Origin of the sequence: Streptomyces venezuelae, assembly GCF_008642275.1 — a bacterium.
GTDB lineage: Bacteria > Actinomycetota > Actinomycetes > Streptomycetales > Streptomycetaceae > Streptomyces > Streptomyces venezuelae_E.
In genome coordinates, this window is record NZ_CP029189.1 from 7,444,338 (window position 1) to 7,500,183 (window position 55,846).

The following is a 55,846-nucleotide window of genomic DNA, read 5'->3' on the forward strand; positions in this document are numbered from 1 at the left end:
GGCGACCAGCAGCACCACCGGTATCAGCAGCACGATGCCGACCTCGAAGAAGAGCGGCAGCCCGATCACCGACGCGATCAGCACCATCGCCCAGGGCATGGCCCGGCCCCTGGCGCGGGCGAGGATCGTGTCCACGATCTCGTCCGCGCCGCCCGAGTCCGCCAGCAGTTTGCCGAGGATCGCGCCGAGCGCGATCAGTACGCCGACACCGGCGACCGTGGCGCCGAGTCCGGCGGTGAAGCTGGAGACGGTCTTGGCCGGCGGTGCGCCCGCGAAGACCCCGAGGGCCAGCGAACCGACCGTCAGGGCCAGGAAGGCGTGCAGTCCGAAACGGGTGATGAGCAGGACGATGACGGCTATGCCCGCCAGGACGGCCATCCCCAGCTGGGCGTTCCCGGCCGAGGTGATCGGTCCGGGGGCGGCCGCTGCCAGAGTCTCGACGCTGAGACCGGTCACGGTGGCGATTCCTCAGTTCTCGTGTATGGGGAGGCGGCGCAGGGCGGTCAGCGCCCGCTCGGTGATGTCCTGCGGGGACCCCGACACCTCGACGACTACGCCGAGTTCGTCGTCCTGGAGCGGCTCCAGCGCGGCGAACTGCGAGTCGAGCAGGGTGGTGGGCATGAAGTGGCCCTTGCGCTCCGCCATGCGCTTCTCGATCAGCGGACGGTCGCCGGCGAGGTGGACGAAGACGATCCCGGGCGCCGCCGTGCGCAGCCGGTCGCGGTAGGCGCGCTTGAGGCAGGAGGCGGCGATCACGCCGCCGCGCAGGGCCGCACTGTTGCGCAGCCACTCGCCGATGGCGTCCAGCCAGGGCCGGCGGTCCTCGTCGTCCAGCGGGTTCCCGGCCGACATCTTGGCGATGTTGGCCGCCGGGTGGAAGGCGTCGCCCTCCGCGTACGGAATGCCGAGTGCCTCGGCGAGCAGTTGCCCCACGGTCGTCTTGCCCGTACCGGCCACGCCCATCACCACAATGACGCGCTGGGTGCTCACGCCTACCTCGCTGTCCTCGTCGACATCGGTTCGTGTGGCACCACTGAAGCCTATTAAGTACTACGTATTCAAGCTTCAGGTCAGAAACGTCACATCTTTTGTCCGTGTGGGCGTCACCGTACGCTTACGCCATGACCACCGAAGGCACTCCCGGCCAGGGGAACGGGCTCCACAGCCACGTGCTGGACACCCTCGGCCTCGCGATCACGGCGGGGGAGTACCTCCCGGGCAGCGTCCTGCGCACGGACGAGATCGCCGAGCGCTTCGACGCCTCGCGCACCGTCGTACGGGAGGTCGTCCGCGTCCTGGAGTCGATGCACCTGGTCGAGTCCCGCCGCCGGGTCGGCGTCACCGTGCGCCCCACCGACGAGTGGAACGTCTACGACCCGCGCGTGATCCGCTGGCGGCTGGCGGGCACCGACCGGCCGCGCCAACTGCGGTCCCTCACCGTGCTGCGCTCCGCGATCGAGCCCGTCGCGGCCGGGCTCGCCGCGACGCTGGCCACACCGGACCAGTGCGCCGAACTCACCGAGGCGGCCCTGGGCATGGTGCGCACTTCGCGCGGCCACCAGCTGGAGGCCTATCTGCGGCACGACATCGCCTTCCACCGCGTCGTCCTCAAGGCCTCGGGCAACGAGATGTTCGCCCGTCTCGGGGACGTGGTCGCCGAGGTCCTGACCGGTCGCACCGAGCATGCGGTGATGTTCCACGATCCCGACCCCGCCGCCGTCACCCTGCACGTCCAGGTCGCCGAGGCGGTCCGCGAGGCGGACGCGGCGCGCGCCGAGGAGCTGACCCGCCGGATCGCGGTCGGCGCGCTGCGGGAACTGGACGTCCTCGCGCCCTGAACACCGGGCCCCGGCCCCGTCGGCCGGCTGCACCGGCCGCGGGGGTGCGGTGTCAGCCGCAGCCGCCGCAGCCCCCGCAGCCGCCGCAGCTCCCGCCATCGCAGCCGCCGCCTCCCCCACAGCCTCCGCCGGTGGAGGAATCGGAGCTCCGTGACTGCGCGCGTTCCCGCGCCCGTTCGCGCCTGCGCTCCTCCTCCCGGCGCGCCTGCTCGCGTACGGCCTCGCGGTGCGAGCGGCCCGACGGCTTCCAGCCGCTCGGCCCATGGTGCCGGCGCGGGAGCAGCGGGGCGGCCGTGACCTGCGAAACGATGCGGACGTCCGTCTCGTAGACGGCGCTCTCCAGGACGACCTCGGCCCCCTCGTACACGGCTCCGTACAGAACGGCCTGGAACGGCTCCCGGACCGGGTCGATGTCGTGATGGTCCGCGCGCAGGCCCCGTCCGGATCCGGAGAGCAGGACCCGCTGTCCCGGGGCGGTGTCCCGGGCCCGCGGCACGTGGGCGATCAGGGGCGGGCCGGCGGGGGTGTCGGCGTCCGGGTGGACCCAGCGGTGGCCGGACGCGGTGGCCCGTACGCCGACCAGGAGCGCGGGCTGTGGCCGTCGGCGCAGCCGCCGGGCCGCCAGGTGCCGGGTCAGGTTCCGGCCGAGCGCGGTGGTGCCGACGACCAGGAGCGCTGTGGCGAACAGCCGCCCGGCGAAGGGGCCGTACCGGTGCGTGAGGGCCGGGGCGGCCGCCAGACAGCACAGTGAGCCGATGACGACGCCCGGCAGCCCGCGGCGCCGGTGGGCGGCCGGAAGCACGGCCGGCAGCGGGAAACGGGCGGATCCGGCTGCGGCGAGCGCCAGTTCGCGCTGGCGCCGCCGGACGCGCAGGCGGACCAGAGCTCCGGCGAACGCCCACGCCGCGAGGGCGAGGACCAGGCCGTGACCGGCCCGGACCGCCCGGTCGGAGGAGTGCGGAAGGGCGAGTACGGACTCGGCCGCGAGGACGGGCGCGGCGAGCAGGGTGGCCACCGGGAGGTACCGGAACCACCACGGCAGCGCGGCCAGCAGGGCGACGCCCGCGAAAGCCCGCCACCCCCCGGCGGGCCCGGCCGTCAGCACGACGGCGAGGAGGACCGGGCCGGCGAGGAGGCCACCCCCGGCGGCGGGTGCGAACACGGCCGGAAGGCGGGCCCGGAGCCAGCGTGAGGCGTGGTCGACGCCCCACGCCGCGACCGCTCCCTCCGGTATCGCCGCCGTGGGCAGGTGCTTGACGTAGTCGGTCACGGCGCCAGTATGTGAGCGCCGTGCCACGGCCCAGAAGGGGCGGTCGCGGCACGGAATCGCTACGGCCGCTTCCGGCGCCGGACCGCCGCGGCTCAGACGTCGAGCGCGGCGATCTCGACCGCGCCGAGACGTTCCGGTTCCGCCACGATGTCGATCCGGGTGATCAGACCGTCCTCGATCGTGAAACCGAGCACCAGGAACAGGCGTCCCAGCGGGGCCATGGCCAGGCCGACCGATCCGTCGACCAGGGCCGGCGCCGTGGCCCGGGCCCGCTGCATCGCCGCCATCGCACCCGTGGCGACGGTGACGGCGCCGCGGACGAGGAGCGGGGCGGGGGTGGGTCCGACGGCCTTGTCGGCCCGCAGCACCACGTCGGGGTGGAGCAGGGTGACGAGCGCGTCGAAGTCGCCGCCGCGGGTGGCGGCGAGGAAGGCGTCGACGACGCGGCGCTGGAGGGTCAGATCGGCCTCGGGAACCAGCGGGGCGCCCTTGACCCGGCGGCGGGCGCGGCTGGCGAGCTGACGGGTCGCGGCCGGGGTCTTCTCGATCATCGGGGCGATCTCGTCGAAGGGCACGGCGAACAGGTCGTGCAGTACGAACGCGAGCCGCTCGGCCGGTGCCAGCTGGTCGAGCACCACCAGCAGCGCCAGGCCGACCGAGTCGGCCAGCAGGGCCTCCTGCTCGGGGTCGACGGTGTCCGCACGGCTGACGGCGGGGCCGGAGGGATACGCCTCCATCGGGTCCTCACGCCGGGACTCGCGCGAGCGCAGCATGTTCAGGCAGACGCGCGACACCACCGTCGTCAGCCAGCCGCCGAGGTTCTCGACGTCGCTGACGTCGGACCGGTCGAGACGCAGCCAGGCCTCCTGGACGGCGTCATCCGCCTCGGCGAGCGAACCGAGCATGCGATAGGACACCGCTCTCAGGTGAGAGCGGTGCTCTTCGAACCGCTCCGTCAGCCCTGCATTCCCGTCCACCGGTCCCCCATGTCGATCGGCCCACTCCGGACCATCAACATAGATCACGGGAAAAAGCCCTGGTGAGGCGGGAGTTGGCGGAGGCCCCGGCCGGGACCGACCGGGGCCGGCCAGGCCGGCCGGCTGCTGGATAATGGCCCTGAACAGCAGAGGCGAGTGGACACGCCGGATCCCCAGCGTGGTCCGGCAGGAGAGGGAGCCCCCGATGGACGTGCAGCACTTCGAGCGGATCACCGCATTCATCGAGGCGCGGCTCACCCCGCTGTTCGACGAGGCGACGGGCAGCGAACACGGCTTCGCCATGGACGACACTTCCCGTGCCCTGCGCGCGCTGCGCAACTCCGTCCTGGAGGCCTCCGCCGTCAAGGGCCTCGTCGAGGCGCGCGAATCCGCAGAGCCGGCCGTGCGCCGCGTCATCGACCAGTCGGTGGAGCACAACTGGGACGTCCTGCGCGGGATCGCCCGCCAGTGGGAGGACCACGCCGACTTCCGCCACGAGTTCAAGCACCACGCCTGGGAGCTCGACCACCACCACGCCGCCGCGGAGGCCTGAGCCCACCGCGGCGGTCCGCGCTCGCCGTCGAAGACCTCCTCGACGGCGAGCGCGCCCGCCCCGCCCTGGCTGTCAGGACCGGTCTCAGGCGGGGTCCGCCGACTTGCGGGGCGTGGTCTGCTGGACCGCCCAGCCGTTGCCGTCGGGGTCGGAGAAGTAGACGAACGAGCCCCACGGCAGGTCCTGGATCTCCGTCACCTCCACCCCCCGGCCGCGCAGGTCCTCGTACGCCTCCTCGATGTCGGTGACGACGACCTGCATGTTGTCCAGCGACCCCGGAGTCATCCGGGTCAGCCCCTTGCCGATCGCGATCGAGCAGGCCGATCCCGGCGGGGTCAGCTGGACGAAGCGGATGTCCTCGCTGACGGTGACGTCGTGGTCGGCGTTGAAGCCGAGCTTCTCGTAGAAGGCCTTGGCCCGGTCGATGTCGGTGACGGGGACGGCGACGAGTTCCAGTTTGATGTCCATCAGAGCATCATGCTCCCGACACCGGTGCTCCGCCGTCCGACACCGCGAACTGGGTGCGGTACAGCTCCTCGTACCGGCCGCCCGCCGTCAGCAGCCCTGTGTGCGTGCCCCGTTCCACGATCCGGCCGTCCTCCACCACCAGGATCAGGTCCGCCGCCTGTACGGTCGACAGCCGGTGCGCGATCACCACCGCCGTCCGGCCCGCCAGGGCCTCGCCCAGGGCCTCCTGCACCGCGGCCTCCGAAGTGGAGTCCAGGTGCGCGGTGGCCTCGTCGAGGATCACCACCCGCTGCCGGGCCAGCAGCAGCCGGGCGATGGTCAGCCGCTGCCGCTCCCCGCCCGAGAGCCGGTAGCCGCGCTCGCCGACCACCGTGTCCAGTCCGTCGGGCAGCGAGGCGACGAGCCCGTCCAGCCGCGAGCGCCGCAGGGCCTCCCAGATCTCCTCCTCGGAGGCCTCCGGCCGGGCCAGCAGCAGGTTGGCGCGCACCGACTCGTGGAAGAGGTGCCCGTCCTGGGTGACCATGCCGAGCGTCTCGCGGATCGATTCGGCCGTCAGGTCCCGTACGTCGATCCCGCCGAGCCGGACCGCGCCCGCGTCGGCGTCGTACAGGCGCGGCAGCAGTTGCGCGATGGTCGACTTGCCGGCGCCGGACGAGCCGACCAGGGCGATCATCTGGCCCGGCTCGGCCCGGAAGGACACCTCGTGCAGTACCTGCGTACCGCCCCGGGCGTCCAGGGTGGCCACCTCCTCCAGGGAGGCGAGCGAGACCTTGTCGGCGGCCGGGTAGCCGAAGGAGACCCGGTCGAACTCCACGGCCACCGGGCCCTGCGGTACCCGGCGGGCGTCCGGCTTCTGCGCGACGAGCGGCTGCAGGTCGAGGATCTCGAAGACCCGCTCGAAGCTCACCATCGCGCTCATCACCTCGACGCGGGCGCCGGCCAGTGCGGTCAGCGGGGCGTAGAGCCGGGTCAGGAGCAGGGCGAGGGCGACGACGGAACCGGCGTCCAGGGAACCGCGCAGGGCATAGAACCCGCCGAGCCCGTAGACGAGCGCGAGGGCCAGCGCCGAGACCAGGGTGAGGGCCGTGATGAAGACCGACTGGGCCATCGCCGTGCGGATCCCGATGTCCCGCACCCGCGCCGCCCGGGCCGCGAACTCCGCGGACTCGTCGGCGGGCCGCCCGAAGAGCTTGACCAGCGTCGCGCCCGGGGCGGAGAACCGCTCGGTCATCTGGGTGCCCATCGCGGCGTTCAGCGCGGACGCCTCGCGCTGCATCGCCGCCATCCGCGTCCCCATCCGGCGGGCCGGCAGCACGAACACCGGCAGCAGCACCAGCGCCAGCAGGGTGATCTGCCAGGAGATGCCGAGCATCACGGTGAGGGTCAGCACCAGGGTGACGGTGTTGGCGACCACGCCCGACAGGGTGTTGCTGAACGCCCGCTGGGCGCCGATCACATCGTTGTTGAGGCGGCTGACCAGGGCTCCGGTCCGGGTCCGGGTGAAGAAGGCGACCGGCATCCGCTGCACGTGGTCGAAGACCGCCGTCCGCAGGTCCAGGATCAGCCCCTCGCCGAGGGTGGCGGAGAGTCTGCGGGTGAGCAGTCCGAGTCCCGCCTCGGCGACGGCGATCAGCGCGATGAGCAGGGCCAGCCGGGTGACCGCGGAGCTGTCGCGGCCGTCCACGATGGCCGTCACGACCCGGCTGGCGAGTACCGGGGTGGCGACCGCGAGCAGCGCGGTCACCACACTCAGCAGGAGGAAGAGGGTGAGCCCGCGGCGGTGCGGGCGGGCGAAGGCGGCGACGCGGCGCAGGCCCTCCCGGGAGAGCGTGCGACGGTCCTGCTGGGCGTTGATCGCGCTGTGCAGCGAGGTCCAGGCGGTGACTTCCATGTCCATGGCCCGAAGGCTAGGACCTCAACCAAACTTCAGGTCAAGCATCCGGTACGGGATCGCCCGCACGGGGCGCCAACTCCCGCCCGCACGAGCGATTATGGCGACCCCCGTCCGTTGTCGGCGCCCGGTGGCATCATCGGTCCATGACGCAGGGATCCGAGTCCGTACGCTTCGGCAAGCGAACCACCGACACCGTCCTGCACCGCTTCGAGCAGTGGGCCCGGGACACCCCCGGGGCCCGTGCGCTCATCGCCGGCCCGGACGGCCTCACCTATGGGGAACTGGACGCGCGCGCCGACCGGCTGGCGCACCGTCTGCTCGCCTCCGGCCTGCCGGCCGGCGCGCTCGTGGCCGTGGGCACCGCCCGCCAGAGCGAACTGGTCGTCGCCGTCCTGGCCGTCCTCAAGGCCGGCGGGTCCTACGCCGTCATCGACGTGGACAGCCCGCGCTCCGGCCGCCGGCAGCTGGCCGCAGCCGAGCCCCTCGTCCTGCTCACCGATGCCGCCCAGCACGCCGCCCTCGACAACGGCGACGGCCCCCGGGTGATCCTGCTCGACGCGCGGCCACCGGTGATCGGCGGTCCGCGCACCGGACGGACCGCGGCGGGGCCCGCCTACCCGCCCGGGGGCGCGCCCGCGGATCCACCTGGGGGCGCGCCCGCGGATGCGCCCGCGGACCGGCTTCCCGGGGCCGCCGCCCCGCCGCCCGGCCGCACCGCCGCGGTGCTGTTCACCGGGGCAGCCGAGCCTCGCGCGGTCCCCGTGAGCCACGGACTGCTCCTCGCCGCCCACGAGGGCTGGGCCGAGGTGGCCCGGCCGACCCCGCAGGACCGGCACCTGTTCACCACCGGCCCGGACGTCACCGCCTTCGCCGCGGGCTGGACCCGGGCCCTCTGCACGGGCGGCGCCCTCGTACTGTCCCCGCGCGCGGCCTGGAAACCCGAGGACATCCGCACGGCCGTCGAGACCGACCGCGTCACCGTGCTGAACACCGACCCGGCCGGCGCCACCCGGCTGCTGATCGAGGACGCGCGACAGGCAACCCCCGCCCCGGCCGCCCATCGCGGGGCCGACCCGGCCTGCCGGTCCCTGCGGCTGGTCGCCGTCTCGGGCGACCGGCTCTACCTCGACGAGCAGGCGACCTTGCAGATGCGGCTGCGCCCCGGCGCACGCGTCCTCAACGTCTACGGCTGCGCCGAGTGCGCCGGCATCGGCACCTGGTTCGAACTTCCACAGCTTCCCGCCCCGTTGGACGACCCTGAACGGATCTCCCTGCTCGGCACCGCGTTCCCCGGCTTCCGGGCCGAGGCGCACGGCGGGGAGATCCGCCTCGTCCCGCCGGACGGCGCCGACGCGATACCGACCGGCGACCTCGGGCTGCTCCGCGAGGACGGGCTGCTGGAGTACGGCGGCCGGCTCCGGGACCGGATCACCCTGCCCGGCGGCCGCCTGCTCGACCCGTACCCCGTCGAATCCGTCATCCGCAGCCACGAGGGGATCGGCGCGGTCGTCCTGAAGGGGGTCGACGGCCCGCGCGGCCCGCGGCGGCTCGTCGCGTACGTGGCCCCGCCGCCCGGCGGGCCGGCCGGGACCCTGCTGCCGGACGTCGAGGAGCTGCGCGACCACCTGGCGGGCAAGGTGCTCCGGGAGGACGTCCCGCGCACCGTGATCCGGCTGCGCACGCTGCCCCGTACCGCCGGGGGCCGGGAGGACCGGGACGCCCTGCCGCTGCCCGTCCTGCCCGCCGCGGCGCGGACCACCGGGAGCAAGTCCGGCACGTACGCGGCCGCCGCGGGCAGCAGCGAGCTCCCGGCGGGCTGCGCGGCCGGCTGCGGGGGAGTCGGACTCGGCCTCGTCGCGGTGATCCTGACGAACCTCCTGTGGCCCGGATCGACGGACCTCACCGGCGTGCCGCAGCCCTGGGCGTTCCTGTTCTCCCTGCTGTACCTGTTCGAGTGCGCCGCGTTCGGTGTCGGGGTGGTGTTCCTGTTCGGCGGCCGCGCCCGGATGCTCCGCCAGCGCCGCGGCCCCTCCCTGACCGCGGCCGCCCATCTGGCCGTGTCCTACCTGCTGTTGTCCTGGTGGCCGCAGGACAACCTCTACCGGCTGGCCGCCAAGCAGGACTGGCCGCGCCAGGCCGCCCTCGTCTACGCCTTCAACGTCCCGCTGATGATCGCGGGCGTCGTCGTGGCAGCCTACGTCGTCAGCAAACCGGCGGACCCCTTCGACTTCCACGACCCCGTCGACGACCGGCCCGGCCGCTGACCGGCCGGCGGGCCGGCCCGAGGGGTGCGTCCGGTCGGGTGGGCGAGGCACCGGTCGCAGGCGGGTCGGGTGGCGGCCGCACGGCCCGCAGTGATCGTCTGGAGGCCCCCGTCCGCTCCGGCACGCGTTCGCCCGTGTCGCGGCGCGAGGCGGTCGTCAGGGTGTCCGACCGAAGGGATCGTTCGACATGGGCCGAGAACAGGGCCGGGTGCCGGAAGCCGGAACAGCCGGACGTACGACGGCCGGCAGCCGCCCCGGGGACACGCCACCCGGTGGCGGGTCGGGCCGCTCGGGCAGGTCGGGCCGCTCGGTTCGGTACGTGCTGGGGCTTGCCCTGTCCGCGGTCATGGCGGCATCGACCCTCGTGGCGCTCCCGGCCGGCCGGGCCGAGGCGGTGGCACCCGGAACCCATGCCTACGTCGCCAACTACGACTCCGACAGCGTCTCCGTGATCGCCACCGCCTCCCAGGCGGTGGCCGTCACCATCCCGGTCGGGGACGGCCCCCAGGGCGTGGCGGTGACCCCCAACGGAACCCGTGCCTACGTCACCAACAGCATCGGCAACGACGTGTCGGTGATCGACACCGCCACGGACACCGTGACCGCCACCATCCCGGTCGGTGACAGCCCCGCCCCGGTCGCGGTGACACCGGACGGTGCCCGCGCCTATGTCGTCAACCGATCCGGCAACGACGTGTCGGTGATCGACACCGCCAGCAATGCCGTGACCACGACCATCCCCGTCGGCGACCAGCCCCTGGGAGTGGTGGTGACTCCCGACGGCACCCGTGCCTACGTGACCAACCGGATCGACTACAGCGTGTCGGTGATCGACGTCGCCGCCAGTGCGGTGACCGGCACCATCGCGGTCGGCGACGGACCGACGGGGGTCGCCGTGACTCCGGACGGCACCCGTGCCTACGTCACCAACCAGGACGACGACACCGTGTCGGTGATCGACGTCGCCACCGGCACGGTGACCGCCACCGTCCCCGTGGGCTCCACTCCCGTCTCGGTGGCCGTGGCGCCGGACGGCGCCCGCGCCTACGTCACCAACGCGAACGGCAACACCGTGTCGGTGATCGACGTCGCCACCGGCACGGTGACCGTCACCCTCCCCGTCGGCGCGTCCCCCTTCGGGGTCGCGGTGACCCCGGACAGCACCCGCGCCTACGTCGTCAACGAACAGACCTACGACGTGTCGGTGGTCGACACCGCCGCCGCAACGGTGATCGCCACGGTCCCGGTCGGCGTCACGCCGCGCGCGGTGACCATCGCGGACATCGGTGAGGTCCAGCCTCCGGGTGAGGAGCCGGTACCGACCGAGCTGAAGCTCACGGCGGCGAAGAAGAAGGAATCCGGCGGTGGCAAGACCCTCACGCTGACCGCCCGGCTGACCACCGTGGGCCGGCCCCTGCCGGGCCAGAACATCGGCTTCACCGCCGACGGCACGACGCTGTGCACCGCCACGACCAACTCCCGGGGTCAGGCGACCTGTACGGTCCGCGCCGGGGAGGCGAGGAACACCTGCTACACCGCCACCTTCCCCGGTGACGACACCTACCGGGCAGCCACTGCCACGCTCTGCCGCGACTCCCGTGACGGCAAGGGCGGCCACGAGCAGCCGCTCGGGCCGCGCGAAGCCGGCGACGTCTCCACCCCGAAGCCGTCGCCGGCCGGCACATGAGCCCCTCCCGTCGCACCGGCTGCCCCGGACGCTTCGGTTTCGCCGGCTCAGGGGGTGCCGCCCTCAGCTGCTGACGTACTCGTAGACGCCGCCATCGGGATGGCGCAGCACGGCACGGTGTCCGTTCGGGGTGGACTGCGCAGGGGCGAGCAGGGAGGCTCCGGCCTCCACCGCCTCCGACACGGCGCGGTCCAGGTCCGGCACCGACAGCGTCGCGGCCACCCCCGCGAAGCGCTCGGCGACCTCTTCCGGTCCGCTGAAGAGCAGGAAGGGGCCGACGGCGGCCAGCTCCAGCCCTGCGAAGCGAAACCTGTCGGCTGTCTCCCCGGTGAGCCGCTCGTAGAAGGGGGCAGCGGCTTCGAGGTCGTCCACGCGTCGGCGCAAGGTCATTGAAGTGATCGGCATACACGCATCCTTACAGGACCGAACCCGTCCGGGGACACCCCGTCACACGAGCCGGCATCGGCCGTCGTACGCCCGCCGAACGGGACGACGGCCGGGGCGGGCCGAACATCGCCCCGACCGCCAGGGCCTCGGCCCGCACCAGCGCCTCGGCCGCGTCCAGCACCGCCCTGCTGCGCGCGGCCACCAGCACACCCAGCCACGGCGCCGGTTCGAAGGCCCCGGTCGGGATCGCGGGGACGAACACCGCCCCGAGCTCCGCGCAGCCCCGGGCCAGGGCCGCGCACAACTCGTCGAGCTGGCCCTCGGGCAGCCGCGCCCCCAGCTCCACCCGGTCGGCGATCCGTACGAGGTGCCCCGCGCCCCGCAGCGCGTCGAGCCGGGCCGCCACCATGAAGGCGACGGACGGCCCGGTCAGCCGCAGGTTCGTCTCGGTCGGTGCGAGCCGCCCCGACCCGTCGGCGACGAAGTCCACGTCGAACCATCCCCGGTAGCCGGATTCCGCCAGTTCCCGGCCCACGGCCGCGCCGAAGGCGGTGAGGGACTTCTCCGCCCACGCGGGCACCACCCCGGGGCCCACCGTGGCACCCCGGTAGCAGCCGTCCACCACGTCCATCACCGCCCCGCCCACCTCGTGCGCGTGGCCCGCATCGTCGACGAAACCGTCGTACGTCAGATCCCGCGGCCCCCCGTCGGCCCCGGACGCCGGACCGCCGACGTACTCCTCCACCAGCAGCGGCCCGCGCGGCAGCCGCCGCAGCACGGCCCGCGCCCCGCCCGCGGCACGCACCCGCTCGGGGGTGAGCACCGTGGTGCCCGAACCCCCGACGCCGTGCTCCGACTTCACCACGGTGCTCTCGCCCGCCCGGGTCCTGGCCGCCAGCCTGCGGGCCGCCGCCCACCGCCCGTCGGCCCGCCACTGCCGGGGGAGCACGATCCCGGGATGCCCGCCGCCCGCCAGGATCCGCCCGAAGAGGGAGTGCGCCGCGGACTTAGACTCGTAGCGCAGCTCCCCGGGCCGCCACGGACGGCCCGCCAGCCGCCCGAACGGCCTGGTCCGGCCCCACGGTACGAGGGGCAGCCCACCCCCGGTGAGCAGCGCGGCCAGCGCCGGCCGGGCCCGTACCGCATCGCAGAGGCCGGGATCCGCGTCGCCGTCCAGCAGGCCGTCGTACACCTCCACCCCGCTCCAGCCCAGCTGGCGGCAGACCAGCTCGGTCCAGCCCCGGGGGACCGGCCGCGGCAGCACCAGCGCGGCCGGGTAGGGACTGTAGAAGGCGGCGAGGCACGCGTAGTGGTGCGCGGGCCCCTGCACCGGGTCCAGGGTGGCGTCGGCGAACTGCGCGTTGAACTCGCCGACGTTGCCCAGGTGCACGGCCCGCCCGCCGCCGGTCCAGGCACGCGCCCAGCCGGCGAGCGGGACGGGAGCCGTCTCGAACCGGACCAGAGCCGCAGCGGCGGCTTCCGCGTCGGGTGCGGCCACCGCCGCCCCGGCGGCCGCCGCTCCCGTCGCCACCGCCCCCATCGCCCGGTAGAAACCGGCCGCGTGCGGATCGGAGTCGATGACCAGCCGGCGCACCCCCAGGTCCACGGCCCGCCGCAGCACGTCCCGGTACAGCACCCGGCCCACGCCCTGCCCGATGGCGGACGGCTCCACGAAGAGCAGCCCGAGCGCCGCCAGCGGGGGAGTTCCCTCCAGCGAGGCGATCCCGAGCACCTCTCCCCGCCCGTTTTCGGCCACGGCGACACGGCGTGCGGTCACGTCGCCGGACCGGATCCGCAGGTCCGGCGCGCACGCGTCCAGGAAGGCGGGGTCGTACCCCCAGTGCGCCTTGGACCGCATCACCAGCCCGGTCAGGGCCTCCGCCTCGTCCGGCCGCGCGGCCCTGACCTTTACCATCTGCTGACCTCCCCATGGTCCGGGTCAAGGCCGTGCGATAGATTCGGCCTCCCCACGGCACATACTTTCCCACCCACGCGGAGACGGGCTTCTCAATGAGCGACATCATCAACGGACTTGGCCGCACGAGCGCCTACGGCGGCCTCGGCCTCGTGCTGCTGATCCTCGGCATCGTCCTCGTGGACGTGCTGACGCCCGGGAAGCTCCCCCAGCAGATCTGGGAGCAGCGCAACCGCAACGCGGCCCTCTTCCTCAGCTCCGCGCTCCTCGGTATCGGCGGCATCGTCTTCACCTCGATCTGGACGACCTACGACGACTTCGGCAAGGGCCTGCTGTCCACCGCGGCCTTCGGCCTGCTCGGCCTGATCCTGATGGCGGTGGCCTTCCTGGTGCTCGACCTGGTGACTCCCGGCAAGCTCGGCGCCATCGTCGTGGACCCGGAGCCCCACCCGGCGGTCTGGGTCTCGGCCGCCTGCAACCTCGCGGTGGCCGCGATCGTCGCCGCCTCGATCGCCTGACGCGGAGCGCCCGTTCACGGCGAGAGCGCCGCTCCCCCAGGGGAGCGGCGCTCTCGCCGTGAACGGGGCCGGGGCCGGTCCACCGGGTCCCGCTCAGGCGAGGCCCAGCGCGAACACCGCGAACCCCGCCGCCAGCAGCCCGGCCACGGTCCGGCGCAGGGCGCTCGCCCGACGGCCCTCCCGCGGCGCGACCTCGAACCGCCGCGTGTGGCGGGCGAGCGCGACGAGCAGCACCGCGAACACCGGCATCCACGCCAGCCGTGCCGCGATCCAGCCCAGGCTGTCCGGCGCCGTCGTCAGACCGGCCAGTTCCCCCAGGAACGAGCCCGGCACGGCCGCGGCCAGCATCGCCGTCTGGTGCCAGCACAGGATCGTCATCGCGGACAGGTTGATCACGACCACCGGGGCCCACAGGGCGGGCCGCGCCAGCAGCTTCGCCAGCCGGTCGCGCAGCAGGATCGCCGCACCCGACTGCGCCGAGGCCAGGGCCAGGACCAGGAGCGACGGCGGGTGTGAGTTGGTGCGCGCCGCACCCGGTACGCCGACCATCGACGCCGGGTAGTGGAACACCGCCAGCAGCGCGGCGAACAGCAGTGCCCCGCCCGCCAGCAGCAGCCAGGCCCCGCGCCGCCCGATCCGCCGCTCGCCCCAGGAGACGCCCAGCTGGTACGCGAACAGCCAGCCCGGCAGGATGTTCACCACGGCCAGCCACGAGGGCACGGAGTCGGCGAACGGCCCGTAGCGCAGGAAGTCGACCACGGCGACGCAGCCGAGCAGCGGGGCGGCCGCCCAGCCCCCGAGGCGCCGCGCCGCCCGCACGCAGTACGGGGTCAGCGCGGTGACCACCACGTACACCCCGACGAACCACAGCGGTTGGACCACCAGCGTCGCCCCGGTCCGCAGCGAGGCCTCCGGGACCCCGGCCGCGTACAGCAGGGGCGCGGCGAGCGCCCACACCGCGGTCACCCCGAGCACCGGCCGTCCCAGGCGTACGATCCGGCCCTTGAGCCAGGCGCCGGTCGTCCCCGTGCGGCGCCGGAAGGAGAGCGCCGAGGCGTACCCGCCGACGAGGAAGAAGATGCCCAGCATCTGCAGCACCCAGCTCGCCGGGGCCAGGCCGCCGAACGCGGACAGCGGGCTGGCGTTGTGCAGGCCGCCGTCGGAGTCGAGGGTGAAGCCGCCGAGCAGCCAGTGGCCGGTGGGCACGGCCAGCAGCGCCAGGGCGCGCAGCCCGTCGATCGCCCGGTCGCGGTGGGCGGGGGTCTGCCGGTCGATCCGGGCGGCGGCCTCGCGCAGCGGGGCCAGGGTGACGGAGGCGCTCATCGGGCCTCTCCCTTCGCGAGGGCGGCGAAGGCCGCGAGGGACTGGGTGCCGGGCCTGAAGTAGCCGGTGTGGCCCTCCACGTCGGCCGCCGGAACCCGGCGGGCGCCGAAGGCCGCGGAGGTGGGGTCGGTGCCGTGCCCGATCCCGGCGAACTCGACGTTCGGGACGTCGGCGATCCAGTCGGAGGGGCCCCGGGCCGCCCAGACCCGGGCCCCGGTCCGCAGGGCGGCCGCGGTGTCGGCGCGCATGCCGGGGGAGCCGAAGGCCACGATGTCGGTGGCGTCGGTGTGCCGGGCCGCGAGCCCGCACACCACCGAGCCGTAGCTGTGGCAGAACAGCACCGGGTCGGGTGCGCCGACCGCGTCGAGTCCCTCCGTGAACCGGGCCAGCCGTACCGCCCCGGCCCGGGCGAGACGGCCGCCGGCCGCATCGAGGCCGACGCCGACCGGAGTCGTGTAACCGATCCACGCGACGACGGCGACGGACCCGGACCCGGTCGCCTCGCGCAGGGCCCGGGCCATTCCCGCCGGACCGGTATGGGGCGAGTGCGGGGCGTCGTACGCGGCGGCGTCGTTGTCCGAACCCGGCACGATCACCGAGACGTGCTCCGCGCTCTCCAGGTCCCCGAACACCTCGGCCACCTGGCCCCGGCCGCGCGGGTCGAAGGCCAGGACCTGCCGGTCCGGCGCGGCGAGGGAGGCGTAGCGCGCCTCACCCGTGGCGGCCGCGGCGAGCCGGTTGGCCTCGTACCGCAGGGGGAGCGGCGCCCCGTCCAGGTTGCCCACCACCAGCGGGTGGGACCGCAGCAGTTGCCGGCGCGCCTGGTCGTCCAGCCCGGCGAAGAAGGCGGCGACCTCCCGCGGTGCGGCGGTCGCCGGATCGGGCAGCGACCGGCCGGACACCGTGTCGGCCCGCCAGGCGGCGGTTCCCGGCGGCGGTCCGGTGACCGCCGCCTGGCTGTCGCCCGAGGCCCACCCGGCGGTCCCCCCGACGAGGGCCACCGCCACCGCGGCAGCGACCAGCGTCCTTCCCAAGCGGCGCATTCCCCTTCTCCTCTCCTCGTGACGAGGTGGAAGGTAGGGAGGGGGTACCGGCGCGTACGTCCGACCGGGGAGCCAAGTCGGATGTCATACCCCGGTAGGGGGTGGAGGAGACGGCGCCCCCGGCCGCACCCTGACTGACGTGTCCGCCCGCCCGGCCCGGCGTTGCTCCACGGGTGCGATCCGCGTCAGCCGTCTGCCGCGGCCCGCCCGTGTGTCGGCGTCACCGAGGTGCATGCCCCGACTAGTTATGGCGATAGTCCGACTATTCGTGGCCAAGGGAGTACCGACGATGCCCCACCCGGAACACCAGCGAGCGGCCGGGCCGGGACGTCGCCCGCACCGGACGGCCGCCGCCGGCCTCGCCTGCGCCCTGGCTGCCGGATCCGTGGTCCTCCTCGGTACCGGGGACGCCGGCGCACGGGCGGTGACCTGCTTCGGCGTTCCCGCCACCCTCGTCGTCACCACCCCCGGCGCGACCACCGAGGGCACCCCGGGCGACGACGTGATCGTCGGTACCCCGGGCCCGGACACGATCCACGGCCTGGGCGGCGACGACCTGATCTGCGGTCTGGCGGGCGACGACGTCCTCGTCGGCGGACTCGGCGACGACCAGGCCGACGGGTCGGCGGGCGCCGACCAACTGCGCGGCGACAGCTTCAGCCCCACCGGCGACGCCACGGGCGGCGGCAACGACCGCCTCCTCGGAGGCGACGGGGACGACCAGTTCACCGGCGACAGCTACGCCCCCGGGGGCAAGGCCACAGGCGGTGGTGACGACCAGCTGATCGGCGGCCCCGGCAACGACCGGATGACCGGGGACAGCAGAGGACTGAGCGCGGTCGGCGGCGGAGCCGACCGGATCGACGGCGGGCCCGGCGACGACGCCATGCTCGGCGACTCCGGCGCGTTCGCCGGTGACGCGACGGGCTCCGGGGACGACGTACTGCTCGGCGGGCCCGGCGCCGAGACGATGACCGGGGACAGCGAGGCCGCACGGAACGCGGTGGGCGGCGGCGGCGACGACCTGCTGGACCTCGGTGCCGACGGCGGGATCTCGGCGATCGGCGACCACACCGTCACCAGCCCGGCCGGGGGCCGCGCGAACGGCGCCGGCGACGACCGGATCATCGGCGGCGCCTCCGACGAGTACCTCGTCGGGGACAGCGGCCCGGCCGACGCGCGCCGCACCGCCGCGGGCGACGACACCATCAGCGGCGGCGCGGGGAACGACCGCGTCTACGGCGACAACGTCGACCTCACCGGCACGGCGAGCGCGGGGACCGCCGGAGGCGCCGACTTCCTCGACGGCGGCGAAGGCGTCGACACCCTGAGGGCGGGCCCCGCCGGCGACTTCCTCACCGGAGGCCCGGACGGCCCCGACGGCCCGGACGCCTGCGACGGCGAAGGCGGAAAGGACTTCGCCACCGGCTGCGAGACCTTTGCGGGCCTGCCCTAAGCCGTTCTTCGACCGCACGGCACGGCGGAACGCCTGCCGGTGGAGAAAACACGGTGCGGGCCGGCGCCAAGCCGGTCAGACTCGCCGGCATGACCGAGAAGATCACCCGCATCAACCCCGAGCCGTTGCACGAGACACCCGGCTACCACCACATCACCGTGGTGGAGGCAGGCCGTACCGCCTATCTGGCGGGTCAGTGCCCGCTCGATCGCACGGGTGAACTCGTCGGTTCCGGTTCCCTCGAGACACAGGTCGACCAGGTGGTCGCGAACGCGCTCGCCGCCCTGGCAGCGGTGAGCGCGCGGCCCGAACACGTGGTGCGGTCGGTGATCTACGTGCGGAGCGAGGAGCGGGACATGCTCGCCACCGCATGGCGTCGGCTCACCGGGTCCGCCCTGGGGCCGGCGTTCACCACCGCCAGCACCCTCCTGGGCGTCGCCCAACTGGGCTTCGCGGGACAGCTCGTCGAGGTGGATCTCACCGTGGCGCTGCCCGACTGACGTGCGAACGGTGCAGGGGGAAGACCTCAGCCGGAGTCGCCCGGCCGTACCAGCCCCGCCTCGTACGCGAAGATCACCGCCTGGGCCCGGTCCCGCAGGCCGAGCTTGGCCAGCACCCGCCCGATGTGCGTCTTCACCGTCTGCTCCGCCAGCACCAGGTGCCCCGCGATCTCCTGGTTCGACAGTCCGCGCGCGATGAGCTCCAACACCTCGGTCTCACGCGGCGTGAGCCCCTTCAGCCGCAGCGCGGGGTCCTTGCGCGGCGCCGGGCGCTGCTGGACGAAGTCCGCGATCAGCCGGCGGGTCACCGAGGGCGCCAGCAGCGCCTCGCCCGAGGCGACCACCCGGACCGCCGCGATCAGATCGGCCGGCGGGGCGTCCTTGAGCAGGAACCCGGAAGCCCCCGCGCGCAGTGCCTCGTACACGTAGTCGTCGATGTCGAAGGTGGTCAGCATCAGCACCTTCGGCCGGTGCACCACCCCGGGCGGGGGACCGAGGATCTCCCGGGCGGCCGTGAGCCCGTCCATCTCCGGCATCCGCACGTCCATCAGCACCACGTCGGGGTGCGTGGAGCGCGACACCTGCACCCCCTGCCGCCCGTCGGGAGCCTCACCCACCACGTCGATGTCGGCCTGCGCCGACAGCAGCGCGGCGAACCCGGCCCGCACCATGGCCTGGTCGTCGACGATGATCACGCGGATGGTCACATCGAGTCCTCGGTCGGATCGTTCAGGGGCAGGCGTGCGGCGACCCGGAAGCCGCCGTCGGGCAGCGGGCCCGTGTCGAGCGTGCCGCCGGTCAACCGTACGCGCTCGCGCATTCCGACCAGGCCGTGCCCCGTGCCCGAACCCTCCAGCTCCACCACGGCGTCACGCGCCGGACCGTTGACCACGAGCACGAGGACCTCGTCCTCGTCGACCGTCACCGAGACCCGGGTGGGTGCGCCGGGGGCGTGCCGCACCACGTTGGCCAGGGCCTCCTGCACGATCCGGTACGCCGACAGGTCCACCGCCGGCGGCGCCGCCGCGGCCGCCCCGGCCGCCAGGGACAGTTCCACCGGCTGCCCGGCCCGTACGGTCGCCTCCACCAGCTGCTGCAGCCGGCTGATCCCCGGCTGCGGGGCCCGCTCGCCGTCCGCCCCGTCCGACCCGCCCGCGCCGTCGCCGCGCAGCACGGTCAGCAGCCGCCGCATTTCGCCCAGCGACTCCCGCGCGCTCGCCGCGATCGCCGCGAACTCCTCGCGTACGGGCTCCGGCATGCCCGGAACCCGGTACGGCGCAGAATCGGCCTGCACGGTGATCACCGACATGTGATGGGCCACCACGTCGTGCAACTCGCGTGCGATCCGGGCCCGTTCCTCCAGCAGGGTCCGCCGGGACCGCTCCGCCTCACTGATGCTCTCCTGCTCGGCGACCCGCTGCTGCGCGTCGCCGACCCCGCGCAGCGCGCCCGTCAGCACCAGCATGACGCCGCTGAGCACGAAGAGCAGGGCGTTGGTGTTCATCACGCCAGCGGGCTCGGAGAAGCCCAGGGCGGTACCGACGAGGCCGGTCACCAGCCACACCCCGACCAGGGTCCGGACGGACTCGCGCAGCCCCAGGCAGGCCATCAGCACCAGGTAGCCGACGATGGTCATCGGCGGCCACGGCCAGGAATGCCCGGCCACCTTGTCGGCACCGACGAGCAGCACCGCGGCGACGGTGTCGGCGGCCAGGACGACGATCCAGGCGTGGAGCGGCCGGGTCAGTGCGAGGAGCAGCGGCACGGTCTGTGCCACCCCCAGCGCGCCCGCCCAGCCGCCACCGACCCCGTAGTCGTTGGACAGCACCGTGATCGTCACCGGCAGCAGGGTGACGACGAAGATGCCGACGACGACGAACGGCAGCGCCCGCTGCCACCGCCGGGGCGCCCGGGCGAACAAGGGCTGCGCCGTCCCCGCCGGTGTGCGCAGCACGACGGCGAGCCGCGCCAGTGCGCCGGGCATCCGTGCACCGGCCGCCGAGGAGGTACGGATGCGTTCGCGAGTACGGCCGCGCAGCCGGTTCCGGGGTTCGTCGCTCATGATCGGACCAGCCTATGCCCCGGAGGCCGCGGAGGCCCCGGACGGCCCGGACCGCCCGGAAGCGGGTGGGGCTAGGCTGCGTGCAGTCGATCATGGGGGATACGGGCATGGGTGCCGCGGCGGCGTTGGAGAAACTGGTGCCGGTGCTGCTGGCGTTCGGCGGCGGGGTGCTGCTCGCCCGCCGGAAGACCGTTCCGGCCGAGGCCTCGAAGGTCTTCTCCGACTACGCCTTCCTCTTCGCCGTCCCGTGCTACCTCTTCGGCAACATCTACGCCAGTGACCTCGGGGCCCTGTTCAACTGGCGGGCCATCGGCGGCTACGCCGGGGCCGCGGCCCTCGCCGTGGCGGCGGTGGCCGTGGCGGCGGTCGCCCACGGCCTGCGCGAGCCGCGTGACGTGGCGCTGCGCGTGATGGCGGGAGTCCAGGTGAACACCGCCTACTTCGCCGTCCCCGTCTTCATCACCGTGTTCGGGACGGCGGCGCCGATCTTCCCGATCCTGCTCTTCCAGGTCTGCGTGCTGTCCCTGGTCGTGATCGCCCTCATGGAACTGGGCCGCGCGGGGCCGGCGGCCGGCGGTCCGGGCCGACGCCTCTCCCGCGCCGTCGGTGCCTCGCTCGCGACCCCGCTGGTCCTCGCCTGCAACGCGGGGATCCTGCTCAACCTGCTCTCGGTACGGGTCCCGGCCGTCGTCCTGGACGGCGCCGCGTTCGTCGGGGACAGCGCCTCCCCGGTGGCCCTGTTCGCCCTCGGCCTCCATCTGGGCGGCCTCGGTCTCGACCTGCGGGGCACCACGCGCGAGGAACTCGCCCTCATAGGCTTCAAGTGCCTGGCGTTCCCGCTGCTCACCTGGGCGGTGTGCGGGATGCTCTTCGGTGTCCGGGGCGAGTGGCTCGCGTACCTCGTCCTGATCGCGGCGATGCCGACCCCGCAGAACCTGTTCATCTTCGCCCAGCGCTACGACGTGGGCGTCGACCTCTCCGCGTCCGTGGTGATCAAGAGTTCACTCGTGTCGCTCCTGCTGCTGCCCCTGTGGCTGCAGACTGTGGTCCTATGAACGCCTTAACATCACACCCCTCGATAGCGCCGAGCGCCGTCACCCTGGGACTGTTCGCGGCCTGGGCCGTGCACGACCTCGAAGAGATGGCCACCGTGGCCCGCTGGTCCCGGACCCGCGTCCCCGTCCTGCGCGAGCGGCACCCCGGCGTCCCCGACCGGGTCTGGAGGAGCATGGAAGCGGTGGACGGCCGCGAGTTCGCCACCGCGGTCGCCGTGATGGGACTGGTCGTCGCGGCGGCCTCGGCCGACGGGTACCGCACCGGCGGCCGCTCGGCCTTCTACCAGGCTTCGCTGGGCGGCTTCGGTCTGCACGGCCTCGTCCACGTCGCACAGGCCGCCGTCACCCGCGGCTACACCCCGGGCGTGGTCACCTCACCGCTGCTCGTGGTCCCCTTCACCCTGTGGGCGCGCGGCCGGCTGCGCCGGGCCGGGGTCCTGCGGCCCGCGCGGGCCCGCGACATCGCCTCGGGCCTGGCCCTCGCGGGCGCGGCCACCGCCTTCTCGCACGCCGTCGCCCGGCGGATCCACCGGGCCGCGTCCGCGCGGTAACGGCCCGGCGTCCGCCCGTACGTACCCAGGACGGCATCGGCTCGTTGACCCGGCATGGAACTGCCGACCATCGCGGCGCCGGGTGTCGGTGAACGGGCCGACGCCATGGCCGATGCCGCCTGCCACCTCTACGACACCGTCGCCCCCTGGGGCGCCGACACGCCCGGCGGATGGAGCCGGACCGCCGCCGAGGACGCCGCCGAGGCGATCGAGACCACCGCGCACGCCCTCGCGTCCGTCGGCCCCGGGGCGGAGGTGGTCCTCGCCCCCGTCCACGCGGCCCTCGCCGACCTGCGCCGCCGGCTCGGCCTGCCACCCGCCGACGAGTTCGGCGGCGACGGGCTTCCGGTGACACCGCGTACGGTCGGCAACCCGCGCCGGACCCGGTGGGTACGGGTGCTCACGGCCGCGCCTGCGCCCCGGCAGGCCCCTTCGCCCCGGCAGCCGCCCGCGCCCCGGCAAGCGCCTTCGCTCCGGCAACCGCCTTCTCGTACAACTTCCTGACGTCCGCTCCGAAGTAGGAGCTGTACGAGGTGTCGGCCTTGTCCCCGCCGGTCTTCCAGCCACCGATGACCCCGACCACGTCCCCGGTCCCGGTACGCGCGTCGTAGCGGGTCACGAACGGGCCGCCGCTGGTCCCGCCGGGATAGCCCGTGCAGTCGATCCGCAGGAACGATCCGGGGATCCGCGCGTCGGTACTGGTGAACTTCCTCGTCCGGTTGGCGCAGACACGCGGCCGGGCGGCGGAGGCAGGGTGGCCGATCAGCGTGACCCGCGCGTGTGCGTAACCGGCTCCGGTCACCAGCCGGTTCCCGCCGACCACGGCCTCCACCGGGAAGCCGCGGGCGTCCGGACCCACCTGGGCGAAGGCCACGTCGAGGGCGGCCGCGCGGTCGACGCCCTGGGAGCGGTAGCGCGGGTCGATCCAGATCCTGGAGCGCCCGCCCGCATCCCGCAGGACCGGGAAGATGCCGTACGGCTGCGGCTTCGCCCGCGTGTACTGCGGTACGAAGGCCACCTGCTGGGTGTCGGAGCCGAGCAGGCAGTGCGCCGCCGTGAGCACCAGGTCGCGGCCGGGGGAGGAGACCACGCTGGCCGTGCAGAAGTAGGACCCGCCGCCCTTGACCAGGTACATCCGGCCGGCGACCGGGAGGCCGTCGAAGTTCTGCCCGATGCCGGGGGTGAGGACCGGCAGCCGTGGAACGGCCGGGCGGGCCGGGGCCGGAAGCGGAACCGGGGCCGACGGCGCGCGGGGAGGCGTGGGAACGGTACTGGGCGCGGGGGAGGGAGCCGGTGTGGCGGCCGGGGGCGCGGACGGCAGCGGGAGAGCCGTGACGGCGGGGGCGGGCGTCGGGACGGGGATCCCCCCGGCGGGTACGGCCGGTGCGGCCGGTGCGGCCGGCTCGGCTGGTTCATCCGGTTCGGCGGGTTCGGCCGGCTCCGGCGGCGCGGGATCGGTGTCGTCCAGGAGTCCGGGCGGCACGGGCGGCAACGGGACCGCGGAGGCCATCCGTCCGGCGGTCCAGAAGGACCGCGCCTCGCGCGCCGACCAGCGTCCCGCGGCCACCGGGGCGGCGACGGTCCCGGCCTCGGCCACGGGCAGCGGCCCTCCCGGCACCAGCAGGGCGGCCACCACCACGGCCATCGTCAACGTACGTCGCATGCCGGACACTCCTCAAAGGGCCTGGGGGAAACGGAAGAGCCGGTCCGGGTCGTGGACACGCCGGACCTCCTGAAGGCGCGCCAGGTTCGGGCCGTAGTAGGCCTCGCGCCAGCCCGTGAGCTTCGGATCGGTGTAGTTCTGGTAGGCACGGCCGCTCGCCCAGGGGCGCAGGTCCCGCCAGAGGCCGTCGAGCCAGCCCTGGTGCCGGGCCACCTCGGCGGCCGGCGCGGATTCGGGCCAGTAGACGAGGTACTGGGCGAGGAAGGCGCTGTCGCGGTGCACGAAGGCGGTCGAGCCGGCGGGGACCCGGTTCAGCGCTCCTCCGCAGACCCCGTCGAACTGGACGACGCCCCGGCCGCCCCGGGGCACGCGCGTCCCGTACCGGCGCACGGCGTCCAGGACCGCGCCGATCGCCGCGTCCGGCAGCCCGCCGCCCGCCCAGAAGTCGCAGCGCGCGGCGTAGGAGTCCCGGCCGAGCCGTCCCTGCGGGTCCCGGCCCGGCGTGGTGCCCGGCAGCCGGCACTGCGCGGGGCTCAGCTCCAGGCAGCCGGACAGCGCCCGGACGGTGTCCTCGTGGCTGCGTACGGTGATCCAGCTGTCCCGCGGCGCCCCGCCGACCAGGTCGGACAGCCGGGTCAGCTGCCGTTCCAGCTCGTGGCGTCCGTCGAGGCACACCACCCGTACCGCCGGCGTCGTCCCGGCCCCGGCATCCACCTCGACGGTGAACTCGACCTGGCTCCAGAACGGGTCCGGCAGCCCGGCCAGCCAGCGCTGCCAGCCGCGCAGTACGGCTGCCGAGTCGCCGCCGGGCCAGTGGAGTTCGGCGAAGGCGCACGCACCGACCGGGTGGGTGCGGAAGCGGAACTCGGTCACCACGCCGAAGTTGCCGCCGCCACCGCCGCGCAGCGCCCAGAAGAGCTCCGGATCGCGGCCGGCGTCGGCGGAGACCTCGCGGACGATCCCGTCGGGTGTGACCACCCGGGCCCCGGTGAGCCGGTCGGCTGTGGTCCCGTACGCCCGCGAGGCCAGGCCCAGGCCGCCGCCGAGGGTGAGTCCGGCGATGCCGACGGACGGGCACAGCCCGGTCGGGACGGACCGGCCGTGCCCCGCGAGGGCCGCGTGCACGTCCCCGAGCCGGGCACCCGCGCCGACCCGGACACCGTCCCCGTCCACCGACACGGTGGCCATGGCCCCCGTGTCGACGACCAGCCCGGCGGATCGCGTGGACCAGCCCGCGTAGCTGTGACCGCCACCGCGCGGGACCACGGGCGCGGCCGACCGGCGGGCGAAGTCCAGGCAGACGGCCACGTCCGCGGCGTGCGCGGGATAGGCCACCGCGGCCGGTGCGACGGTGTCGTACCGGGGCTGGAACAGGCGGCGGGCCTCCGGATAGTCCGGGTCCCCCGGGAGCACCACCCGCCCGTCGATCCCGCGCGCGAGCGCCCCGTAGTCCGGGGTCCGGGCCGCCGCCCCGGCGGTGGCGAGAACGGCCGCGGCCACGCTGCCCAGGACTTGGCGGCGATTGAGGCTCATACCCCCTTCCTGCCACCGTCCGGGCCGATAGCCGCGCAGGCGGGTCCCACACGCCCCGGGGTGCCCCCTGAACGGCGCACAGCCGAAACGGTTCGACTCGTCCTATGTGCGTACCGCACCACGTGAACGGCCGCCGTACGCCGCCCCCGTGACCCCGAGCCGTTCACGAACACCGGTGGAGCACGTGCCCGCGCGGTGACCGTCACGAACGAGGGCCCGGACGGGTCCCGCCGGGCGGGGACGGGGGGAGAGGGCCCGACAGGGCCGGCGCGCCCGGGCGGGCGCGGAAGCGCCCGGCCGGGCACCGCAGCGGTCGACGCCTCCTCAGCCCTTGCGCGCCAGCAGGAAGCCCTGGGGGCACTGCTCGTCGGGGGCCGCCTCGCGGACCAGCCGGGACACCTCCGTCAGTCCGGCCCCGGCCAGCAGTCCGGCGATCAGCTCCGGCGGCGTCCGGTACACGTCGAGGTCGACGGGACGCCCGTACGCGTGGTCCAGCCGGACCAGCCCGTCTCCCGCCTTGAACGCGATCAGGAGATGACCGCCCGGCGCCAGTACCCGGGCGAACTCCGCGAACAGCACCGGCAACCCCGAGGGCGGGGTGTGCACGGTGGAGTACCAGGCCAGCACCCCGCCGAGGACCCCGTCGGCCACGTCCAGGGCGGCCATCGAGCCCACCTCGAAACGCAGCCCCGGATAGGTCCGGCGGGCCACCGCCACCATCGCCGGAGACAGGTCGACGCCGAAGACCCGTACGCCCAGCCCGTCCAGATGCGCCGTCACCCGGCCGGGGCCGCAGCCCAGGTCGGCCACGGCCCGGCCCCCGCCGCCCGTGCCGTCGCGCACGTACTCGGCGAAGGCCGCCAACATGGCCCTGTCCAGCGGCTTTCCGGCCAGATCGGCGCTGACCAGCCGCGCGTAGTCGACGGCCACGGCGTCGTAGGACGCCCGTACGGAGCTGAGGTACGAGGTCTCTGTCATGCCCCTGAACAGTAGCCTCCAGAGCCCCTCCGAGGGGAACCGCGCCGAGTGCTCCCGCTCACCCCCCGACCAGCGGATTGGGAAGTTCCGCCCACTGGTCGCCCGGCACCCCGGGACTCAGCCGCATCAGCGTGAGCGCCTTGGTGGGCAGCGGCCCGGTCAGCAGTGCCGCGGTGTCCGCGGTGGCCGGCAGGGCGGCCGCCTCCGCGAGGGCCTCGGCGAAGGCCCCGGCCGAGCCCGCCGTCGCCCCGAGCGCCCCCGTGAGCAGGGACCCGAACAGCTTGCGCCGCAGCACGCTCACGTCGTCGGTGACCAGCCGGCCGGACAGCGGCGGCACCGGCAGGCCGTGCCGGGCGAGGCGGGCCGGGCTGATCCGGATGTCGGCGAGGTCGCGGTAGACCAGCCGCAGCGGGGCGCCGGTGGGGGAGAGGACGACGAGGAGGTTCTGGCCGTGGGCCTCCAGGGCCACCCCGAGCTCCAGCACCCGCAGGCACACCGACAGCGCCAGCCGGGCGAACTCGGCCCGCCAGGCCGCCGAGCGGGCCGGGCCGAACGACGCCAGGGCCGCCACCGGCAGCACCCGCTCGCCGGCGGCGGCGTCCGCGTACGCTTCGGGCGGCTCGCGCAGCACGGCCGCCAGATCCGGACTGTGCGCCGTCGTGGCGCCCAGGGTGCGGGTGATGTGCAGCCGCCCGTCGAGCCGCTCGGTCAGGCCCTGGGCGAAGGCGGAGACGGCCGCAGCCGTCTCGATGGAGTAGACGGAGATGTCCCGCACGGACGACGTCAGCCGGGCGCTCAGCGCGGTCTTCACGTGCGCCCCGCCGTCGACGGGGGCCAGGGTGCGCAGGGCCATCAGCGGGTGCGCCGCCAGGCCGGGCCGCACCCGCTCGTGCTTCAGGACGTGCGCCGCCTGCCACGGGTGCACCGGGACCAGGATCCGTCCCGCCTCCCGCAGCTCCTGTGGCCAGTCGCCGGTGACCAGGCATTCCCCGGCCCGTACGGCGACCAGCCCGAGTTCCACCACGGGCCGGTGCTCGGGCGCGTACGCCAGCTGCTCCGCCACCGAGAAACCGGGCCGGGAACGGCAGTTCGGGTGGTAGGGATGTCCGTCGACGACCCGCTGCTCCCATTCCCACGTGGTCCGCGGGGCCGGGTCCTCGCCCGTGGGCGGCTGACCGGCCCGGGAGAGCGCGAGGGAGGCCGTACAGGCGTCCAGTTCGGCGGCGAACAGCTCCCCGTGCGGCACCCCCAGGGCCGTCACCAGTCGCGCGGCCTGCCGGTAGGGCCTGCCGTCGAGCAGCAGCTCGCTCACGTACGGCCCGGTCGCGTACGGATCCGGCGGCGGGCCCTCCAGCCGGGCGCCCCCGGCCAGCAGCAGGGCCAGGCCGCCGGGCGCGTACGCGCGGCCGACGACCCAGGGCAGGGGTTCGAAGGCGAGGGCCCGCCACAGCCGCGTCAGCACGGCCGCCCGGGCACCGTCGAGCGCCGCGCCGTACGAGGGTCCGAGCGACGGGCGCACGCCGGCCAGTTCGGCGGCGACGGCCTCTTCGGCCGGGGAGGGGGGAAGATGCATGCTGAGGCTCCGGCATCGAATATCGCTTTACGGGATGATCAAGTAATCATTGCGGATACTGAAGATCACGACTGGTGGTTGCGCCCTGCGAACCTCCGGCGCACCGGATGGACCGAATGGAATCAGTGGACCTCAACGCCGCCGCCGACGCGTACGCCGCCGCCCCGCTCCTGAACTGCCTGCTCAGAGAGGTGGCCGACCCCGCCGGGGAGTACGGCACGGGCGCGGGAACCGATCTGCGCGTCCACCGGCTGCGCGGCAGCGGGCGGCTGCTCCGGGTGCGCGGCGGACGCCGGCCCGCATGCCCCGAACTGTGTACGGCAGACGGCTGGCACCCGCTCAGCCATCCCGAACTGGCCAAACTCGTCTCCGACGAACTCGGCCGGTTCACCGGTGTCCCCAACGACGAACTGCCCGTCGAGATCACCGACAGCCGCGACGCGATCGCCGCGCTGCTGGCGGCCCGGACGGCCGCCGAACCCCCGGCGGACCCGTACCTCCTGTCCGAGCAGTCCCTGGTCATGGGCCACCCGCACCACCCCGCCCCCAAGGCCCGCGGCGGGGCGCCGGCCGGCAGCTGGCTGCCGTACGCGCCCGAGGCCTACGCCCGTTTCCCGCTGGTCTTCCTGGGGCTGCGCGAGGACCAGAGCGCCGAGGAGGGCGGCCCGGCCGCCTCCGCCGCGGTCGACGCCCTCGCCGACGCCCTCGACGGGCCGCGCGCACCGGCCGGGTACCGGCTGCTGCCCGCCCACCCCTGGCAGCTCGACCTGGTGGGCGAGCGCCCCGCGGTGCGCGAGGCCTTCGCCGACGGGCGGCTGCTGCGGCTCGGGGTGAGCCGGCGGCCGGCCTGGCCGACCGCCTCGATCCGGACCCTGTACGTCCCGGACCCGGAGGCCGACCTCTTCGTGAAGTTCAGCCTAGACGTCCGGATCACCAACGACGTGCGCCGGCTGTGGCGACACGACCTGCTGCGACTGCGCCGCACCGATGCGGCCGTCGAGGCCGGTTTCGCCGCCCTGCGCCGGACCGGCCGGAGCGCGGCCTGGCTCCCCGACCGCGGCTACCGCACCGCCGCCTTCGCCTTCGAGGAACTCGCCGTCCTGGTCCGCGACGGCCTGCACGCCCACACCGTGCCGGGCGCCACGCCGCTGCTGGCCGCCGGGCTCGCCGAGGGCTACCCCGGGAGCCCGCCCGCCGCCGGCACCGACCCGGTCCGCTGGTGGCGGGCGTACCTGCGCGAGGTCGTGCCGCCGGTGCTGGAGATGTTCGCCCGGCACGGCATCGTGCTGGAGGCCCACCTCCAGAACACCCTGGTCGCCGTCGACGCGGACGGCCTGCCGGTGCAGGCCCTCTTCCGGGACGCGGAAGGCGTCAAACTGCCGGCGGACCTGCCACGGGCGGATGCCTGGCAGCGCCTGGTCTACTGCCTGGTGGTCAACAACCTGACGGAGATCGCGGGCGCGCTGTCCGGACGGTATCCGGACGTCTCGCCGCTCCTGTGGCCCGCCGCCCGGGAGGAGTTCCTGCGCTTCGGCGCCGACCCCGGGCTCCCGGAGATCGCGGAACTGCTCACGGCCGCGACCCTGCCGGGCAAGACCAACCTGCTCCTGCGCTGGACCCGGGCGGACGGCGCGGACGCCCGCTACCTGCCCCTGCCGAACCCGCTGCGGACGGTCAGCGGAAGCCGCTGACCGGCTACGGCGTCCGGGACGCGCCCGCCCGGGGTGGCCGGAGACCCGAACGGTTCGTCCCGGGCCCGGCGCGCCTTCCGGGAACAGCTGGTCCCTCCGGCGTCGTTGCAATGACGGGGGCTCTGGTTCCGCAGGGCGGGAACCATGCGATCCGCCGAACGGGATCCGGCCTCCCGGAACCGCGGGACACCCGCCGCGAACCCGGACCCACCCATGTCTGTGCAGGAGGACTCCTTCATGACCGACCGCCGCTTGACGCTGATGGCCGTGCACGCCCACCCCGACGACGAGGCCACCGGAACGGGAGGCGTGCTCGCACGGTACGCGGCAGAGGGCGTCCGCACGGTCCTCGTGACGTGTACCGACGGCGGTTGCGGTGACGGGCCGGGGGGCGTCAAGCCGGGTGACCCCGGGCACGATCCGGCGGCCGTCGCCACGATGCGCCGACGGGAACTGGAGGCGAGTTGCGACGTCCTCCGGGTCAGTGACCTGGAGACGCTGGACTATGCCGACTCCGGGATGATGGGCTGGTCGAGCAACGACGCCCCCGGGTCCTTCTGGAAGACCCCGCTGGAGGAAGGCGCCGCCCGGCTGGCGGCGCTCATGCGGCACTACCGGCCCGATGTGGTCGTCACCTATGACGAGAACGGCTTCTACGGACACCCCGACCACATCCAGGCCCACCGCATCACGATGGCGGCGCTGGAGCTGACCGATCTGACACCGAAGGTGTACTGGACGACGATGCCGCGATCGGCGATGGAGCGGTTCGGCAAGATCATGCGAGAGTTCCAGGAGGACATGCCGGAGCCGGATCCCGCCGAGGCCGCCGCGCTGGCCGAGATCGGCCTCCCCGACGACCAGATCACCACGTGGGTGGACACCACCGCGTTCAGCGGTCAGAAGTTCGACGCGCTGGCCGCACACGCCAGTCAGGGCGAGAACATCTTCTTCCTGCGGATGGGCAAGGAGAGGTTCGGCGAGTTGATGGGCACGGAGACCTTCGTACGTGTCCAAGGCGCCACCGGAGCGGCCGTGCCCGAGACCGATCTCTTCGCCGGCCTGCGCTGACCCCTCGCTCCGGCGTAGGGGGCGTCCGCAAAGGAGCGCCGGCAGCCCGAAGGGCAGGCGGTACTTCGCGGACACGCCCTAGCGGCGGCGGAAGTGGGCGCGGTGCTCGTGGAGGAAGGCGTCGAGGGTGCGGGGCGGGCGGCCCAGGACGTCACCGACGGTGGTGGTGGGGGCTTCGGGCCGGGTGACGGCGAGTTGCCGGATCTCCGTGACGTGGTCGGCGAGCCAGCCGGGCATGCGGGCCTCGCGGACGAGCCTGTCGCGCAGTTCGTCGGGCGTGAGGTCGACGTACCGGATCCGATGGCCGGTCAGGGCGGACAGGCGTGCGGCGAGTTCGGGGTAGCTGACGGCTTCGGGGCCGGTCAGCGTGTAGGTGCCGCCGGCGATGTCCGGCCGGGTGAGGGCGGCGGCCGCGACGTCGGCGACGTCGCGGCAGTCGACGTGGTTGAAGGGCGCGTCGCCCGCCGTGCCGAGGACCACCCCCTGGGCGACGCCCGGAGCCAGCCGCAGGAGGTTCTGCATGAACGCGTAGGGGCGCAGGACGGTGTGGGGGACGCCGCAGGCGCGCAGGTGTTCCTCGACGGCGTGGTGTCCGCGCGATACGGCGACCGGGGAGTCGGGTTCGGCGGCGGGTGCGGAGATCTTGACGATGTGTCCGATGCCGGCGTGGGTGGCGAGGTCGATGACGCGGGTTTCGAGTTCGACCTGTGCGGGGCCGTTGGCCATGGCGAGGAAGAGCCGGTCGGCGCCCTCGAAGGCGGTGCGCAGGGAGTGGGGGTCGGTGGCGTCGGCGTACCGGACCTCGACGGGCGGCCGCCGTACGCCCGCCGTGCCCGGGATCGGCCGGTGCGGGGTACGGGTCAGTGCGCGGACGGGGGTGCCGGACGTGGCGAGGCTGTGGAGCAGGGCGTTCCCGGTCGCTCCGGTCGCTCCCATGACAACGATCATCGTGTGCTCATTCCTTGGTGTCTTCCGGCGCGGGATGCCGCCGGGTGGGTCGTACGGGCTATGCCGTGGTCGTGGTGCCGCGCCAGCGCAGGGTGACGACGGTGGTGGCGAGGGCGGCGGAGACGGGCAGGTCCACGCGCAGGCGCTCCAGCCACGGGGCGGCGGGGACCGGGGTGTGGGCGGGCAGCCACGTGGCGGTGAACCACCCCAGCAGGGCCGCCGCGCCGACGGCGGTGATGACGAGTACGGCGGTCAGGACGCCGCGCGGCGCGGTGAGGGTCCACGGCCGGGGCCGTCCGCCGTGCCGTAGCCAGGCGCCGACCAGGTACGCCACCGCGGCGGAGGTGCCGGCGATGGAGGTGCAGGCGGCCACGGCCAGGTCCCGCTGCCCGGTGGCGACTGCGGCCGCACCGGCGGTCACGGCGGGCGCGGCGTATGCGGTCAGCACCTCCAGCCACAGGATGAACGGCCGGGGCGGCCGGGGCGGCCGGGGCGGCCGGGGCGGCCGGTGCGGCCGGGACGGCAGCGGTGGCCGGGACGGCCCGGAGGCTGACCGGTCCGGACCGGTTCTGGGCGGGGGCGTGGGCATGGTGGCCTCTTTCTCCGGCAACGTGATTAGGTGGCTAACTATTAGGGTGTAAAAAAGGGCCCCGCCCGTGGCGCGGGGCCGAAACGGACGTGCGGCCCGGTCAGTCCGCCGTCAGGGCCGCACTGCCCCGCACGACGCGGGCGAGCAGGTCCAGGAACACCGCGCGCTCCTCGGTGGAGAGCCCGCCCACCATGGCCTCCAGCCGCCCGAAGTGCTCGGGAGCCATGTCGCGCAGGCGCTGCGCCCCGCGGGCGGTCAGGACGGCCACCGTGCCCCGGCCGTCTTCGGCGGACGGGCGGCGGGTGATCAGTCCTTCACGTTCCAGGCCGTCCAGCAGGCCGGTGACCGTGGCCCTGGAGACGCCGAGGTCGTCCGCGAGGCGTGAGGGGGACTTCTCACCGCCGTGGTCCTCCAGGTCGGTGAGGAGGCGGTAGCGGCCCGTCGAGAGGCCGAACCGGGCGAAGTGCGCCTCGGCCGCCCGGCCGACCCGGGCGCCCGCCGAGATCAGCCGCACCGCGACCAGTACCGCCTGCGGGTCGGCCTCCAGGCCGTAGTGCTCGACCTGCTTCCTGGCCTGGTCCAGTGTGGGTGTCTCGTCGCCGATCCCGTCTCTCGTCATGAAAGTAATATGGCGGCTAATTACTTCCCCTGTCAAGGCGTTTCGGGGTCGCGTGGGGGAGGGGTGTGACGGGGTGGCCGCGCGCGGGGGGCGGAATCGGCCAATCCGGGCCGCGGGCCCCGATCGGCCTCACCGAAAGGTATAGACCAATGCTACGTTGGTCGGGCAGACCGCGCAGTCCTTGACCACCCGTCAGAGGAGAAGCCATGCCCTCCCCTTCGCGGGGCGGCGGCCCAGCCGCCACGCCCAAGTACCAGCGGATCGCCGCAGCGCTGCGCTCCGATCTCGACCGCGCCGCACGCACCCCCGGCGGCAGGCTGCCGTCCGAACGCGATCTCGCCGCCCGCTACCAGGTCAACCGGCAGACCGTCAGGGCGGCCCTCCAGCGGCTGCGCGACGACGGCCTCGTCGTCACCGGCCGCCGCGGCACCCGCCCCGCGGTCCCGGCCCCGTCCGCCGAGCCGGTTCCGGCCGCGGCCGCCCCACCCGTCCCGGCCGAGGTGTCCGCCGCCGGGCCCGCGCCGGCCCGGAGCTGGGTCGCCCTCGTCACCGTCCCGCCCTCGCTCGGCACGCTCCTCGGCATGGCCGGCGGGGACCGCACCCTGGTCCATCACCACCGCGAACGCGGCCCGGCCGGTGAGACCCTCCGGGACGCCGTGACCTACCTCAGTCCCGGGGTCGTCGCGCGGAGCCCGGAACTGGCGGCCCTGCGCAACCGGACGGCGGCGGCGACGGTCGCGACGGCCGCCCGCGCGCAGGACCTGACCCCCCTGCACCGCTGGCTCGACCGCGCCGCGGCGGGCGGCCGGGTGGCCGAGACGCTCACCATGACCCGCGTCACCCACCCCCAGGCCGCCGCCCCGGCCTGCGGCCTGACCGTACGCCGCACCCTGCACGACAGCTCCGGCCGCCTGCTGGCCGTCACCGACCTGGCCTTTCCCACCTGGGATCGCCTCACCTTCCACCGTGACCGCCGCGACCACGCGGTCACCGGCTTCCGCATCACGTGAGGACCGGACCCGCGGTGTGGTCTCGGCCACACCGCGGGCGGTGGCGCACCGGGCCCGGCAGCCGGTCGAGTTGCCGGACCCGAGCCCCAACTCCCCTCCGGGGGACCGGCGTGGCGGTCACCGCCGACCGGCGCCGCCCGTTCCGGCGTACGGACCCGCCCGTCGGGCCCGCGTACTCCGCACGTGAGGTGGATCACCCTGGCGTTTGCGCGGGCGAATGCCGGGCATCGGCGCTGCTGGAGCGGAACTATGCCCTCCGACCCCCGGGGTGGAGGGCATGGCGCACACCCGGGCAGATCCCGTCCCGCTCCACGGCCCGCCGGTACACCGGCGCGTGCCGTCCTTGGTACGACCCGTGAGGTGTATGTGTCCACGCTCCAGGCCGAGCACGTCTACAAGGTGTTCGGGAGGCGCCCCGCCGACAGCGCAGCCGCCGTCCGCAAGCTCGAAAACGGCGCAGACCGCGACGAGTTGCGCGCCGACGGGACCACTGCTGCCGTGATCGACGCCTCCTTCGACGTCCGGCCCGGCCAGATCTTCGTCGTCATGGGCCTGTCCGGATCGGGCAAGTCCACCCTGCTGCGCATGCTGAACGGCCTGCTGGAACCCACCGCGGGACGCATCCTCTTCGGCGGCCAGGACCTCACCGCGCTGAGTGCGAGCGAGCTGCGCCACGTACGGTCGAAGAAGATCTCCATGGTCTTCCAGCACTTCGCGCTGTTCCCGCACCGCAACGTGCTGGAGAACGCCGGCTACGGACTGGAGGTACAGGGCGTGCCCCGCCCCGAGCGGGAGCGGCGGGCCGCCGAGGCCCTGGCCCTGTGCGGACTGGAAGGCTGGGAGAAGTCCTGGCCCGACGAGCTCTCCGGCGGCATGCAGCAGCGGGTGGGCCTCGCCCGGGCCCTGGCCACCGACGCCGACCTCCTGCTGATGGACGAGTCCTTCAGCGCACTGGACCCGCTGATCCGCCGTGACATGCAGGACCAGCTGCTGGAGCTCCAGCGGAGCCTGAAGAAGACCATCGTCTTCATCACCCACGACCTCAACGAGGCCATGCGCCTCGGCGACGGCATCGCCGTCATGCGCGACGGCCGCATCGTCCAGCAGGGCACCGCCGAGGACATCCTCACCCGCCCCGCCGACGACTACGTCGCCTCCTTCGTCCAGGACGTGGACCGCTCCCGGGTCCTGACGGCCGACGCCGTCATGGACGGTCCGGAGCCGGCCGCCGACGCCTGCGACTGCCCCACCGTCACCGCCGGGACCCCGCTCGCCGACCTGTGCGCCGTCAGCGTCCGCGTCCCGCACGCGGTCACCGTCACCGGAGCGGACGGCTCCGTCATCGGCTCCGTCCCCCAGGACCGCCTCATCGCCTTCATCGGCGACGAGCAACGGCCCCCGATGTACTGCGCGGAGGTGGCCGCCTGATGCCCCGCCTCCATCTCGGCAACTGGGTCGACAGCGGAGTCGACTTCCTCCAGAGCCACCTGTCCTGGCTGTTCGAGGCCGTCAGCGCCGTCGTCACCGGCCTCTACGACGGCATCGACGCCGTCCTCTCCGCTCCCGCCCCGCTGCTCTTCGCGGGCATCCTCGCGGTCGGTGCCTGGTGGCTGCGCGGACTGCTGGCCGGCCTGCTCGCCTTCGCGGGCTTCGCGCTGGTGGACTCCCTCGGCCTGTGGGAGGACGCCATGTCCACCCTGTCCCTGGTCCTGGTCGCCACCCTCGTCACCCTGCTGTTCGCGATCCCGCTGGGCATCTGGGCCTCCAGATCCGACCGCGTCAGCGCACTGCTGCGGCCGGTCCTGGACTTCATGCAGACCATGCCGGCCATGGTCTACCTGATCCCCGGCATCATCTTCTTCGGGGTGGGCGTGGTGCCCGGCATCATCGCGACCATCATCTTCTCGCTGCCGCCGGGCGTGCGGATGACCGAGCTCGGCATCCGCCAGGTCGACGGGGAACTGGTCGAGGCCGCCGAGGCCTTCGGCACCAGCCCGCGCGACACGCTCGTACGCGTCCAGCTCCCGTTGGCCCTGCCCACCGTCATGGCGGGCGTCAACCAGGTCATCATGCTGGGCCTGTCCATGGTCGTCATCGCCGGCATGGTCGGCGGCGGCGGACTCGGCGGCGCCGTGTACAAGGCCATCGGCAACGTCGACATCGGCCTCGGATTCGAGGCAGGCGTCTCCATCGTCATCCTCGCCATGTACCTGGACCGGATGACCGGCGCGCTCGGCCGCCAGGTCTCCCCGATCGGCCGCCGTACGCTCGCCAAGGCGCGGGCCGCCGCGACGGGCGCCGCCAAGCTGTGGAACCACCGCCCGCAGCCCGCGTACGCGGTCGGCGGCGCCGTCGTCCTGGCGCTCGTCGCGGGCGGCCTGAACACCTTCGGCGGCACCGGCGCCGACGAGGGCCCGGCCGGCGCCGCGAACATCGGCAAGGGCCGCACCCTGTCCGTCGGATACATCCCGTGGGACGAGGGCATCGCCTCCACCTTCCTGTGGAAGGAGCTCCTGGAGCGCCGCGGCTACAAGGTCGACGCACGCCAGCTGGAGGCCGGCGCCCTGTACACCGGCCTGGCCGGCGGACAGCTCGACTTCCAGACCGACTCCTGGCTGCCCGTCACCCACGCCCAGTACTGGGAGAAGTACGGGAACAAGCTGGAGGACCTCGGCTCCTGGTACGGCCCCACCTCGCTGGAGCTGTCCGTGCCCTCCTACGTGAAGGACGTGCGCTCGCTCGCCGACCTCAAGGGCAAGGCGGACCGGTTCAAGGGCCGGATCATCGGCATCGAGCCGAGCGCCGGCGAGATGTCGATCCTCAAGGACAAGGTCCTGAAGGACTACGGTCTCGACGGCGAGTACAAGGTCGTCGACGGCTCCACGCCCGGCATGCTCGCCGAGCTGAAGCGCGCCTACGAGAAGAAGGAGCCCGTCGCGGTCGTGCTCTGGTCGCCGCACTGGGCGTACTCCTCCTACGAGCTGACCAAGCTCGAGGACCCCAAGGGCGCCTGGGGCAAGGGCGACGGCATCCACACCCTGGCCCGCAAGGGCTTCGGCGAGGACGAGCCGAAGGTCGCCGAATGGCTGAAGTCCTTCAAGCTGACGGAGGAGCAGCTGACCGGCCTGGAAGCGAAGATCCAGGAGACGGGGAAGGGCAAGGAGCAGCAGGCGGTCCGCGCCTGGCTGCAGGACCACCCCGAGATCGACCGGCTCGCCTAGGCCGTGAGCCGAGGCGCCGCTGTGCGCAGGACCCGTACCGTCGTACGGGCCTGCGCACAGCGGCGCCTTTCGTGCCTCCCGGGCGGCTTCAGCCGACCGGCACGCGCTCCGGGGCCCGCCGCACGTCGGCGTCGGAGTCCTGCGCGCGGTGGCGCGGGGGCACCGGCCACCACAGGGACCGGCCCAGGAGGGTGGCCAGCGCGGGGACCAGCACGATCGACAGGACGAAGGCGGAGAGCACGATCCCGAGGGCCGTCGCGAAACCGATCTGCTGGGTGGAGGGGGCGGGGGTGACGGCCAGGCTCCCGAAGGAGGCGGCCAGCACCAGGCCCGCCGTGGCGATGGCGGGCGCCGTGTGCCGCACGGCACGCCCCACCGCGGCGCGGGCCGGACCCGGCCGGGCCATCTCCTCCCGGATGCGGTCGCTCATCAGGATGTTGTAGTCGGTGCCCAGCGCGACCACGAACAGGAACAGCACCAGCGGCAGGGTGAAGTCCACCCCGGGCCGGTCCAGCGCGTGCTGGAACACCAGGGTCGAGGCACCGAGGGTGGCGGCGAAGCCGAGCCCGACCGAGGCCAGCAGGATGGCCGGCGCCAGCAGGCTGCGCAGCAAGGCGACCAGGATCAGCGCGATGAGCGCCGCCGCCACCGGGAAGACGATCCGCAGGTCCTTGTCCACGGCCGTCGCGATGTCGGCGAAGACCGCGGCGGTTCCGCCCACGTACGCCTGCGTACCCGCGGGGGCGTGCGCCAGGACCGTGTCCCTGACCGGGCCCGTCACCAGGTCGCGTGCCTCCTGCCGGTGCGGGTCGGAGGTGAGGAACAGGTCGATCCGCGCGGCCCGCCGGTCCTCGCTGAGCACGGTGTCCGCGACCTGGCCCACGCCGCCGACCGCGGCGAGCGCCTTGGACAGTCCGCCGAGGCGTTCGGCGGAAAGGGCGGAGCCGTCGGCGGCGGTGACGAGGACACTCGTCGGATCCGACACCCCGGCCGGCAGGGCGCGGGCCACCTCGGCCGCCGTGGCCACGGCGGCGGTCCGCTCGCCGCCCCCACCGCTCTGCCCGTAGTCCATGCGCATCCCCACGACACCGGCGGCCAGCGCGCCGAGCAGCGCCACCGAGGCCAGGACCAGCGTGACCGGCCGGCGCGCCACCCGGTCCCCCATCCGCGCGGCCGACCCCGCGCGGGGCTTGCTCTGCAGGGCCCGGGAAGGCCAGAACATCCTGCGGCCGGTGACCGCGAGGAGGGCCGGCATCAGGGTCAGGCTGCCCAGCAGCATCACGAGCACGGACAGCGCGATGGCCGGTCCGAGGACCCGGAACTGGCCGAAGGAGGCGACCCCGAGCGTGGCGAAGGCGGCGACGATGGTCAGGGCCGCGGACGTGATGGCCGTACCGACCCGCCCGGCGACGTGGGCGGCCGCCTCGCGGCCGGACTGCTCGGGGTGTTCCCGCAGTTGCTCCCGGAAGCGGAAGAGCAGAAACAGGAAGTAGTCGATTCCGATGCCCATCAGAACCACACTGATCAGACTCGGTGTGGATTCGGACAGACCGATCCCGGTCAGCAGCGCGGCACCGACCACCGCGCCGGCCGCCGCACCTCCGATGACGCTGACCGCGAGCAGCGGCAGCAGGGCCGCCAGCACGCTGCGGAAGACGAGTACGTGCAGCAGGACGATGACCGCGAGCATGGCGATGCCGACGACCGTCGAGCGGGTCTTCTCCGCGTCCGCCGTGTCCACCCGGTCGGCGATCCCGCCGGTGAAACCGGTGCGCAGGCCGTCCTGCGCCAGAGCGCTCCGGGCCGCCTCGCGGAAGGCCCGGTAGGTGTCCTGCACCCCGGGATCGGCGGGGTTCCCCGTCAGCTCGACGGACAGCAGCCGGAAGGAACGGTCGGGCGCCGTCATGGCCGGGCTGACCCGGGGGACCTGCGAGTGGTCCTGGGCGAGCGGCATCGTCTCCTCGGTCCTGGGCATGGCGATGCGCTCGCGGGACAACCGCTCGGCCTGCGCGTCGACGCGCTGTTCGTCGGCGGCGGTGAGCGGAGCCCCGTCCGACCGGGCCACCAGCACGGTCAGCAGGTTGGCGTCCGGCCTCGCCCCGAACCGCTCCTCGGCGATCTTCAGAGCAGCCGCCGAGTCGTACTGCGCGGGAAGGAACCCGGCGTTGCCGGTCTGGACGGCGCGGAAGACGAACGCCTGTCCCAGGACGGCCGCCGCCAGCCCCAGGACCGCCCACAGGGCGATCACCTTCCACGGACTTCTCGTCGAGAATCCGGTCAGTGCGCGGATCACGTTTCCTCCGGTCTGTGCGGTGCGGGCCAGGGGTTCCCGGCCCGACTCCAGACCATCAGGGGCGAGCGGGCGAAACGTCGGGTCCGGGGATGATCCGCACCCCGGGACCAGGGTCCGCCCGCCCGCGCCGACCAGGACCCAGGTCCTGGTCCGGGCCCCGACCGTGGTCGGGCGGCCGGCGGGACCGCCGGTGCCAGAATGGGTCTCGACCACCGGGGATCAGGACCGGCGGCACGGGGGCGGGCACGGACGCGGCATGGGTGTGGGCAGGGACGGGGTCATGCGTACGGATACGCAGAGGCATACGGATACCGGTGCGGCCGGGGGCGCGGAGAGCGAAGAGGACCGGGGCCACTGGACGCGCAACGACGCGCTCGTCGCGGTGGCCGCGGCTGCCGCCGACCTCGTTGGCTTCTCCCTGAGCACGCTCACCGAGGGCGGCACCCTGAGCGTCACCGCGGCGGTCCTGCTGGTGGTCTCGGCGATGACCCTGCTGGCCCGGCGCGTGCGCCCGCTGCCCGTGCTGGCCGCGATCCTGGCCGTCGGGGTGCTGGTGAACCTGGCGGCGCCGCAGTCCCCGCACTTCACCCTCGGCCTGACGATCGGCCTCTACACGGTGGCCCGGACGCACCGACCCGCCGTCGTCGCGGCGGCCGCGGCCGCGTCGGCGGTCCTCGCCTCCGCCGGGCAGAGCGGATGGCCGCTGCCCTTCGGCTGGTGGGGACTGGCCGGAAGCGCCACCGCGGCCCTCATCACCGTCGCGGCGGCCTGGGCGGTCGGACGCCGGCAGCGGGAGGTCGCCGCCCACCGCACCCGGCTCGCCGACCGGGCGGTGGCCGCGGAACGCCGCCGGATCGCGCGCGAACTGCACGACATCGTCGCCCACCACATCACCACCATGCAGCTGATGGCCGGCGGGGCGCGGGCCAACCTGGCGTACGACCCCGAGGCGTCCCGGGAGGCGCTGGTCACCCTGGAGGACTCCGGGCGGATGGCGCTGCGCGAGATGCGCCAGCTCCTCGACGTACTCCGGGCGGGGGAGGAACCGGAACAGACCCCGCCGGCGCCGCAGCCCGGGGCGGACGATCTCGGCCGGATCATCACCGAGTCCCGGCTGGCCGGAACGGAGACCGAGTTCACCGTGGACGGGCCGGTCCGCCCGCTCCCGCCGACCGTGGGCCTCACCGTCTTCCGGATCGTCCAGGAGGCCCTGACCAACACCCGCAAGCACGCAGGCCGGGCGCGGGCTCACGTACGCCTCACGTACCGCGGGGACGAGGTGGGCGTGGAGGTGCGTGACGACGGAGTGGGAGCGCAGGCACCGCCCGCACGCCCCACGGCGCACTCCGGGTACGGTCTGATCGGTATGCACGAGCGGGTCGCCCTGCAGGGCGGAACCCTGGAGGCGGCCGCCCTCGCCGGTGGCGGATTCCGGGTCGCGGCCCGGATCCCCCTCCCGGTCCACGACACCGCCCGAAGAGAGGAACCGCACGGATGATCCGTGTACTCATCGCCGACGACCAGCCGCTGGTCCGGCGTGGCCTGGCCCTGATCCTGGGCCCCGACCCGGAGTTCGAGGTCGTGGGCGAGGCCGAGGACGGAGCCCGGGCGGTGGCCCTGGCCCACGGGCTACGGCCCGACGTGGTCGTCATGGACATCCGCATGCCGGTCATGGACGGGGTCAAGGCCACCGAGGAACTCGCGCGCACCCTCCCGGAGACCCGCGTCCTGGCCCTGAGCACCTTCGACATGGACGAGTACGTGGTCGCCGCCCTGCGGGCCGGCGCGTACGGCTTCCTGCCGAAGGACATCTCCCCGGAGGAGCTGATCGCCGCGGTCCGCATCGTCCACACCGGCGAAGCCGCCGTAGCGCCGAGGCTGCTCAGCCGGCTCCTCTCCGCCTACGTACGGACCCCCGCGCAGCCACGGCCGTGGACGTCCGGGACCCCCCTCGAACTCACCCCCCTCGAACTCACCCCGCGCGAACTGGAGATCTGGCGGCTCATGGCCACCGGCCTGGGCAACGCCGAGATCGCCGCGGAACTGGACATCAGCGTCTCCACCGTCAAGAACCACATCACCGGCGTCTTCGGCAAGCTGGGCGTCCGCGACCGCGCGCAAGCGGTGATAGCAGCCTACGAATCGGGCCTGGTGGCGGCCGGCAGCGGGAGCGGTTGATCACCAAGTGCCCCCAAGACGACCGGATTCCTCCTGCCGACCGCACGTCTGACCAGCCGGAACACTGGACGATTCGCCCGTGCGCACACGGGCCGGTCCATGGCACAGTGCGAGGAGTCCGACCGCACGACCAGGGAGCCTCCATGCGCGATCCGCACGCCACGCCGCTCGCGGCCGCCCCCGAGTGCCTGCCGGCTCCCCGCCCGCTGCCCGACTGCCCGGTGTGCGCGGACCCACCGGAACGCATCTCCTGGCGCCAGCGCCCGGGCCGGCCGGTGACCCTGGTCTTCGACCCCTGCGGCCACCGCTGGTCCTCCCCGGCGCCACCGGTCCTGGCGGTCACCCCACCGCTCCCGCCCCTCCCACCGTCCTGAGGGCCGTGGCAAGTCGGTTGCAAGTGCGGTGCAACCGGCCTGCGAAGACTGGTCCTCATGAACGCGAACAACCCCTCCGATACCGCCGTCCACCCCTACACCCGGGAGATGGCGATGATCCACCAGGTGTTCCGCCGCGAGTCGCGCCTCCTGGCCGAACTCGTCCAGGAGGTCCGCCCCGCCGACACGGCCCGCGCCCGCATCCTCGCCGAACACTGGCGCCTCTACTCCGTCGGCCTGCACACCCATCACACCGGCGAGGACGAGATGCTCTGGCCGGTCCTGCTGCCCCACCTGGACCTCGACGCCGAGCAGGTCCTGGCGATGGAGGCACAGCACCACGCGCTCGCCGAAGGGATCGCCGAGGTGCAGCGGCTGATGGACCGCTGGGAGGCGCAGGCCCGGCCCGAGGACCGCGACGAACTCGCCGAGGCGCTGCGTACGCACCACCGGCAGCTGTGCGCCCACCTCGACGAGGAGGAACGGGAGGTCATGCCGATGGTCGCCCTCCACGTGAGCGAGGAGCAGTGGCACGCGCTGGGGGAGCGGGGCCTCGCCGAGACGCCGCGGAACCGGCTGATGATCGCCCTGGGCGCCATCCTGGAGGACAGCTCGCCCGAGGAGCGGCAGGAGTTCCTCGGCCGGCTGCCCCTCCCGGCCCGGGTGCTGTGGAGGCTCCTCGGCCGGCGCCAGTACCGCCGCGAGACCGCCCGGATCCGCGGCGGGCACACGGCCGCCTGACGTGCCGTGCCGTCCGGGTCCGGCCGCCCGCCCCCGAGGCCCGCGGCCGGATCCGCGCCCGGCCCACCACGCCCACGCCCGCTCCCACCCCCTCCCGCCCCGTACCGATCGAGGAACTCCCACCGATGCGCATCGGATTCTCCGTGCCCCAGTTCGGCCCGTTCGCCGACCCCGACCGCACCGCCGCGATGTGCGCGGCGCTGGAAGCACTCGGCTGTCACAGCCTCTGGGTGGCCGACCGGCTCCTGGCCCCGCTCGACCCGCCCGAGGGCTACCTCGGCGGGCAGCAGATGCCCGCCCGGTACGGCACCCACCTCGACCCGCTCCTGACCCTGGGCCTGGCGGCCACCGCCACCGAGCGCGTGCGGCTGGGCAGCAGCACCCTCAACGCCCTGTGGCAGCCGCCCCTCGTACTCGCCCGGGCGCTGACGACCCTCGACCTGATCAGCCACGGACGCCTGGACGTGGGCATCGGGCTGGGCTGGATGCGTGAGGAGTACGAGGCCGCCGGAGTGCCCTGGCGGGGCCGCGGAGCCCGGCTGGAGGAGACCCTCGACGTCCTCGAAGCCGTATGGTGCTGCGATCCGGTCTCGCACACCGGTCCCCTGTGGACCATCCCCGAGTCGACCGTCCTGCCCAAACCCAGGCAAGGACCGAGGCCGCCGATCCTGCTGGGCGGCTTCACCCCGTACGCCCTGGAGCGGGTCGGCAGGCGCGCCGACGGCTGGCTCGCGGCCTCGATGCCCCTGCCCTTCTTCCACGCGCTCTGGGCCGTGGCCGTCGAGGCCGCCGAACGGGCGGGCCGGGACCCGGCGGAGCTGCGCCGGGTGTTCCGCGTCAACCCGGACATCACCACGGCCGCGGCCGACCCCGCGGAGACCCACCACCGCGGGACCGTGCGCCAGATCTGCGACCACCTTGCGCGGATGTGCACGGCGGGGACCGACGAGGTGCTCGTGGACCTCCAGCTGACGACGGACTCGCCCGAGGAGTACCTGGACCTCGCGGCGGCGTTCATGGCAGCACTCGCCGGTTAGCCCCTGCCCCCGGCCACTCCTACGCGGGCGCCGGCGGCAGTGCGGCCAGCCCGGACCGCGCCGCGCCCGCCCAGTGCGGGGAGTCCCACGCGGCGGCCACGCGGGCTGCCTCAAGGTAGTGCTCCCGGGCCTGTTCGGGACACTCCAGGAACTGGGCCAGTTCGCCCAGGGTCTGGGCGACGGGCCGGAAGACGAGGCTGAGGCTGCTCGCACTGCCCGCCAGCCCGCGCAGGGGCAGCAACTCCTCGTAGACCCCGGCCGCCGCCGCCCGGTCGCCGAGGGTGATGGCGGCCCTGCCGCGCAGCGCCGCCAGGATGGAGAAGCAGAAGTCCCGCCGGATCGGCACGCGCCGGGCGAACACCTCGCGAGCCGTGTCGGGGCGGCCCGCCGCGTGCAGCGCGAGAGCGGTGATGGCCTCGTTGAGGGGCTGGTACTGCTCCCACACGGCGAGCAGTACGGGCAGCACCTCGGTGATCCGGCCCTGCTGCAGCCGGATGCACCCGACGGCCAGCGCCGCCAGCCCGCTGAGGTCCACCGCCCCGCGCGCCCGCAGCTCCGCCACCGCCGTCCCCAGGTCCCGCTCCGCGTCGTCGAAGCGCCCCTGGGCCATGGCGAGCAGGGGGCGGCGCAGCTGGGCCACCGCGAGCGCGCCCTGCAGCTCGTACGTGCGGGCGATCTCGTCCCCTCGTACGAGGCACCGCTCCATCGCCGCCGGGTCGTTGCGGGCGGCCGCGATGCGTGCGGCGATGTAGGCCGTCATCCAGGAGTACTCGGGGCTGTCCTGGGACTCGGCCACCAGGCCGAGTTCCCGGTGGAGCTCCAGGTAGGTCCCGGGTTCGAGTTCGCAGTCGACCCGGCGCAGCATCGACGCCAGCGTCAGGCCGCGCAGCCGGGGCTCGTCCAGGGTGCGGGCCAGCTCCACGGCCTGCCGGGACACGGCCACGGCGCGGGGATCGGTGTCGTCGAGCGCGTCGGCCAGCTGGTCGAGGAGCAGGCACCGCTGCCGGTCGGTCGGACCGGGTCCCTCCAGCAGCCTCCCGAGTTCCTCGACGGCCTCGGGGTCCGACGCCGCGTACGCACGGACACGCCAGGGCGTCGGTTCGGTCCAGGTCGTGTAGGCGGCGGTCAGCAGGTCGGCGCGGCCCTCCCCACGGGCCACCCGTACGGCCTGCTCCTGCGCCTCGCGGGCGGGTACGACGGCCCCCATCCGGATGCGGCAGTCCACCAGCTGGCCCAGCAGCATCACCCGCAACTCAGCGGGGTCCTGGTCGGCGAAGGCCGCCGGATGGTCGGCGAGCAGCCCGAGGGCGGCGGTCAGCAGGACCTCGGCATTCTGCGGGGCGTAGCGGCGCACCGCCTGCTCGCCCGCCAGCCGCGCGTGGTGGACCGCGGGCCCGGCGTCGGAGGTCACGACCGGGGCCGCCCGCAGCAGGTGGTGGGCCGTCGTGGCGACGTCGTCCGAGCCGAGGGCGATCAGGGCCCTGCCCAGACGGGAGTGCATCCGGGCCAGCCGCAGGCGGGTGAGGTCGCCCTCCAGGGTGTCCCGCACGAGGGCGTGGGTGAACCGCACCGTGCCCGGACGCGGCTCGGTCAGCAGTCCGGCGGTGACACCCGCGTCCAGGGCGTCGAGGAGCTGCTCGGCGTCGCCGTCCGAGGCGCGCACCAGCAGGGCCACCGCGGCCTCGCGGCCGGCGACGGCCGCCAGGCGCAGGCCGGCCGTGACGGTCGGCGCGAGCAGGGCCAGCCGGCGGCGCAGCACGTCCTGGACCCCCTGCGGCACGCGGGCCAGCGCCCGCTGCTCGCCCTCGCCGGCCAGCAGCAGCGAACTCTCGCGAAGGTAGAAGGGATTGCCCCCGGCCCGTTCGGCCAGGGCCGCGGCCGCGTGCTCGCTCATACCGGCCGTGCCGCGCCGCAGCAGCTCCTTCGCCTGGACGTCCGAGAGACCGCCGAGCGCCATCCGTACGGGCGAGCAGGCGGCCAGGCGGGCCAGCGCCCCCGTCAGCTCGCCCTCGCCGGTGCGGTACGAGCCCACCAGCAGCAGGGGTACGTCGCGCAGCTGCTCGGCGCAGAGCAGGAACAGTTCGATGCTCTCCTGGTCGCCCCGGTGCAGGTCGTCCAGCACGATCGCCAGCGGCTGTCGCAGAGCCGTGTCGCGCAGCCAGCCGAGCAGCGCCCGGTGCAGGCGGAAGCGCCGGGCCGGGCTGCCGTCCGGCTGCCCGGAGTCCCCTTCGGTGCCCGGAGCCAGGAGCGGAGCGAGTTCACCGGCGTACGGGCCCGGCGGTGCGGCCTCCGCCAGTTCCGGCAGCATGTCGAACCAGGCCCGGCCGGGCGGGGCGCCGTCGGTCTCCGGGCAGTGCCCGGACCCCACCAGCCAGCCCTGCTCGGGCAGTTGCCGGACGGCGGCGTCCAGCAGGCTCGACTTGCCGATGCCGGCCTCACCACTGACCACGACCACCTGGGCCCGGCCGTCCCGGGCCCGGTCCGCCGCGGCGGCGAGCCCGGCGAGCTCCACGTCGCGGCCCAGGAGCCGGTCGGCCGCCAGCAGCGTCGGCGTCCCGCCTCCGCGCGCGGCGGCGGGGGCCGCGGCCGGGGCCGGGCGGCGCGCCGCCACCACGGTGTTCGCCACGCCGGCGGGGGCGGCGGCCGGGGCCGGCGCCCCGGTCGCCCGGTGCAGCGGCTCCAGACGCTGGTGCAGCAGGGCCTGTTCCAGCTCCAGCAGAGCGGGCCCCGGCTCGACGCCGAGTTCCTCGTCGAGGACGTGCCGGGCCCGCCGCAGGGCGGCCAGGGCGTCCCCCTGGCGGTCACGGGCCCACAGAGCGAGGGCCAGCAGCCGCCAGCCCTCCTCGTGCAACGGCTGTTCCCGGGTCAGCGCGCCCGCGTCGGCGAGCGCCTGAGCGGCCTGCCCGCAGCCCAGCCGGGCCGCGGCGAGCCGTTCGCGGGCGCTGCGGTGCACTTCCTCCAGCCGGGCTCGCTCACCGGCGGTCCACGGCTCGTCCGAGAACTCCGCGTACGGCTGTCCGCCCCACGCGGCGAGCGCGCCGGCCAGGCCGTCGGCGGCGAGGCGGGCCGCCAGGCCGGCGTCCGAGCAGGCCGCCACCCGGCTCTCGAACGCCCAGGCGTCCACGGCGTCCTGTTCCACGGCGAGGGCGTAGCCGTAGGGCGCGCTGACCAGGAGCCGTGCAGGCGTACGCGGGGCCCGTCCCGGTTCGAGGGTGCGCCGCAGACGGGCGATGTAGGCATGGAGGGAGGACTGGGCGCTCGACGGGACGCGCGTCGGCCACAACCGCTCGATGATCCGTTCCGTGGGGACCACCGCTCCACGGGCGAGGAGCAGTTGGACCAGGACCATCCGTGCGAGCCGGCCGCCCGCGTCGACCTCGCGGCCGTCCACCTCGACCCGGAGCGGGCCGAGCACCTTCAGACTGATCATGACAAGAACATCGTAACCGGCCCCCACCTCCCGACCGCCGCACGGACACCGGGCCGGCTCCTGCGGAGCCCGCCCGACCCGCGCCTCTTCCTGCCTCCCGGTGAACGGCGTCAGACGCCGCGGGCCCGTCCGGCGCGGGGGCCGGCGACCGCCTCGGCGAGCAGTCGGCGGCCGGCCGCGGTGGTGAGAGCGCCCCGTAGTGCGGTGTCCCGCACGGCACGGGCGGGCGCCGAGCGCAGGGTCCATGCGCGGGTGGCCAGGTCGGTGCGGGCGAGGACGCCCAGCGCGTCGGCGCGGCGGTCGCGGCGCCAGGCGGCGAGACCGGCGTCGGCGGGGCCGCCGCGGGCGGTGGCCGCGGGCAGGACGGCGGCGAGCGAGACGGCGTCGCGCAGGCCGAGGTTGAGCCCCTGGCCGCCGATCGGGCTGCACACGTGGGCGGCGTCACCGAGCAGCAGCACCCGCCGCCGCCCGCCGTGCGCGGCGAGACGCCGGTGGGTGCGGAAGGTACTGCTCCAGCGGCATTCGCGGACCGCCGCCGTCCATCCGCGGGCCGCCGCCTCGGCGGCGATCCCCTCGGGGCCGCCCGTGTCGCCGCCCGCCACCCGGCCGTGCGGCAGGTGCAGTACGACCCGGGCCCAGCCGTCGAGGTGCATGGGGAGCACGACGAGCAGGCCGCGCGGACCGCCGACCATGTGGACCCGGGCCGGATCCAGTGAGGGATCCTCCACGCGCAGGTCGGCGAGCTGCCAGGCGCCGGCGTACGTCCGGCCGCGGAACGCGGTGCCGGCCAGGGCGCGCAGGGTGCTGGAGGCGCCGTCGGCCGCCACGACCCAGCGGGCGCGCACCGGACCGAGGGTGTCGGACCGTACGGTGACGCCGTCGGCGTCCTCGTCGACCGACCGGACGGCGGTCGAGCGGTGCACGCGCACCCCCGTGCGCTCGGCCTCCGCGGCGAGCAGACCCTCGGTCGCGCACTGCGGCACGGTGAGGATGTACGGGTACGGGGAGCGCAGCCGGGCCAGGCCGAAGCCGCCGAGCCGGCGCCGCCCCGACCACATCTCCACCGTGTCCACGCGCCGGCCGAGCGGGAGCAGGGATTCCGCCAGTCCGCTCGGGGCGAGTGCCTCCAGGGTCCGCGCGTGCAGGTCCGTCGCACGGGACTCGGTGACCGGACCGGGGCGGCGTTCCAGCACCACCACACCGAGACCGGCCCGGGCGAGCAGCAGTGCGGCGCTCAGCCCGACCGGTCCCGCCCCCACCACGGCCACGTCGAAGTCGTCTCCCGCCATGCCCGGCACTCTATCGGGGTCGCCGCGACACCTGACAGATGCTCAAAGTTGCTTCATGCAGCTCTATTTCGAGCACCATCTTTCATTATGGCCCGCCGGAGCGCTATCTTGCCGGGAGCATGCCAAGGAGCTGTGTCCGTCTCCCGGACCGCACGAGGAGCTGCCCCATGAGACTGCCAGGCATCCACAGGAGCCAGGGTCGGCAAGGCCCGTCAGGCAGCCCGGTCCACACGGTGCGGCGCAGGCACAGGCGGCGCACCCCGGCCGCCGCCGTGCTCGCCGCCGCCCTCGCCGTGGCCGGTCTGGCCGCCGCCGGACCGGTCGCCTTACCCGCAACCGCCTCCGCCTCCGCCTCCGCATCCGCAACCGCCTCCGCCTCCGCCTCCGCATCCGCAACCGCCTCCGCATCCGTCTCCGCCCCATCCGGAGCCACCGCGACCGCGGGCGACGTCACCGCGTTCACCCGCTCCGGGAACACCTTCACCGTCACGGGCTCCGGCGGAGCCAAGGCCCGCGTGGTCGTCGCCCGCGCCGACATCTTCCGCCTCTGGCTCTCGCCCGACGGGTCCTTCACCGACGACCCGGCCGGCACCGACCTCGCCCCCACCACCGACTTCGGCCCCGTGACCACGAGCTGGTCGGACGCCGGCGCGTACTACCGGATCACCACCGGATCCCTCTCCATCCGGGTCGACAAGAAGCCCCTGCGGTTCTCCGTCTACCGCGCCGACGACACCACCCCCGTCTGGCAGGAGACCCGGCCCACCAGCTGGACCGGCGGCCGGACCACCCAGTACCTGGCCCGGGGAGCGGACGAGCAGTTCTACGGCACCGGCCTGCGCCTCGGCGAGTGGGCGCTGCGCGGCAGGACCGTACCGATCGCCGTCGACAACAAGTGGCGCGAGAACGACAACGCCAGCCCCGCCCCCTTCTACATGTCCACCAACGGCTACGGCGTCATGCGCAACACCTGGGCCCCGGGCTCCTACGGCTTCGACGCGCCGACCACCCTCACGCACGACGAGAAGCGCTTCGACGCCTGGTACTTCACCGGTGACTCCCTCAAGTCCGTGCTCGACGCCTACACCGACGTGAGCGGGAAGCCGTTCATGGCGCCGATGTGGGGCTTCGAGCTCGGCAACGCCGACTGCTTCAACGCCTCCAACCCCGACTACCAGGGCGAGCACAACCGGCTCCGCCACCAGCGGACCCCCGACGTCGTCGGCTACGCGACCGACGCCCGGGCCGCCGACATGCCCTCGGGCTGGTTCCTGCCCAACGACGGCTACGGCTGCGGTTACACCGCACCCCTCAAACCGACGGTGGACGCCCTGAAGGCCAAGGGCTTCCAGACGGGCCTGTGGACCTCCACCGGCCTCGGCTCCATCGCCGACGAGGTGGGCACGGCCGGCAGCCGGGGCGTGAAGACCGACGTCGCCTGGATCGGCAGCGGCTACAAGTACGCCTTCGACGGCGTGCGGCAGGCGGTGGAGGGCATCGAGAAGAACTCCGACGCCCGCCGGTTCGTCTGGACCGTCGACGGCTGGGCGGGCACCCAGCGCAACGCCGTCGTCTGGACCGGCGACACGTACGGCACCTGGGACGACATGCGCTGGCACGTCCCCGCCATCACCGGAGCGGGTCTCTCCGGCCTCAACTACGCGGCCGGCGACGTCGACGGCATCTTCGGCGGCAGCCCGAAGACGTACACCCGGGACCTCCAGTGGAAGGCCTTCACCCCGGCCTTCATGACGATGTCGGGCTGGGGCGCGACCGGCCCGGCCGCCGGCTATCAGGACAAGCAGCCCTGGCGCTTCGCCGAGCCGTACCTGTCCATCAACCGCACGTACCTGCAGCTGAAGATGCGGCTGATGCCGTACCTGTACACGATGAGCCGCGTCGCCCACGAGAGCGGCGTGCCCAGTACCCGCGCCATGGTCCTGGAGTACCCCGACGACCCGGTCGCCCGCGGCAACCTCACCAGCGGCCAGTTCATGGCCGGCGACTCCTTCCTCGTCGCGCCCGTCGTCTCCGACACCTCGGTCCGCGATGGCATCTACCTCCCGGCCGGGACCTGGACCGACTACTGGACGGGCCGGACCTACGCGGGCCCGGGCTGGCTGAACGGGTACCGGGCGCCGCTCGACACCCTGCCGCTCTTCGTCAAGGGCGGCGCCGTCGTACCGATGTGGCCGCAGATGAACTACACCGGCGAGAAGCCGGTCTCCACCCTCACCTACGACATCCACCCGCGCGGTGCCTCCTCCTTCAGCCTCTACGAGGACGACGGCCGCACCCGCGCCCACGAGTTGGGCGCCTACGCCCGTCAGCGCGTCGACGTCACCGCCCCGACGGCCGGCTCCGGTACGGTCACCGTCTCCGTGGGCGCCCCCACCGGCGAGTACACCGGCAAACCGGCCTCCCGCGGCTACGAGTTCACCCTGCACGTGGCCGGCGCACCCGCCTCCGTCACCCGGGACGGGACCCCCCTGCCGGGCCTGGCCTCGAAGGCCGCCTACGACGCCGCCTCCTCCGGCTGGTACTTCGACCCGGAGGACCGCGCCGGAGTCCTCTGGATCAAGACGCCCCGCACGGCGGGCGCGTTCAGCGTCTCGGCCACCGGCACCGCCGTCCCCGCGGCCGCTGCCCTGCCCTCGTCCGGGCCGATCGACCGGTCGGCCTGGTCCCTGGTCCACGCCGACAGCGAGGAGACCGCCGCCGAGAACGGCGCGGCCGCGCACGCCTTCGACGGAAACCCGGCCACCCTGTGGCACACGGCCTGGTCGTCGGCGAAGCCCGCCCCGCTCCCGCACGAGATCCAGCTCGACCTCGGTGCCCGCCACGTGGTGGACGGCCTCGGCTACCTGCCCCGCCAGGACGGCGGCGTCAACGGCAGGATCGGCGGCTACGAGGTCTGGCTCTCCGACACCACCGCCGACTGGGGGGTACCCGTGGCGCGTGGCACCTTCACCGACACCGCGGCCCCCAAGACCGTGGCCCTCACCCCGAAGAGCGGACGCTACCTGCGCCTGAGAGCACTGACCGAGGCGGGCGGCCGCGGCCCCTGGACCAGCGCCGCCGAGATCACCCTCACCGGCCGGCCCGCCCCCTGACCGCCTCAGCCCCCGAGATCGCCGAGCACGGCCCGGCACTCCCGCCGGGCCGGCTCGCCCAGCAGCCCGCCCCACCAGGGACGCGCCCGGTGAACCGGTCCCGCAGGGCCGCCTCCTCACAGGCGAGCGCGGGACACGGGGCCGCCCGGTCGCGGGCGGCGTACGCGTACACGATCTCCCCGGCCTCCTAGACCTCCTCGCCGATCACGGCGGCCGGTTCGGCCCGCCGGGCGAGCGGCAGCAGGGCGGTGGGGAACCCTCCGTACCGCAGGCCGCGTGGCACAGGCCCGCCCGCCGCAGTGCGGGCCGGACGGGTCGACACCCGGACCCGCCCGCGCCTGGGTTCCGGACCCCGTGGCACGGGCGGGGCCGGGTTGCCGCCCGGGCCTGCATCGATCTTGATCCCGTCCAACACCCAAGTCAATCCTCCGGTTTGCTCCCCGGATCCAAGCGATACCTTGGGTCTCATGACCCTCGACGACCTCCGTGTGTTCGTGGCCGTCTGCCGCGCCGGCAGTCTCAGCGCCGTGGCCCGCGACCTCGGCCGCACCCAGTCGGCCGTCAGCCAGCACGTCCGCCGCCTGGAGAAGCAGACCGGCACGAGCCTTCTGGAGCGCCACGCCCGCGGCGTCGTCCCCACCGAGGCCGGCCGCATCCTCCAGACGGCGGCAGCCGACGGCATCGCCGGACTCGACGGCGCCCTGCGCCGCGTGGAGGACCTCGTCCGCGGTGGCGGCACCGTCCGCGTCACCACCGGCGGGACGACGGTGCGGCACTTCATGTCCGAGGCCGTCGTCACCTTCCGCCGCCGCCACCCCGAGGTGAACCTGGAGTTCCAGACCGAGAACTCCGGCCGCCGCTGCTTCGACGCCCTCGCCGCCGACGCCCTCGACCTCGCCTGGATCACCATCGGCGGTCCGGTCCGCGGCATCGAGCTGCACCCCGTCATGGAACTGCCCTGGGTGCTCGCCGTCGGCGCCGACGACCCCCTCGCCGCCCGCACCCGTATCGACCCCGCCGACCTCGCCGGCGTCCGTCACATCCGGCTGCCCGAGAACTCCGCCTCCCGCGCCCACCTCGACGCCGCCTTCGCCGCATCCGGCATCCGGGTCACCTCCGGCACCGGCGTGGCCGACTGGGACACCGCCCTGCTGCTGGCCGAACTAGGCCTCGGACACGCCGTCGTGCCCGCGCTGCCCGGCTGGCAGGTCCCCGGCTCCGACGGCCCGCTGCGCCTCGTGCCGATCCCCGCCCTGCCGCCGCTCGCGGTCGGCTGGGCCGTCCGCCGCTGGGCCGCCCTGGCCCCGCCCGCCCTGGCCTTCGCCGACGAGGTCGCCCGCAGCTGCCGGGCGCGCGCGGCCGGGCAGCAGTGATGCCGTCACCAGCCCCGCGGCCGTCAGTACGGTCAGCGCCACGAGCGGCGAGCCGTGCGGCCCGGAGCCCGCGGCGACGGCGATCCCGAGGGCCGGACCGACGTTCATGGCCGTCTGCTTGAGCCCGCCGACGACCCCGGCGTAACCGGCCGGCGCCTCGCCGACCACCGCCCCGGTGGCCGTGACCATGACGGTGGTGAAACCGGCGCCGAGCACCCCGAAGGCCACCGCGGACGCGGAGCCGAGCCCGGCGATCCCGGCGACGACCAGCGCCGTCCCGGCGAGCGCGGTCCGGCGCGCACCGAACCGGCGCAGAGCCAGGCCCGCCACCGGGGCCCCCGCCACCATCAGCGCCGTCAGCGGCAGCACCCGTACGCCGGTGGCGAACGGGTCCAGCCCCTCGACGTCCTGGAGGTGGAACGTGGCCGTGAACAGCGCCCCGAACATGCCCGCGGAGACGATCAGCAACAGCCCGATCGAGGCCGTCACCGCCGTGGACCGGGCCACGGCGCGCGGTACGAAGGGCTGCGCCGCCCGCCGCTCGCGGCGTACGAACAGGGCCCCGAGCCCGGCGGCGGCCCCGAAACCGACGAGGGTGGGCGCGCTGGTCCACCCGTACTCGGGCACGCCGACCAGCGCGTGCACGAACACGGCGAGGGCGGTGGCGAGCAGGGCGGCGCCGGTGAGTTCGAGCCGCCCCCGTTCCGCCCGGGGCAGGGCGGGGGTCCGTACGGCGAGCGTGAGCGCGGCGATCACCAGGGCCACCGGCACATTGACCACGAACACCGCCCGCCAGTCCCACCGGGCGACCAGCACACCGCCGAGCAACGGACCGGCCGCCGCGGCCAGTCCGATCGCGCTGGTCCGCACGGCGACCGGAGTGGCGAGCCGGTCGGGCGGGTACGCGAGCCGCAGCAGCGCCAGCGTCGCGGGCTGCAGCAGGGCGCCGAACACACCCTGCGCGGCGCGCAGCGCGATCACCCAGCCCACACCGGGCGCGAGGACGATGCCCGCGGAGGCCGCGGCGAAGCCGAGCACGCCGACCAGGAGCAGCCGGGAATGCCCGTACCGGTCACCGAGGCGCCCGGCCACGACCAGGAAGGCGGCCACGGCCAGCAGATAGGCGGTACTGGTCCACTGGACCTGCGCCACGCTCGCTCCCAGGTCGCGCCGCAGGCTCGGCTGGGCCACGGTCAGCACGGTGCCGTCCAGTGCGACGAGCATGGCTCCCGCCACGCTGACGAGCAGTGAGATCCGCTGCCTCATACGGGCTCCGGCCCGAGGTGCGCGTCGACGGCGGCGCCGATGAGGCGTCCGACGCCGTCGGCGGCCGCGCCGCCGAGGACGAGCGGCAGGCTGCCCCAGCGCCACAACTGCGCCACCCCGTGCAGATTGGCCCACAACGCGGCGGCGGTGATGGAGGGTTCGGCCGCCCCGCACCGGCCGACGAGCGTCACGAGGAGCTCGAACATCGGGAGCGTGGACTCGCGCAGCCGCGGCCCCTCGGAGGGACCCTGGCCCGTACTGTCCAGCAGGTCGTGCCGGAACATCAGCGCGAACATCCCCGCGTGCTCCAGCGCGTAGCCGACGTAGGCGGACCCGACCGTCCGCACCCGCTCCCGCGGGGTCAGGTCCGGCGCGCCGACCGCCGCCGCGACGCGCACGCCGAGATCCTCGAACCCGCGCCGGGCGATCGCCGACAGCAGGGACTGGTGGGTGGGGAAGTACCGGCGCGGCGCCCCGTGCGAGACACCCGCCCGGCGGGCGATCTCCCGCAGCCCGACAGCGCCGGCGCCCTCGCTCAGCACGAGTTCCACACCCACGTCGATCAGCCGCTCCCGGAGCGGTCTCTCCTGGTCCATGGCCACTGTCTACCAGGGCGCGTAGACACTGTCTACTGGTTGGGAGGCGCGTCCACGCCCTCCCCCTGCCGTCCGTGGCCCGACGCGGCCCGTCAGGCCACGGGCCCCGGAGGCCCGGTCCGGAGGTGCGGGGGATGATGGAGTGGCCGGGGAGGTAGGCCACGTACGATCCCGCGGCCCGGCGGAGGAGGTGCACGTGCCATGACGGAGCACAACGGCGGTCCGGCGGCGCAGAAACTGGAGGAGGGCCGGCTGCTCAAGGAGCTGGAGGCCATCCACCGCACGCGCCACGAGACCCTGTTGCACGGGTCCGACGACGCCCTGGTCACCCATACGAAGCGGATGAACGAGCTGGAGCACGAGTACGTACGCCGCCACCCGCAGCGGGCCCAGACCGCGGGCCGCACCCGCTCGGGAGCACGCGCACGCAGCACCGGAGACTAGGCCGGGCCGGGCCCGGGAGCGGTCAGGAGGCGGGGTCGAGGAAGGCTCCGAAAGCGGTCGGCAGGCGCTTCCAGGCCTCGGGACCGGCGGCGAACTCGGCGTCGGTCAGCAGGCACGAGTCGAGGAGCCCGGCCAGCCGTTCACGGTCGAGGCCGGGTGAGGTGAAGGCCAGGTGCTGGCGGCGGTCGCCGTGCTCGGGGTGCCAGCCCAGCGCGGCCGCCGCCCTGCGCACGGGAGGCACCAGCTCCCATGCCGCGTCCGGCAGCGAGGCCAGCCACGGGCCGCTGTTCTCCACGCGGAGCGCGCCGCCCGCGGCGTCCCAGGCCAGCAGGGTGTCGGGGCGGTCGGCGAGCCAGAAGCGGCCCCGGCTGCGGGCGGCAGCGGCCGCGAGGTCCTCCAGGGCCTCGTAGAGCCGCTCCGGGTGGAACGGGCGGTGGCGGTGCCAGACGAGCGTGGCGACCCCGGCCTCGTCCGCCTCCTGCGGCAGCAGCGCGCAGGCCGGATGCTGGGCGGCGGCCGCCGCCTCGGTGTCGAATCCGGCGAAGGCGGCGCGCGCCAGCGCGCCGGACCCCGCCGGCACCCGGCGCGCGGTCGGGTGCAGCTGGGCCAGCAGGGCGCGGTCCTCGTCGGCCGCGTCCGCGCCGCCGACGAGCGCGAGGACGGGCGCGTACTCCAGCTGCCGGGCCCAGGTGTCCCCGACGGTCCGCCGGTCGGTGGGGGCCGCGGCGAGCCCGGCGTCCGCGAGGTCGTCCCCGTTGGCGAGGTACGCCAGGACGAGGGCGGGGTCCACGGCGGTGATCACACCGGTGAGGTCCAGGGCTTCGCCGCCGTGGGCGGTCACCACCTCGGCCATGGCGCGCGGTTCGACGGAGTCCCACAGTTCGACGACGGCGAGCCGGGTCAGCCCGTCCGCGGCGAGGCGCCGCAGCTCCGGGAGCAGGTCCTCGCGCAGCGCGCAGCACGCGCAGTCGTTCACGAGCGGGGCCTCGCCCCGGGACAGCTCGCCCGCGGCGTCCCGCACCAGGCGCCGTACGGTCCCCCCGGCCGCCGTGCCG

General features: G+C 74.4%; 47 protein-coding genes and 1 pseudogene (2 of these 48 only partly in view). 23 read left to right on the forward strand and 25 right to left on the reverse strand.

What is annotated here, in order from left to right; genetic code table 11:
* Positions 1 to 456 carry the 5' end (the start) of a gluconate:H+ symporter gene (locus DEJ51_RS32985; RefSeq protein ID WP_150261278.1) on the reverse strand. 942 nt of this gene lie to the left of the window's left edge, so 456 of the gene's 1,398 nt are visible here — the first part of the coding sequence; its start codon is at positions 454 to 456; its stop codon lies beyond the left edge, outside the window.
* Positions 457 to 468: 12 nt separating this feature from the next.
* The gene (locus DEJ51_RS32990; protein WP_150261279.1) at positions 469 to 990 is read right to left on the reverse strand and encodes a gluconokinase; all 522 of its coding nucleotides are present in this window, start codon (positions 988 to 990) and stop codon (positions 469 to 471) included.
* A 131-nt stretch (positions 991 to 1,121) separates the two neighbouring features.
* Here DEJ51_RS32990 and DEJ51_RS32995 point away from each other — a divergent pair, with 131 nt between their 5' ends.
* Positions 1,122 to 1,838 carry a FadR/GntR family transcriptional regulator gene (locus tag DEJ51_RS32995; RefSeq protein WP_150261280.1) on the forward strand — a complete coding sequence of 239 codons (717 nt, stop codon included), beginning with the start codon at positions 1,122 to 1,124 and terminating at the stop codon, positions 1,836 to 1,838.
* A gap of 52 nt (positions 1,839 to 1,890) precedes the next feature.
* Here the strand turns inward: DEJ51_RS32995 and DEJ51_RS34800 are convergent, their stop codons facing one another.
* Positions 1,891 to 3,108: a hypothetical protein gene (locus tag DEJ51_RS34800; RefSeq protein WP_190620824.1), complete on the reverse strand. Its 1,218-nt coding sequence runs from the start codon at positions 3,106 to 3,108 to the stop codon at positions 1,891 to 1,893.
* 92 nt (positions 3,109 to 3,200) lie between these two features.
* Positions 3,201 to 4,085, reverse strand: coding sequence for a sigma-70 family RNA polymerase sigma factor (locus DEJ51_RS33010; protein WP_263411725.1), 885 nt, complete (start codon positions 4,083 to 4,085; stop codon positions 3,201 to 3,203).
* A gap of 205 nt (positions 4,086 to 4,290) precedes the next feature.
* Here DEJ51_RS33010 and DEJ51_RS33015 point away from each other — a divergent pair, with 205 nt between their 5' ends.
* Entirely contained in the window at positions 4,291 to 4,638 is a 348-nt protein-coding gene (locus tag DEJ51_RS33015; RefSeq protein WP_150261282.1) for a hypothetical protein, read from the forward strand.
* A gap of 84 nt (positions 4,639 to 4,722) precedes the next feature.
* On the opposite strand, the gene DEJ51_RS33020 is transcribed toward DEJ51_RS33015, so the two are convergent.
* Both DEJ51_RS33020 and DEJ51_RS33025 read right to left on the reverse strand, forming a co-directional pair.
* Positions 4,723 to 5,106 carry a VOC family protein gene (locus DEJ51_RS33020; RefSeq protein ID WP_150261283.1) on the reverse strand — a complete coding sequence of 128 codons (384 nt, stop codon included), beginning with the start codon at positions 5,104 to 5,106 and terminating at the stop codon, positions 4,723 to 4,725.
* Positions 5,107 to 5,113: 7 nt separating this feature from the next.
* Entirely contained in the window at positions 5,114 to 7,003 is a 1,890-nt protein-coding gene (locus tag DEJ51_RS33025; protein ID WP_150261284.1) for an ABC transporter ATP-binding protein, read from the reverse strand.
* Positions 7,004 to 7,143: 140 nt separating this feature from the next.
* Between DEJ51_RS33025 and DEJ51_RS33030 the strand changes: the two genes are divergently transcribed.
* A complete protein-coding gene (locus DEJ51_RS33030; RefSeq protein ID WP_150261285.1) occupies positions 7,144 to 9,264 on the forward strand; it encodes an AMP-binding protein in 2,121 nt (706 codons plus the stop codon).
* A gap of 346 nt (positions 9,265 to 9,610) precedes the next feature.
* Positions 9,611 to 10,951: a beta-propeller fold lactonase family protein gene (locus DEJ51_RS33035; RefSeq protein ID WP_190620826.1), complete on the forward strand. Its 1,341-nt coding sequence runs from the start codon at positions 9,611 to 9,613 to the stop codon at positions 10,949 to 10,951.
* A 63-nt stretch (positions 10,952 to 11,014) separates the two neighbouring features.
* Here the strand turns inward: DEJ51_RS33035 and DEJ51_RS33040 are convergent, their stop codons facing one another.
* Both DEJ51_RS33040 and DEJ51_RS35425 read right to left on the reverse strand, forming a co-directional pair.
* Complete coding sequence (locus DEJ51_RS33040; RefSeq protein WP_150261286.1) at positions 11,015 to 11,356, reverse strand: VOC family protein; 342 nt, start codon at positions 11,354 to 11,356, stop codon at positions 11,015 to 11,017.
* A 10-nt stretch (positions 11,357 to 11,366) separates the two neighbouring features.
* Complete coding sequence (locus tag DEJ51_RS35425; protein WP_223836086.1) at positions 11,367 to 13,253, reverse strand: GNAT family N-acetyltransferase; 1,887 nt, start codon at positions 13,251 to 13,253, stop codon at positions 11,367 to 11,369.
* Between the two features lie 95 nt (positions 13,254 to 13,348).
* On the opposite strand from DEJ51_RS35425, the gene DEJ51_RS33050 reads away from it, so the two are divergent.
* A complete protein-coding gene (locus tag DEJ51_RS33050; RefSeq protein WP_150261287.1) occupies positions 13,349 to 13,771 on the forward strand; it encodes a DUF350 domain-containing protein in 423 nt (140 codons plus the stop codon).
* Positions 13,772 to 13,864: 93 nt separating this feature from the next.
* On the opposite strand, the gene DEJ51_RS33055 is transcribed toward DEJ51_RS33050, so the two are convergent.
* Entirely contained in the window at positions 13,865 to 15,094 is a 1,230-nt protein-coding gene (locus DEJ51_RS33055) for an acyltransferase family protein (protein ID WP_150261288.1), read from the reverse strand.
* Positions 15,091 to 16,137, reverse strand: a complete 1,047-nt coding sequence (locus DEJ51_RS33060) for an alpha/beta hydrolase (protein ID WP_150261289.1) — start codon at positions 16,135 to 16,137, stop codon at positions 15,091 to 15,093. The genes DEJ51_RS33055 and DEJ51_RS33060 overlap by 4 nt, the downstream gene beginning before the upstream one ends.
* 289 nt (positions 16,138 to 16,426) lie before the next feature.
* Here DEJ51_RS33060 and DEJ51_RS33065 point away from each other — a divergent pair, with 289 nt between their 5' ends.
* Together DEJ51_RS33065 and DEJ51_RS33070 are read left to right on the forward strand one after the other, a co-directional pair.
* Positions 16,427 to 17,593: a calcium-binding protein gene (locus tag DEJ51_RS33065; protein ID WP_190620828.1), complete on the forward strand. Its 1,167-nt coding sequence runs from the start codon at positions 16,427 to 16,429 to the stop codon at positions 17,591 to 17,593.
* Between the two features lie 89 nt (positions 17,594 to 17,682).
* Entirely contained in the window at positions 17,683 to 18,093 is a 411-nt protein-coding gene (locus DEJ51_RS33070) for a RidA family protein (protein WP_150261291.1), read from the forward strand.
* Positions 18,094 to 18,119: 26 nt separating this feature from the next.
* Here DEJ51_RS33070 and DEJ51_RS33075 read toward each other — a convergent pair whose 3' ends face one another.
* Both DEJ51_RS33075 and DEJ51_RS33080 read right to left on the reverse strand, forming a co-directional pair.
* Complete coding sequence (locus DEJ51_RS33075) at positions 18,120 to 18,800, reverse strand: response regulator (RefSeq protein WP_150261292.1); 681 nt, start codon at positions 18,798 to 18,800, stop codon at positions 18,120 to 18,122.
* Positions 18,797 to 20,155 carry a sensor histidine kinase gene (locus tag DEJ51_RS33080; protein WP_150261293.1) on the reverse strand — a complete coding sequence of 453 codons (1,359 nt, stop codon included), beginning with the start codon at positions 20,153 to 20,155 and terminating at the stop codon, positions 18,797 to 18,799. Before DEJ51_RS33080 ends, DEJ51_RS33075 begins: the two co-directional genes overlap by 4 nt.
* A gap of 107 nt (positions 20,156 to 20,262) precedes the next feature.
* Here DEJ51_RS33080 and DEJ51_RS33085 point away from each other — a divergent pair, with 107 nt between their 5' ends.
* From DEJ51_RS33085 to DEJ51_RS33095, 3 genes are read left to right on the forward strand one after another with little or no spacing between them, the layout of a single operon-like run.
* Positions 20,263 to 21,210 carry an AEC family transporter gene (locus DEJ51_RS33085; RefSeq protein ID WP_150261294.1) on the forward strand — a complete coding sequence of 316 codons (948 nt, stop codon included), beginning with the start codon at positions 20,263 to 20,265 and terminating at the stop codon, positions 21,208 to 21,210.
* Positions 21,207 to 21,761 carry an HXXEE domain-containing protein gene (locus DEJ51_RS33090; protein ID WP_150261295.1) on the forward strand — a complete coding sequence of 185 codons (555 nt, stop codon included), beginning with the start codon at positions 21,207 to 21,209 and terminating at the stop codon, positions 21,759 to 21,761. The genes DEJ51_RS33085 and DEJ51_RS33090 overlap by 4 nt, the downstream gene beginning before the upstream one ends.
* 54 nt (positions 21,762 to 21,815) lie before the next feature.
* Entirely contained in the window at positions 21,816 to 22,265 is a 450-nt protein-coding gene (locus DEJ51_RS33095; RefSeq protein WP_150261296.1) for a hypothetical protein, read from the forward strand.
* Here DEJ51_RS33095 and DEJ51_RS35680 read toward each other — a convergent pair.
* The 4 genes from DEJ51_RS35680 to DEJ51_RS33115 form a co-directional block, all read right to left on the reverse strand.
* Positions 22,162 to 23,424: a trypsin-like serine peptidase gene (locus tag DEJ51_RS35680; RefSeq protein WP_150261297.1), complete on the reverse strand. Its 1,263-nt coding sequence runs from the start codon at positions 23,422 to 23,424 to the stop codon at positions 22,162 to 22,164. The genes DEJ51_RS33095 and DEJ51_RS35680 overlap by 104 nt on opposite strands.
* Positions 23,425 to 23,436: 12 nt before the next feature.
* Positions 23,437 to 24,957 (reverse strand): FAD-binding oxidoreductase, encoded by a 1,521-nt coding sequence (locus DEJ51_RS33105; protein WP_150261298.1) that lies wholly within the window; start codon positions 24,955 to 24,957, stop codon positions 23,437 to 23,439.
* Between the two features lie 324 nt (positions 24,958 to 25,281).
* Positions 25,282 to 25,935, reverse strand: coding sequence for a class I SAM-dependent methyltransferase (locus tag DEJ51_RS33110; RefSeq protein ID WP_150261299.1), 654 nt, complete (start codon positions 25,933 to 25,935; stop codon positions 25,282 to 25,284).
* Positions 25,936 to 25,993: 58 nt separating this feature from the next.
* Positions 25,994 to 27,508: an IucA/IucC family protein gene (locus tag DEJ51_RS33115; protein WP_150261300.1), complete on the reverse strand. Its 1,515-nt coding sequence runs from the start codon at positions 27,506 to 27,508 to the stop codon at positions 25,994 to 25,996.
* Positions 27,509 to 27,615: 107 nt separating this feature from the next.
* On the opposite strand from DEJ51_RS33115, the gene DEJ51_RS33120 reads away from it, so the two are divergent.
* Together DEJ51_RS33120 and DEJ51_RS33125 are read left to right on the forward strand one after the other, a co-directional pair.
* Positions 27,616 to 29,199, forward strand: a complete 1,584-nt coding sequence (locus tag DEJ51_RS33120) for an IucA/IucC family protein (RefSeq protein WP_150261301.1) — start codon at positions 27,616 to 27,618, stop codon at positions 29,197 to 29,199.
* Positions 29,200 to 29,436: 237 nt separating this feature from the next.
* On the forward strand, positions 29,437 to 30,270 hold the full coding sequence (locus tag DEJ51_RS33125; protein ID WP_150261302.1) for a PIG-L family deacetylase: 834 nt from the start codon (positions 29,437 to 29,439) through the stop codon (positions 30,268 to 30,270).
* 78 nt (positions 30,271 to 30,348) lie between these two features.
* Here DEJ51_RS33125 and DEJ51_RS33130 read toward each other — a convergent pair whose 3' ends face one another.
* From DEJ51_RS33130 to DEJ51_RS33140, 3 genes are all read right to left on the reverse strand, one after another.
* Positions 30,349 to 31,206 carry an NmrA family NAD(P)-binding protein gene (locus tag DEJ51_RS33130; RefSeq protein WP_317852438.1) on the reverse strand — a complete coding sequence of 286 codons (858 nt, stop codon included), beginning with the start codon at positions 31,204 to 31,206 and terminating at the stop codon, positions 30,349 to 30,351.
* A 70-nt stretch (positions 31,207 to 31,276) separates the two neighbouring features.
* Positions 31,277 to 31,666 carry a hypothetical protein gene (locus DEJ51_RS33135; protein WP_223836088.1) on the reverse strand — a complete coding sequence of 130 codons (390 nt, stop codon included), beginning with the start codon at positions 31,664 to 31,666 and terminating at the stop codon, positions 31,277 to 31,279.
* A gap of 241 nt (positions 31,667 to 31,907) precedes the next feature.
* Positions 31,908 to 32,426, reverse strand: a complete 519-nt coding sequence (locus tag DEJ51_RS33140) for a MarR family winged helix-turn-helix transcriptional regulator (RefSeq protein WP_150261304.1) — start codon at positions 32,424 to 32,426, stop codon at positions 31,908 to 31,910.
* Positions 32,427 to 32,632: 206 nt separating this feature from the next.
* Here DEJ51_RS33140 and DEJ51_RS33145 point away from each other — a divergent pair, with 206 nt between their 5' ends.
* From DEJ51_RS33145 to DEJ51_RS33155, 3 genes are all read left to right on the forward strand, one after another.
* Entirely contained in the window at positions 32,633 to 33,436 is an 804-nt protein-coding gene (locus DEJ51_RS33145) for a GntR family transcriptional regulator (RefSeq protein ID WP_150261305.1), read from the forward strand.
* A 366-nt stretch (positions 33,437 to 33,802) separates the two neighbouring features.
* Positions 33,803 to 34,864, forward strand: coding sequence for a glycine betaine/L-proline ABC transporter ATP-binding protein (locus DEJ51_RS33150; RefSeq protein ID WP_150261306.1), 1,062 nt, complete (start codon positions 33,803 to 33,805; stop codon positions 34,862 to 34,864).
* On the forward strand, positions 34,864 to 36,657 hold the full coding sequence (locus DEJ51_RS33155; RefSeq protein WP_150261307.1) for an ABC transporter permease/substrate binding protein: 1,794 nt from the start codon (positions 34,864 to 34,866) through the stop codon (positions 36,655 to 36,657). Before DEJ51_RS33150 ends, DEJ51_RS33155 begins: the two co-directional genes overlap by 1 nt.
* An 88-nt stretch (positions 36,658 to 36,745) precedes the next feature.
* Here the strand turns inward: DEJ51_RS33155 and DEJ51_RS33160 are convergent, their stop codons facing one another.
* Positions 36,746 to 38,950, reverse strand: coding sequence for an MMPL family transporter (locus DEJ51_RS33160; RefSeq protein ID WP_150261308.1), 2,205 nt, complete (start codon positions 38,948 to 38,950; stop codon positions 36,746 to 36,748).
* Positions 38,951 to 39,230: 280 nt separating this feature from the next.
* Here DEJ51_RS33160 and DEJ51_RS33165 point away from each other — a divergent pair, with 280 nt between their 5' ends.
* The 5 genes from DEJ51_RS33165 (at position 39,231) to DEJ51_RS33185 (ending at position 43,280) form a co-directional block, all read left to right on the forward strand.
* A complete protein-coding gene (locus tag DEJ51_RS33165; protein ID WP_150261309.1) occupies positions 39,231 to 40,448 on the forward strand; it encodes a sensor histidine kinase in 1,218 nt (405 codons plus the stop codon).
* On the forward strand, positions 40,445 to 41,128 hold the full coding sequence (locus DEJ51_RS33170; protein ID WP_150261310.1) for a response regulator: 684 nt from the start codon (positions 40,445 to 40,447) through the stop codon (positions 41,126 to 41,128). Before DEJ51_RS33165 ends, DEJ51_RS33170 begins: the two co-directional genes overlap by 4 nt.
* A 143-nt stretch (positions 41,129 to 41,271) precedes the next feature.
* Entirely contained in the window at positions 41,272 to 41,502 is a 231-nt protein-coding gene (locus DEJ51_RS33175; RefSeq protein WP_150261311.1) for a hypothetical protein, read from the forward strand.
* Positions 41,503 to 41,559: 57 nt separating this feature from the next.
* Positions 41,560 to 42,243, forward strand: coding sequence for a hemerythrin domain-containing protein (locus tag DEJ51_RS33180; RefSeq protein WP_150261312.1), 684 nt, complete (start codon positions 41,560 to 41,562; stop codon positions 42,241 to 42,243).
* Positions 42,244 to 42,368: 125 nt separating this feature from the next.
* Positions 42,369 to 43,280: a TIGR03619 family F420-dependent LLM class oxidoreductase gene (locus tag DEJ51_RS33185; protein ID WP_150261313.1), complete on the forward strand. Its 912-nt coding sequence runs from the start codon at positions 42,369 to 42,371 to the stop codon at positions 43,278 to 43,280.
* A gap of 19 nt (positions 43,281 to 43,299) precedes the next feature.
* Here DEJ51_RS33185 and DEJ51_RS33190 read toward each other — a convergent pair whose 3' ends face one another.
* Positions 43,300 to 46,710: a BTAD domain-containing putative transcriptional regulator gene (locus DEJ51_RS33190; RefSeq protein ID WP_190620830.1), complete on the reverse strand. Its 3,411-nt coding sequence runs from the start codon at positions 46,708 to 46,710 to the stop codon at positions 43,300 to 43,302.
* 110 nt (positions 46,711 to 46,820) lie between these two features.
* Entirely contained in the window at positions 46,821 to 47,999 is a 1,179-nt protein-coding gene (locus DEJ51_RS33195) for an FAD-dependent oxidoreductase (protein WP_150261315.1), read from the reverse strand.
* 233 nt (positions 48,000 to 48,232) lie between these two features.
* Here DEJ51_RS33195 and DEJ51_RS33200 point away from each other — a divergent pair, with 233 nt between their 5' ends.
* Complete coding sequence (locus tag DEJ51_RS33200) at positions 48,233 to 51,112, forward strand: TIM-barrel domain-containing protein (protein ID WP_263411726.1); 2,880 nt, start codon at positions 48,233 to 48,235, stop codon at positions 51,110 to 51,112.
* A 467-nt stretch (positions 51,113 to 51,579) separates the two neighbouring features.
* Positions 51,580 to 52,485 carry a LysR family transcriptional regulator gene (locus tag DEJ51_RS33210; RefSeq protein ID WP_150261317.1) on the forward strand — a complete coding sequence of 302 codons (906 nt, stop codon included), beginning with the start codon at positions 51,580 to 51,582 and terminating at the stop codon, positions 52,483 to 52,485.
* On the opposite strand, the pseudogene DEJ51_RS33215 reads toward DEJ51_RS33210, so the two are convergent.
* Positions 52,432 to 53,751 (reverse strand): annotated as a pseudogene (locus DEJ51_RS33215) (MFS transporter); the annotation flags it as partial. The gene DEJ51_RS33210 and the pseudogene DEJ51_RS33215 sit on opposite strands and share 54 nt — an antisense overlap.
* Complete coding sequence (locus tag DEJ51_RS33220) at positions 53,748 to 54,347, reverse strand: TetR/AcrR family transcriptional regulator (RefSeq protein ID WP_150261318.1); 600 nt, start codon at positions 54,345 to 54,347, stop codon at positions 53,748 to 53,750. The gene DEJ51_RS33220 and the pseudogene DEJ51_RS33215, both read right to left, overlap by 4 nt.
* A gap of 201 nt (positions 54,348 to 54,548) precedes the next feature.
* Between DEJ51_RS33220 and DEJ51_RS33225 the strand changes: the two genes are divergently transcribed.
* The gene (locus tag DEJ51_RS33225; protein WP_150261319.1) at positions 54,549 to 54,791 is read left to right on the forward strand and encodes a DUF6158 family protein; all 243 of its coding nucleotides are present in this window, start codon (positions 54,549 to 54,551) and stop codon (positions 54,789 to 54,791) included.
* 22 nt (positions 54,792 to 54,813) lie between these two features.
* Here the strand turns inward: DEJ51_RS33225 and DEJ51_RS33230 are convergent, their stop codons facing one another.
* Positions 54,814 to 55,846 carry the 3' portion of a CobW family GTP-binding protein gene (locus tag DEJ51_RS33230; protein WP_150261320.1) on the reverse strand. The gene runs 110 nt beyond the window's last position, so only the last 1,033 of its 1,143 coding nucleotides appear in the window; its start codon lies off the right edge, out of view — the gene reads right to left on this strand; the stop codon is at positions 54,814 to 54,816.

Excerpts from the sequence above, each read along its gene's own strand:
- DEJ51_RS33055 (WP_150261288.1), bottom strand. The coding sequence starts at position 15,094 with ATGAGCGCCTCCGTCACCCTGGCCCCGCTGCGCGAGGCCGCCGCCCGG.
- DEJ51_RS35680 (WP_150261297.1), bottom strand. The coding sequence starts at position 23,424 with ATGCGACGTACGTTGACGATGGCCGTGGTGGTGGCCGCCCTGCTGGTG.
- DEJ51_RS33220 (WP_150261318.1), bottom strand. The coding sequence starts at position 54,347 with ATGGACCAGGAGAGACCGCTCCGGGAGCGGCTGATCGACGTGGGTGTG.
- DEJ51_RS33145 (WP_150261305.1), top strand. The coding sequence starts at position 32,633 with ATGCCCTCCCCTTCGCGGGGCGGCGGCCCAGCCGCCACGCCCAAGTAC.
- DEJ51_RS33085 (WP_150261294.1), top strand. The coding sequence starts at position 20,263 with ATGGGTGCCGCGGCGGCGTTGGAGAAACTGGTGCCGGTGCTGCTGGCG.
- DEJ51_RS33165 (WP_150261309.1), top strand. The coding sequence starts at position 39,231 with ATGCGTACGGATACGCAGAGGCATACGGATACCGGTGCGGCCGGGGGC.
- DEJ51_RS33035 (WP_190620826.1), top strand. The coding sequence starts at position 9,611 with ATGGCGGCATCGACCCTCGTGGCGCTCCCGGCCGGCCGGGCCGAGGCG.
- DEJ51_RS33110 (WP_150261299.1), bottom strand. The coding sequence starts at position 25,935 with ATGACAGAGACCTCGTACCTCAGCTCCGTACGGGCGTCCTACGACGCC.
- DEJ51_RS33080 (WP_150261293.1), bottom strand. The coding sequence starts at position 20,155 with ATGAGCGACGAACCCCGGAACCGGCTGCGCGGCCGTACTCGCGAACGC.
- DEJ51_RS33105 (WP_150261298.1), bottom strand. The coding sequence starts at position 24,957 with ATGAGCCTCAATCGCCGCCAAGTCCTGGGCAGCGTGGCCGCGGCCGTT.
- DEJ51_RS33115 (WP_150261300.1), bottom strand. The coding sequence starts at position 27,508 with ATGCATCTTCCCCCCTCCCCGGCCGAAGAGGCCGTCGCCGCCGAACTG.
- DEJ51_RS33130 (WP_317852438.1), bottom strand. The coding sequence starts at position 31,206 with ATGGGAGCGACCGGAGCGACCGGGAACGCCCTGCTCCACAGCCTCGCC.
- DEJ51_RS33060 (WP_150261289.1), bottom strand. The coding sequence starts at position 16,137 with ATGCGCCGCTTGGGAAGGACGCTGGTCGCTGCCGCGGTGGCGGTGGCC.
- DEJ51_RS33195 (WP_150261315.1), bottom strand. The coding sequence starts at position 47,999 with ATGGCGGGAGACGACTTCGACGTGGCCGTGGTGGGGGCGGGACCGGTC.
- DEJ51_RS33140 (WP_150261304.1), bottom strand. The coding sequence starts at position 32,426 with ATGACGAGAGACGGGATCGGCGACGAGACACCCACACTGGACCAGGCC.
- DEJ51_RS33155 (WP_150261307.1), top strand. The coding sequence starts at position 34,864 with ATGCCCCGCCTCCATCTCGGCAACTGGGTCGACAGCGGAGTCGACTTC.
- DEJ51_RS33015 (WP_150261282.1), top strand. The coding sequence starts at position 4,291 with ATGGACGTGCAGCACTTCGAGCGGATCACCGCATTCATCGAGGCGCGG.
- DEJ51_RS32995 (WP_150261280.1), top strand. The coding sequence starts at position 1,122 with ATGACCACCGAAGGCACTCCCGGCCAGGGGAACGGGCTCCACAGCCAC.
- DEJ51_RS33065 (WP_190620828.1), top strand. The coding sequence starts at position 16,427 with ATGCCCCACCCGGAACACCAGCGAGCGGCCGGGCCGGGACGTCGCCCG.
- DEJ51_RS33190 (WP_190620830.1), bottom strand. The coding sequence starts at position 46,710 with ATGATCAGTCTGAAGGTGCTCGGCCCGCTCCGGGTCGAGGTGGACGGC.
- DEJ51_RS33120 (WP_150261301.1), top strand. The coding sequence starts at position 27,616 with ATGGACCGAATGGAATCAGTGGACCTCAACGCCGCCGCCGACGCGTAC.
- DEJ51_RS33210 (WP_150261317.1), top strand. The coding sequence starts at position 51,580 with ATGACCCTCGACGACCTCCGTGTGTTCGTGGCCGTCTGCCGCGCCGGC.
- DEJ51_RS33025 (WP_150261284.1), bottom strand. The coding sequence starts at position 7,003 with ATGGACATGGAAGTCACCGCCTGGACCTCGCTGCACAGCGCGATCAAC.
- DEJ51_RS33185 (WP_150261313.1), top strand. The coding sequence starts at position 42,369 with ATGCGCATCGGATTCTCCGTGCCCCAGTTCGGCCCGTTCGCCGACCCC.
- DEJ51_RS33095 (WP_150261296.1), top strand. The coding sequence starts at position 21,816 with ATGGAACTGCCGACCATCGCGGCGCCGGGTGTCGGTGAACGGGCCGAC.
- DEJ51_RS33050 (WP_150261287.1), top strand. The coding sequence starts at position 13,349 with ATGAGCGACATCATCAACGGACTTGGCCGCACGAGCGCCTACGGCGGC.
- DEJ51_RS33040 (WP_150261286.1), bottom strand. The coding sequence starts at position 11,356 with ATGCCGATCACTTCAATGACCTTGCGCCGACGCGTGGACGACCTCGAA.
- DEJ51_RS33020 (WP_150261283.1), bottom strand. The coding sequence starts at position 5,106 with ATGGACATCAAACTGGAACTCGTCGCCGTCCCCGTCACCGACATCGAC.
- DEJ51_RS33175 (WP_150261311.1), top strand. The coding sequence starts at position 41,272 with ATGCGCGATCCGCACGCCACGCCGCTCGCGGCCGCCCCCGAGTGCCTG.
- DEJ51_RS33180 (WP_150261312.1), top strand. The coding sequence starts at position 41,560 with ATGAACGCGAACAACCCCTCCGATACCGCCGTCCACCCCTACACCCGG.
- DEJ51_RS33090 (WP_150261295.1), top strand. The coding sequence starts at position 21,207 with ATGAACGCCTTAACATCACACCCCTCGATAGCGCCGAGCGCCGTCACC.
- DEJ51_RS33125 (WP_150261302.1), top strand. The coding sequence starts at position 29,437 with ATGACCGACCGCCGCTTGACGCTGATGGCCGTGCACGCCCACCCCGAC.
- DEJ51_RS33030 (WP_150261285.1), top strand. The coding sequence starts at position 7,144 with ATGACGCAGGGATCCGAGTCCGTACGCTTCGGCAAGCGAACCACCGAC.
- DEJ51_RS35425 (WP_223836086.1), bottom strand. The coding sequence starts at position 13,253 with ATGGTAAAGGTCAGGGCCGCGCGGCCGGACGAGGCGGAGGCCCTGACC.
- DEJ51_RS33170 (WP_150261310.1), top strand. The coding sequence starts at position 40,445 with ATGATCCGTGTACTCATCGCCGACGACCAGCCGCTGGTCCGGCGTGGC.
- DEJ51_RS33070 (WP_150261291.1), top strand. The coding sequence starts at position 17,683 with ATGACCGAGAAGATCACCCGCATCAACCCCGAGCCGTTGCACGAGACA.
- DEJ51_RS33225 (WP_150261319.1), top strand. The coding sequence starts at position 54,549 with ATGACGGAGCACAACGGCGGTCCGGCGGCGCAGAAACTGGAGGAGGGC.